This window comes from Streptomyces sp. NPDC001153 (assembly GCF_053598315.1).
The window spans coordinates 1-56,171 of the sequence record NZ_JBSFJZ010000010.1; the positions used below are offsets into that span (position 1 = coordinate 1).

General features: G+C 71.5%; 55 protein-coding genes, 1 pseudogene and 2 riboswitches (1 of these 58 running past the window's edge). Of the genes and pseudogenes, 37 read left to right on the forward strand and 19 right to left on the reverse strand.

Going from position 1 to position 56,171, the window contains the following annotated elements; translation table 11 throughout:
* From ACWDEN_RS13315 to ACWDEN_RS13325, 3 genes and pseudogenes are all read left to right on the forward strand, one after another.
* Positions 1-252, forward strand: a pseudogene (locus ACWDEN_RS13315) (cytochrome ubiquinol oxidase subunit I); the annotation flags it as partial.
* Positions 249-647 (forward strand): cytochrome c oxidase subunit 4, encoded by a 399-nt coding sequence (locus ACWDEN_RS13320; protein ID WP_351615273.1) that lies wholly within the window; start codon positions 249-251, stop codon positions 645-647. The pseudogene ACWDEN_RS13315 and the gene ACWDEN_RS13320, both read left to right, overlap by 4 nt.
* A 168-nt stretch (positions 648-815) precedes the next feature.
* Entirely contained in the window at positions 816-2,075 is a 1,260-nt protein-coding gene (locus ACWDEN_RS13325) for a L,D-transpeptidase (protein WP_351615276.1), read from the forward strand.
* 41 nt (positions 2,076-2,116) lie between these two features.
* Here ACWDEN_RS13325 and ACWDEN_RS13330 read toward each other — a convergent pair whose 3' ends face one another.
* Positions 2,117-2,518, reverse strand: coding sequence for a response regulator (locus ACWDEN_RS13330; protein ID WP_351615279.1), 402 nt, complete (start codon positions 2,516-2,518; stop codon positions 2,117-2,119).
* Between the two features lie 166 nt (positions 2,519-2,684).
* Between ACWDEN_RS13330 and ctaE the strand changes: the two genes are divergently transcribed.
* The 6 genes from ctaE to ACWDEN_RS13360 all read left to right on the forward strand — a co-directional run bounded on the left by ctaE (position 2,685) and on the right by ACWDEN_RS13360 (position 9,772).
* Positions 2,685-3,305, forward strand: coding sequence for an aa3-type cytochrome oxidase subunit III (ctaE, locus tag ACWDEN_RS13335; protein ID WP_351203789.1), 621 nt, complete (start codon positions 2,685-2,687; stop codon positions 3,303-3,305).
* A 63-nt stretch (positions 3,306-3,368) separates the two neighbouring features.
* Positions 3,369-4,181, forward strand: a complete 813-nt coding sequence (qcrC, locus tag ACWDEN_RS13340) for a cytochrome bc1 complex diheme cytochrome c subunit (RefSeq protein WP_351615282.1) — start codon at positions 3,369-3,371, stop codon at positions 4,179-4,181.
* Positions 4,178-5,236 carry a cytochrome bc1 complex Rieske iron-sulfur subunit gene (gene qcrA / locus ACWDEN_RS13345; protein ID WP_351615284.1) on the forward strand — a complete coding sequence of 353 codons (1,059 nt, stop codon included), beginning with the start codon at positions 4,178-4,180 and terminating at the stop codon, positions 5,234-5,236. The genes qcrC and qcrA overlap by 4 nt, the downstream gene beginning before the upstream one ends.
* Complete coding sequence (gene qcrB, locus ACWDEN_RS13350; RefSeq protein ID WP_351615287.1) at positions 5,233-6,870, forward strand: cytochrome bc1 complex cytochrome b subunit; 1,638 nt, start codon at positions 5,233-5,235, stop codon at positions 6,868-6,870. Before qcrA ends, qcrB begins: the two co-directional genes overlap by 4 nt.
* A 121-nt stretch (positions 6,871-6,991) precedes the next feature.
* Entirely contained in the window at positions 6,992-8,056 is a 1,065-nt protein-coding gene (trpD, locus tag ACWDEN_RS13355; RefSeq protein WP_351615289.1) for an anthranilate phosphoribosyltransferase, read from the forward strand.
* 75 nt (positions 8,057-8,131) lie between these two features.
* A riboswitch (SAM riboswitch) is annotated at positions 8,132-8,248 on the forward strand.
* 162 nt (positions 8,249-8,410) lie between these two features.
* Positions 8,411-9,772, forward strand: coding sequence for an aminotransferase class V-fold PLP-dependent enzyme (locus ACWDEN_RS13360; protein WP_351615290.1), 1,362 nt, complete (start codon positions 8,411-8,413; stop codon positions 9,770-9,772).
* A 128-nt stretch (positions 9,773-9,900) separates the two neighbouring features.
* On the opposite strand, the gene ACWDEN_RS13365 is transcribed toward ACWDEN_RS13360, so the two are convergent.
* Together ACWDEN_RS13365 and ACWDEN_RS13370 are read right to left on the reverse strand one after the other, a co-directional pair.
* Positions 9,901-10,182 carry an Lrp/AsnC family transcriptional regulator gene (locus ACWDEN_RS13365; protein WP_351615291.1) on the reverse strand — a complete coding sequence of 94 codons (282 nt, stop codon included), beginning with the start codon at positions 10,180-10,182 and terminating at the stop codon, positions 9,901-9,903.
* Positions 10,179-10,922, reverse strand: coding sequence for a rhomboid family intramembrane serine protease (locus ACWDEN_RS13370; RefSeq protein WP_351615292.1), 744 nt, complete (start codon positions 10,920-10,922; stop codon positions 10,179-10,181). Before ACWDEN_RS13370 ends, ACWDEN_RS13365 begins: the two co-directional genes overlap by 4 nt.
* A gap of 155 nt (positions 10,923-11,077) precedes the next feature.
* Here ACWDEN_RS13370 and ACWDEN_RS13375 point away from each other — a divergent pair, with 155 nt between their 5' ends.
* The 5 genes from ACWDEN_RS13375 (at position 11,078) to ACWDEN_RS13395 (ending at position 16,503) form a co-directional block, all read left to right on the forward strand.
* Entirely contained in the window at positions 11,078-11,317 is a 240-nt protein-coding gene (locus ACWDEN_RS13375; protein ID WP_014672226.1) for a hypothetical protein, read from the forward strand.
* 42 nt (positions 11,318-11,359) lie between these two features.
* Positions 11,360-12,703 (forward strand): NYN domain-containing protein, encoded by a 1,344-nt coding sequence (locus tag ACWDEN_RS13380; RefSeq protein WP_351615295.1) that lies wholly within the window; start codon positions 11,360-11,362, stop codon positions 12,701-12,703.
* A 219-nt stretch (positions 12,704-12,922) separates the two neighbouring features.
* On the forward strand, positions 12,923-13,957 hold the full coding sequence (locus tag ACWDEN_RS13385; RefSeq protein ID WP_351615298.1) for a C40 family peptidase: 1,035 nt from the start codon (positions 12,923-12,925) through the stop codon (positions 13,955-13,957).
* A 268-nt stretch (positions 13,958-14,225) separates the two neighbouring features.
* Positions 14,226-15,281 (forward strand): NlpC/P60 family protein, encoded by a 1,056-nt coding sequence (locus tag ACWDEN_RS13390; protein ID WP_450858941.1) that lies wholly within the window; start codon positions 14,226-14,228, stop codon positions 15,279-15,281.
* 28 nt (positions 15,282-15,309) lie between these two features.
* Positions 15,310-16,503, forward strand: coding sequence for a hypothetical protein (locus ACWDEN_RS13395; protein WP_351610010.1), 1,194 nt, complete (start codon positions 15,310-15,312; stop codon positions 16,501-16,503).
* 24 nt (positions 16,504-16,527) lie between these two features.
* Here the strand turns inward: ACWDEN_RS13395 and ACWDEN_RS13400 are convergent, their stop codons facing one another.
* Positions 16,528-17,058: a PadR family transcriptional regulator gene (locus ACWDEN_RS13400; protein WP_351610007.1), complete on the reverse strand. Its 531-nt coding sequence runs from the start codon at positions 17,056-17,058 to the stop codon at positions 16,528-16,530.
* Between the two features lie 108 nt (positions 17,059-17,166).
* On the opposite strand from ACWDEN_RS13400, the gene ACWDEN_RS13405 reads away from it, so the two are divergent.
* On the forward strand, positions 17,167-18,489 hold the full coding sequence (locus ACWDEN_RS13405; protein WP_351610004.1) for an MATE family efflux transporter: 1,323 nt from the start codon (positions 17,167-17,169) through the stop codon (positions 18,487-18,489).
* Positions 18,490-18,567: 78 nt separating this feature from the next.
* On the opposite strand, the gene ACWDEN_RS13410 is transcribed toward ACWDEN_RS13405, so the two are convergent.
* Positions 18,568-19,803 carry a glycosyltransferase 87 family protein gene (locus tag ACWDEN_RS13410; protein ID WP_351610001.1) on the reverse strand — a complete coding sequence of 412 codons (1,236 nt, stop codon included), beginning with the start codon at positions 19,801-19,803 and terminating at the stop codon, positions 18,568-18,570.
* Positions 19,804-19,920: 117 nt separating this feature from the next.
* On the opposite strand from ACWDEN_RS13410, the gene ACWDEN_RS13415 reads away from it, so the two are divergent.
* A complete protein-coding gene (locus ACWDEN_RS13415) occupies positions 19,921-21,063 on the forward strand; it encodes a glycosyltransferase family 4 protein (protein WP_351609999.1) in 1,143 nt (380 codons plus the stop codon).
* 81 nt (positions 21,064-21,144) lie between these two features.
* Positions 21,145-22,767, forward strand: a complete 1,623-nt coding sequence (locus ACWDEN_RS13420) for a GMC oxidoreductase (protein ID WP_450859123.1) — start codon at positions 21,145-21,147, stop codon at positions 22,765-22,767.
* A 19-nt stretch (positions 22,768-22,786) separates the two neighbouring features.
* Here the strand turns inward: ACWDEN_RS13420 and ACWDEN_RS13425 are convergent, their stop codons facing one another.
* Positions 22,787-24,583 carry an AMP-dependent synthetase/ligase gene (locus ACWDEN_RS13425; protein ID WP_351609994.1) on the reverse strand — a complete coding sequence of 599 codons (1,797 nt, stop codon included), beginning with the start codon at positions 24,581-24,583 and terminating at the stop codon, positions 22,787-22,789.
* A gap of 296 nt (positions 24,584-24,879) precedes the next feature.
* Between ACWDEN_RS13425 and ACWDEN_RS13430 the strand changes: the two genes are divergently transcribed.
* The 7 genes from ACWDEN_RS13430 to ACWDEN_RS13460 all read left to right on the forward strand — a co-directional run bounded on the left by ACWDEN_RS13430 (position 24,880) and on the right by ACWDEN_RS13460 (position 31,378).
* Complete coding sequence (locus ACWDEN_RS13430; protein WP_351609992.1) at positions 24,880-25,677, forward strand: metallophosphoesterase family protein; 798 nt, start codon at positions 24,880-24,882, stop codon at positions 25,675-25,677.
* A 132-nt stretch (positions 25,678-25,809) separates the two neighbouring features.
* Complete coding sequence (locus ACWDEN_RS13435) at positions 25,810-26,250, forward strand: SRPBCC family protein (protein WP_351609989.1); 441 nt, start codon at positions 25,810-25,812, stop codon at positions 26,248-26,250.
* Between the two features lie 78 nt (positions 26,251-26,328).
* The gene (locus ACWDEN_RS13440) at positions 26,329-27,504 is read left to right on the forward strand and encodes an ArsA family ATPase (RefSeq protein WP_351609987.1); all 1,176 of its coding nucleotides are present in this window, start codon (positions 26,329-26,331) and stop codon (positions 27,502-27,504) included.
* 60 nt (positions 27,505-27,564) lie between these two features.
* Positions 27,565-28,065: a DUF5304 domain-containing protein gene (locus tag ACWDEN_RS13445; RefSeq protein ID WP_351609984.1), complete on the forward strand. Its 501-nt coding sequence runs from the start codon at positions 27,565-27,567 to the stop codon at positions 28,063-28,065.
* A 67-nt stretch (positions 28,066-28,132) separates the two neighbouring features.
* Entirely contained in the window at positions 28,133-29,086 is a 954-nt protein-coding gene (locus ACWDEN_RS13450) for an ROK family glucokinase (protein WP_351609981.1), read from the forward strand.
* Between the two features lie 69 nt (positions 29,087-29,155).
* A complete protein-coding gene (locus ACWDEN_RS13455) occupies positions 29,156-29,911 on the forward strand; it encodes an endonuclease/exonuclease/phosphatase family protein (protein WP_351609978.1) in 756 nt (251 codons plus the stop codon).
* 102 nt (positions 29,912-30,013) lie between these two features.
* A complete protein-coding gene (locus ACWDEN_RS13460; protein ID WP_450858947.1) occupies positions 30,014-31,378 on the forward strand; it encodes a serine hydrolase domain-containing protein in 1,365 nt (454 codons plus the stop codon).
* 41 nt (positions 31,379-31,419) lie between these two features.
* On the opposite strand, the gene ACWDEN_RS13465 is transcribed toward ACWDEN_RS13460, so the two are convergent.
* Genes ACWDEN_RS13465 through ACWDEN_RS13475 form a run of 3 tightly spaced genes read right to left on the reverse strand, consistent with a single transcriptional unit; the run spans position 31,420 to position 33,477 of the window.
* Positions 31,420-32,112: a TetR/AcrR family transcriptional regulator gene (locus ACWDEN_RS13465; protein WP_351609973.1), complete on the reverse strand. Its 693-nt coding sequence runs from the start codon at positions 32,110-32,112 to the stop codon at positions 31,420-31,422.
* A 38-nt stretch (positions 32,113-32,150) separates the two neighbouring features.
* Positions 32,151-32,705: a hypothetical protein gene (locus ACWDEN_RS13470; protein ID WP_351609970.1), complete on the reverse strand. Its 555-nt coding sequence runs from the start codon at positions 32,703-32,705 to the stop codon at positions 32,151-32,153.
* The gene (locus ACWDEN_RS13475; protein WP_351609967.1) at positions 32,698-33,477 is read right to left on the reverse strand and encodes an alpha/beta hydrolase; all 780 of its coding nucleotides are present in this window, start codon (positions 33,475-33,477) and stop codon (positions 32,698-32,700) included. Before ACWDEN_RS13475 ends, ACWDEN_RS13470 begins: the two co-directional genes overlap by 8 nt.
* A 176-nt stretch (positions 33,478-33,653) precedes the next feature.
* On the opposite strand from ACWDEN_RS13475, the gene ACWDEN_RS13480 reads away from it, so the two are divergent.
* The 4 genes from ACWDEN_RS13480 (at position 33,654) to ACWDEN_RS13495 (ending at position 37,463) form a co-directional block, all read left to right on the forward strand.
* The gene (locus ACWDEN_RS13480; protein ID WP_351610016.1) at positions 33,654-34,391 is read left to right on the forward strand and encodes a lysophospholipid acyltransferase family protein; all 738 of its coding nucleotides are present in this window, start codon (positions 33,654-33,656) and stop codon (positions 34,389-34,391) included.
* 24 nt (positions 34,392-34,415) lie between these two features.
* Complete coding sequence (gene macS / locus ACWDEN_RS13485) at positions 34,416-35,621, forward strand: MacS family sensor histidine kinase (RefSeq protein WP_351609965.1); 1,206 nt, start codon at positions 34,416-34,418, stop codon at positions 35,619-35,621.
* Complete coding sequence (locus ACWDEN_RS13490; RefSeq protein WP_351609962.1) at positions 35,618-36,295, forward strand: response regulator transcription factor; 678 nt, start codon at positions 35,618-35,620, stop codon at positions 36,293-36,295. The genes macS and ACWDEN_RS13490 overlap by 4 nt, the downstream gene beginning before the upstream one ends.
* 139 nt (positions 36,296-36,434) lie before the next feature.
* The gene (locus ACWDEN_RS13495; protein WP_450858950.1) at positions 36,435-37,463 is read left to right on the forward strand and encodes a 6-phosphofructokinase; all 1,029 of its coding nucleotides are present in this window, start codon (positions 36,435-36,437) and stop codon (positions 37,461-37,463) included.
* A gap of 16 nt (positions 37,464-37,479) precedes the next feature.
* Here the strand turns inward: ACWDEN_RS13495 and ACWDEN_RS13500 are convergent, their stop codons facing one another.
* Entirely contained in the window at positions 37,480-39,336 is a 1,857-nt protein-coding gene (locus ACWDEN_RS13500) for an anthranilate synthase family protein (RefSeq protein WP_351609956.1), read from the reverse strand.
* A gap of 93 nt (positions 39,337-39,429) precedes the next feature.
* On the reverse strand, positions 39,430-39,486 hold the full coding sequence (locus ACWDEN_RS13505; RefSeq protein WP_115913573.1) for a trp operon leader peptide: 57 nt from the start codon (positions 39,484-39,486) through the stop codon (positions 39,430-39,432).
* A gap of 107 nt (positions 39,487-39,593) precedes the next feature.
* On the opposite strand from ACWDEN_RS13505, the gene ACWDEN_RS13510 reads away from it, so the two are divergent.
* Together ACWDEN_RS13510 and ACWDEN_RS13515 are read left to right on the forward strand one after the other, a co-directional pair.
* Positions 39,594-40,946 (forward strand): class II 3-deoxy-7-phosphoheptulonate synthase, encoded by a 1,353-nt coding sequence (locus ACWDEN_RS13510; protein ID WP_351609953.1) that lies wholly within the window; start codon positions 39,594-39,596, stop codon positions 40,944-40,946.
* Between the two features lie 164 nt (positions 40,947-41,110).
* Positions 41,111-41,380: a (2Fe-2S)-binding protein gene (locus ACWDEN_RS13515; protein ID WP_450858953.1), complete on the forward strand. Its 270-nt coding sequence runs from the start codon at positions 41,111-41,113 to the stop codon at positions 41,378-41,380.
* Here the strand turns inward: ACWDEN_RS13515 and bfr are convergent.
* Complete coding sequence (bfr, locus tag ACWDEN_RS13520) at positions 41,377-41,856, reverse strand: bacterioferritin (RefSeq protein WP_351609948.1); 480 nt, start codon at positions 41,854-41,856, stop codon at positions 41,377-41,379. The genes ACWDEN_RS13515 and bfr overlap by 4 nt on opposite strands.
* Positions 41,857-42,041: 185 nt before the next feature.
* On the opposite strand from bfr, the gene ACWDEN_RS13525 reads away from it, so the two are divergent.
* On the forward strand, positions 42,042-42,674 hold the full coding sequence (locus ACWDEN_RS13525) for a sulfite oxidase-like oxidoreductase (RefSeq protein ID WP_351609945.1): 633 nt from the start codon (positions 42,042-42,044) through the stop codon (positions 42,672-42,674).
* Positions 42,675-42,689: 15 nt separating this feature from the next.
* Here ACWDEN_RS13525 and ACWDEN_RS13530 read toward each other — a convergent pair whose 3' ends face one another.
* The 5 genes from ACWDEN_RS13530 to thiO form a co-directional block, all read right to left on the reverse strand.
* Entirely contained in the window at positions 42,690-43,589 is a 900-nt protein-coding gene (locus tag ACWDEN_RS13530; protein WP_351609942.1) for a deoxyribonuclease IV, read from the reverse strand.
* Positions 43,590-43,826: 237 nt separating this feature from the next.
* The gene (pknB, locus tag ACWDEN_RS13535; RefSeq protein WP_450858956.1) at positions 43,827-45,743 is read right to left on the reverse strand and encodes a Stk1 family PASTA domain-containing Ser/Thr kinase; all 1,917 of its coding nucleotides are present in this window, start codon (positions 45,741-45,743) and stop codon (positions 43,827-43,829) included.
* 793 nt (positions 45,744-46,536) lie between these two features.
* Positions 46,537-47,331, reverse strand: coding sequence for a thiazole synthase (locus ACWDEN_RS13540; protein ID WP_351609937.1), 795 nt, complete (start codon positions 47,329-47,331; stop codon positions 46,537-46,539).
* Positions 47,332-47,333: 2 nt separating this feature from the next.
* Positions 47,334-47,534, reverse strand: a complete 201-nt coding sequence (thiS, locus tag ACWDEN_RS13545; protein WP_351610013.1) for a sulfur carrier protein ThiS — start codon at positions 47,532-47,534, stop codon at positions 47,334-47,336.
* A 14-nt stretch (positions 47,535-47,548) separates the two neighbouring features.
* Positions 47,549-48,721 carry a glycine oxidase ThiO gene (gene thiO / locus ACWDEN_RS13550; protein WP_450858958.1) on the reverse strand — a complete coding sequence of 391 codons (1,173 nt, stop codon included), beginning with the start codon at positions 48,719-48,721 and terminating at the stop codon, positions 47,549-47,551.
* Positions 48,719-48,830: riboswitch (TPP riboswitch) on the reverse strand. Its footprint overlaps the gene before it by 3 nt.
* A 53-nt stretch (positions 48,831-48,883) precedes the next feature.
* Between thiO and ACWDEN_RS13555 the strand changes: the two genes are divergently transcribed.
* The 6 genes from ACWDEN_RS13555 (at position 48,884) to ACWDEN_RS13580 (ending at position 53,770) form a co-directional block, all read left to right on the forward strand.
* A complete protein-coding gene (locus tag ACWDEN_RS13555; protein ID WP_351609931.1) occupies positions 48,884-49,234 on the forward strand; it encodes a hypothetical protein in 351 nt (116 codons plus the stop codon).
* A gap of 32 nt (positions 49,235-49,266) precedes the next feature.
* Positions 49,267-50,499, forward strand: coding sequence for an NAD(P)/FAD-dependent oxidoreductase (locus tag ACWDEN_RS13560; protein WP_450858961.1), 1,233 nt, complete (start codon positions 49,267-49,269; stop codon positions 50,497-50,499).
* A gap of 65 nt (positions 50,500-50,564) precedes the next feature.
* The gene (locus ACWDEN_RS13565; protein WP_030742629.1) at positions 50,565-50,930 is read left to right on the forward strand and encodes an Rv2175c family DNA-binding protein; all 366 of its coding nucleotides are present in this window, start codon (positions 50,565-50,567) and stop codon (positions 50,928-50,930) included.
* Positions 50,931-51,025: 95 nt separating this feature from the next.
* Complete coding sequence (thiE, locus tag ACWDEN_RS13570; RefSeq protein WP_450858963.1) at positions 51,026-51,673, forward strand: thiamine phosphate synthase; 648 nt, start codon at positions 51,026-51,028, stop codon at positions 51,671-51,673.
* Positions 51,674-51,851: 178 nt separating this feature from the next.
* Entirely contained in the window at positions 51,852-52,775 is a 924-nt protein-coding gene (gene metF, locus ACWDEN_RS13575) for a methylenetetrahydrofolate reductase [NAD(P)H] (protein ID WP_351609922.1), read from the forward strand.
* A gap of 56 nt (positions 52,776-52,831) precedes the next feature.
* Complete coding sequence (locus ACWDEN_RS13580; protein ID WP_450858965.1) at positions 52,832-53,770, forward strand: SCO2102 family sporulation regulator; 939 nt, start codon at positions 52,832-52,834, stop codon at positions 53,768-53,770.
* Positions 53,771-53,818: 48 nt separating this feature from the next.
* Here ACWDEN_RS13580 and ACWDEN_RS13585 read toward each other — a convergent pair whose 3' ends face one another.
* Positions 53,819-55,330, reverse strand: a complete 1,512-nt coding sequence (locus ACWDEN_RS13585) for a phytoene desaturase family protein (protein ID WP_450858967.1) — start codon at positions 55,328-55,330, stop codon at positions 53,819-53,821.
* Positions 55,331-55,703: 373 nt separating this feature from the next.
* Positions 55,704-56,171 carry the 3' portion of a TetR/AcrR family transcriptional regulator gene (locus ACWDEN_RS13590; protein ID WP_351609914.1) on the reverse strand. The gene runs 162 nt beyond the window's last position, so the window shows 468 of its 630 coding nt (coding positions 163-630); the start codon falls outside the window, past its right edge; it ends in the stop codon at positions 55,704-55,706.

Consider the following 56,171-nt stretch of genomic DNA (forward strand, 5'->3'; position numbering starts at 1 on the left):
TTCCTGTACAACGTCTGGAAGACGGCCAAGTACGGCAAGCCGGTCGGCGTGGACGACCCGTGGGGCTACGGCCGTTCGCTGGAGTGGGCGACCTCGTGCCCGCCGCCGCGGCACAACTTCCTCACCCTGCCGCGGATCCGCAGCGAATCCCCGGCGTTCGACCTGCACCACCCTGAGATCGCCGCGCTCGAGCAGCTCGCGCACAGCGGTCACGGCACCGCCATCGCGGGCAGCAAGGAGGCCGGCAAGTGAAGATCCAGGGCCGGATGTTCATCTGGCTGAGCTTCTTCCTCCTGATCATGGCCATCGTGTATGGCGTGTGGTCGAAGGAGCCGGCCGGTACCACCGCACTCTTCCTGGCCTTCGGCCTGAGCATCATGATCGGCTTCTACCTGGGCTTCACCGCCCGGCGGGTCGACGCGGGTGCCCAGGACGACAAGGAGGCCGATGTCGCGGACGACGCGGGCGAGCTGGGCTTCTTCAGCCCGCACAGCTGGCAGCCGCTCCTGCTGGGCTTCGGCGGTGCGATCGCCTTCCTCAGCATCGCGGTCGGCTGGTGGCTGATCTACTTCTCCGCCCCGTTCATCGCGGTCGGTCTGTTCGGCTGGGTGTTCGAGTACTACCACGGTGAGAACCGCACCCAGTAGCACGCGAGAGCAGTACGTACCGGCAAGCCCGGACGCTTCCTCGGGAGCGTCCGGGCTTGCCGGTTTTCCACAGGTCGTCCGAGCGCGGTCGTTCCTTTGCCGCAGTGTCGGTCGCTCGTACGGGTTACTCGCCGCGCAAATGGGGTCAGCGCCTCATAGCGTGATCGTATGAACCACACTCCGCGGACCCGCACCGTCGTCGGCTGCACCCTGCTGGTGACCGCGCTCGGCGCGGGCGTCACCGCCTGCGGTTCGGACGGCAACCCGCTGTCGGCCAAGCCGTACGACGCGGCGGGCGAGATCTCCTTCAACGGCCCGGCCGAAGCGGGGGAGCGGGCCGACCCGGACAAACCCCTGGAGATCACCACCACGGGTGACGACCGCATCACCGACGTCACCGCCCAGGACTCCGCAGGGCGCTATGTGGCGGGCGAACTCGCCGCCGACGGCAGCAGATGGCACAGCACCGCCCCGCTGGCCGCCAACGCCCACTACACGGTCACGGTGAGCACCGAGGACGACGACGGCGCGCCCGGCCGCAAGGTGCTCACGTTCGACACCAGCAGGCCCACCGACAAGAAGCGCCTGACCGTCACCCTCGGGCCGAAATCGGGCCAGTACGGCGTCGGGCAGCCCATCACCGCCCAACTCGACCATGAGGTCAAGGACAAGGCGCAGCGCGCCGTCGTGGAACGCGCCCTCCGCGTGGACTCCACGCCGGCCGTACAGGGCTCCTGGTACTGGGTGAGCGGCAAGGAACTCCACTACCGGCCCCAGGAGTACTGGCCCGCCCACGCCACCATCACGGTGCACAGCAACCTGGACGGCATCAGGATCAGCGACCGGCTGTGGGGCGGCCCGTCGAAACCGCTGAAGATCACCACGGGTGACCGGATCGAGGCCGTCACGGACGCGGCGGCGCACCAGCTGACGTTCTACAAGAACGGCGCGGCGCTCAAGCGGATCCCCGTCACCACCGGCAGGCCCGGGTACGAAACCCGCAACGGCGTCAAGGTCGTCCTGGAGAAGGCGTACGTCGTCCGCATGCGCGGCACCACGATCGGCATCTCCGCGAGCAGCTCCGACTCCTACGACCTGTCGGTCTACTACGCCACCCGGGTGACCTGGTCCGGAGAGTACGTGCACGCCGCGCCCTGGTCCGTGGGCTCACAGGGCTACGCCAACGTCAGCCATGGCTGCACGGGCATGAGCAACGGCAACGCCGCGTGGTTCTTCGACAACATCCACCAGGGCGACCTCGTCAAGGTCGTCAACTCCAACGGCCACCAGATGGAGGACTTCGGCAATGGCTTCGGCGACTGGAACGTCGACTGGAAGAAGTGGCGCACGGGCAGCGCCCTCGTCAACGGCAAGCCCGACGCCCCGTCCGAGGCGGACACGGTAAGACTCCAGCCAGCGGCCCTTTGAGCGCCCCGAAAGGGGCGCGGGGCTCCAGTCGCCCCTGCCCGCTAGGCGCTCAGCAGCCGCTTCTGACGAAGCAGAGAAGCCAACGCGGAGGAGAGCTCCACAGGATCCACCGGAAGAGTCACGGCAGCGTCGGCCCGGCTCCACGTGGCCAGCCACGCGTCCTGCGGCCGCCCCATCAGCAGCAGCACCGGCGGACAGTTGAACACCTCGTCCTTGATCTGCCGGCACACCCCCATGCCCCCCATCGGCACGGCCTCACCGTCCAGCACGCACACATCGATCCCGCCCTTGTCCAGCTCACGCAGCACCGCCTCGGGTGTCGCGCACTCCACGAACTCGACCAGGGGGACGTCGGGAGCGGGCCTGCGGCCGGCGGCCAGCCGTACTTGCTCGCGGGTGTTGGAGTCGTCGCTGTAGACCAGCACCGTGGCGGTCGGCTGCATTGTTCCTCCGGGACGTCAGCGTCGTACGGACGGGACGGACAAGGCCGTTCGGGCGGAGCTTACTCCCGTGGAAGTCCCCATGAACACCACGTCAACACCGGTTCGGCGGGTGGCAACACTCCGAACGGCACCCCCCGGAGTGAGGGCGGGATAAGCGACCGACATAATGTCGGTCGTGGCGACAGCAACGACAGTAGAAACCGGGCACGCGCACCCGTCGGTCAACCGGCCGAACCTCACCAGCGTCGGAACCATCATCTGGCTGAGTTCCGAGCTGATGTTCTTCGCGGCCCTCTTCGCGATGTACTTCACCCTGCGATCGGTGACGGGTCCGGCGCACTGGAAGCACATGGCCGACGCGCTCAATGTGCCCTTCTCCGCGACGAACACCACGATCCTGGTGCTCTCCTCGCTCACCTGCCAGCTCGGCGTGTTCGCGGCCGAGCGCGGGGACGTGAAGAAGCTCCGCGGGTGGTTCATCCTCACCTTCATCATGGGTGCGATCTTCATCGGCGGTCAGATCTACGAGTACACGAGCCTGGTGAGGGACGAGGGCATCTCGCTCTCCTCCGACCCGTACGGCTCGGTGTTCTACCTGACCACCGGCTTCCACGGCCTGCACGTGACGGGCGGTCTGATCGCCTTCCTGCTGGTCCTCGGGCGCACCTACATGGCCAAGAGGTTCACCCACGAGCAGGCGACCGCCGCCATCGTCGTGTCCTACTACTGGCACTTCGTCGATGTGGTCTGGATCGGCCTTTTCGCCACGATCTACCTGATCAAGTAGCCGGGACCGGCTCCCGCACATCCAGAACCACCGACGCAGAAGATCCTGACACCGGGGTAATCCGTGAAAAAGCTCTCCGCACGACGACGCCATCCGCTGGCGGCGGTCGTCGTCCTACTCCTCGCGCTGGCGGCCACTGGGGGGCTGTACGCCGCGTTCGCACCCGCGGGCAAGGCGCAGGCCGATGATTCCGCCCAGTCCCTGACCATCCAGGAGGGCAAGAAGCTCTACGAGGTCGGCTGCGCCAGCTGCCACGGCACCGGTGGCCAGGGCTCCTCCGACGGGCCGAGCCTGGTCGGCGTGGGTGCCGCGGCCGTCGACTTCCAGGTCGGCACCGGCCGTATGCCGGCCGCCACCTCCCAGGGCGCCCAGGTCCCGCGCAAGAAGGTCGTCTACAACCAGACGCAGATCGACCAGCTCGCCGCGTACATCGCCACGCTGGGCGCCGGCCCGAGCGTGCCCACCAAGGACCAGTACGGCCCGGGCGGCGCGGACATCGCCAAGGGCGGCGAGCTGTTCCGCACCAACTGCGCGCAGTGCCACAACTTCACCGGCAAGGGCGGTGCCCTGACCAAGGGCAAGTTCGCGCCCACGCTGGAGGGTGTCGACCCGAAGCACATCTACGAGGCCATGCAGACCGGCCCGCAGAACATGCCGTCCTTCCCCGACACCACGCTGTCCTCGAAGAACAAGAAGGACATCATCGCGTACCTGCACGCGGTCGACAGCAGCGATACGACGAACCCCGGCGGTCTGGAGCTGGGCGGCCTCGGGCCGGTCAGTGAGGGTCTGTTCGCCTGGATCTTCGGTCTCGGCGCGCTGATCGCCGTCGCCGTCTGGGTCGCCGCTCGGACCGCAAAGGCCAAGAAGTCATGAGTAGCCAAGACATTCCAGAAGAGAACCTGCCCGCTGAGCAGGACCACGCGCGCGGCGCGGTAGGGGTCGCGGACGAGGTGAACCCGTTCGCCGACCCGGGGCTGCCGCCTCACGAGCACCGCATCCAGGACATCGACGAGCGGGCCGCCAGGCGGTCCGAGCGCGCGGTCGCCCTGCTGTTCACGGTGTCGATGCTGGCCACCGTCGGCTTCATCGTCTCGTACGTGACGATCCCGCACGACAAGAGCATCTTCGTCTTCCCGATCGGTCACATCAGCGCGCTGAACTTCGCGCTGGGTCTGACCCTCGGTGCGGCGCTGTTCTGCATCGGCGCGGGCGCGGTCCACTGGGCCCGCACCCTGATGTCCGACGTCGAGGTCGCCGACGAGCGTCACCCGATCGAGGCCGCCCCCGAGGTCCGCGCGAAGGTCCACGCGGACTTCCGCCAGGGTGCCGCCGAGTCGGCGCTCGGCCGCCGCAAGCTGATCCGCAACACGATGTTCGGCGCGCTGGCCCTGGTGCCGCTCTCCGGCGTCATGCTGCTGCGTGACCTCGGTCCGCTGCCCGGCACCTCGCTGCGGCACACGATGTGGGCCAAGGGCAAGCGTCTGGTGAACACCAACACCAACCTGCCGCTGCGCCCCGAGGACGTCGCCGTCGGCTCCCTCACCTTCGCCAAGCCCGACGGGCTGGAGGAGACGAGCGAGGACTTCCAGACGGAGATCGCCAAGGCCGCGCTGATGATCGTCCGGCTGCAGCCGGACAACATCAAGGACAAGCGCGAGCTCGACTGGTCGCACGAGGGCATCGTCGCCTTCTCGAAGATCTGCACCCACGTCGGCTGCCCGATCTCGCTGTACGAGCAGCAGACGCACCACGTGCTGTGCCCGTGCCACCAGTCCACCTTCGACCTCTCCGACGGCGCCCGAGTGATCTTCGGCCCCGCCGGCCACGCCCTGCCGCAGCTGCGCATCGGTGTGGACAGTGAGGGTTACCTCCAGGCGCTCGGCGACTTCGAGGAGCCCGTCGGTCCTGCATTCTGGGAGCGCGGATGAGTACTGCAGCCAACGAGACGCCCCGCTCTCGCGGGAAGGCACCGGCCGGCGAGCGTGTCGCCGACTGGGCCGACGGCCGGCTCGGGATCTACTCCCTGGCCAAGGCCAACATGCGCAAGATCTTCCCCGACCACTGGTCGTTCATGTTGGGCGAAGTGTGCATGTACAGCTTCATCATCATCATCCTGACGGGTGTCTATCTGACGCTGTTCTTCCACCCGTCGATGAACGAGGTGGAGTACCACGGCAGCTATGTCCCGCTCCAGGGACAGCTGATGTCCGAGGCGTTCAGCTCGACCCTGCACATCTCCTTCGACGTGCGCGGTGGTCTGCTCATGCGGCAGATCCACCACTGGGCCGCGCTGATCTTCCTCGCCGGCATGTTCGTGCACATGATGCGCGTGTTCTTCACCGGCGCGTTCCGTAAGCCGCGTGAGATCAACTGGCTGTTCGGCTTCCTGCTGTTCGTCCTCGGCATGTTCACCGGCTTCACCGGTTACTCGCTCCCGGACGACCTGCTCTCCGGCACCGGTGTCCGCTTCATGGAGGGCGCGATCCTGTCCGTGCCGATCGTCGGCACGTACCTGTCGTTCTTCCTCTTCGGCGGTCAGTTCCCCGGCCACGACTTCGTCGCCCGGTTCTACTCGATCCACATCCTGCTGCTGCCGGGCATCATGCTCGGGCTGATGGTGGGCCACCTGATCCTGGTCTTCTACCACAAGCACACGCAGTTCGCGGGTCCCGGCAAGAGCGAGAAGAACGTCGTCGGCATGCCGCTGCTGCCGGTCTACATGGCCAAGGCCGGAGGCTTCTTCTTCCTGGTCTTCGGTGTCATCGCGGCCATCGCGGCGGTCGCTCAGATCAACCCGATCTGGGCCATGGGCCCCTACCGTCCGGACCAGGTGTCCACCGGCGCCCAGCCCGACTGGTACATGGGCTTCTCCGAGGGTCTGATCCGCTTCATGCCGGGCTGGGAGATCAACCTCTGGGGTCACACGCTCGTCCTGGGCGTCTTCATCCCGCTGATGATCTTCCCGTTGGTCCTCGTGGCGATCGCGGTCTACCCGTTCATCGAGTCCTGGGTCACCGGGGACAAGAGCGAGCACCACATCCTGGACCGCCCGCGCAACGCCCCGACGCGCACCGGTCTCGGTGTCGCCTGGATGACGGTGTACCTGACGCTGCTGGTCGGCGGTGGCAACGACCTGTGGGCCACCCACTTCCACCTGTCGATCAACGCCGTGACCTGGTTCGTCCGGATCGCCTTCTTCGTCGGCCCGGTCATCGCGTTCCTCGTCACCAAGCGGATCTGCCTGGGGCTGCAGCGCCGCGACCGCGACAAGGTGCTGCACGGTCGCGAGACCGGCATCATCAAGCGCCTGCCGCACGGTGAGTTCATCGAGGTGCACGAGCCGCTCAGTCAGGAGCAGCTGCACACCCTCACGGCTCACCACCAGTACGAGCCGGCCGAGATCGGCCCGACGGTCGACGAGAACGGTGTCGAGCGCAAGGTGCCGGCCTCGGAGAAGCTCCGGGTGAAGCTGTCCAGCGCCTACTACGGCGAGGACAACCAGATCCCGAAGCCGACCGTCGACGAGTACAAGGAGATCACGAGCGGCCACGGCCACCACTGATCCAGGCGTCGCCACACCACGCCGAAGGGCCCCGTCCGGGTTACGGACGGGGCCCTTCGCCGTGTCCCGGGCTGGATAGGGTGGGATCACACGGTTTCTTCTACGACACACAGGAGCGGCTATGAGCGCTGTGACCCCCGCTGGAGGCGACACCGCGGCGGGCCGCTCCTGGCCCGCCCTGCTGAACGGCCTGCTGGACGGCCGGAACCTGTCCGCCGACGACACCGCGTGGGCGATGGACCGGATCATGCGCGGCGAGGCGACCGACGCGCAGATCGCCGGGTTCGCGGTGGCGCTGCGGGCCAAGGGACAGACGGTGCAGGAGATCACCGGTCTGGTCCGCACCATGTACGAGCACGCGAACGTGATCGAGGTGCCCGGCCGTACCGTCGACATCGTCGGTACGGGCGGCGACGGGGCCAGGACGGTGAACATCTCGACCATGTCGTCACTGGTCGTCGCCGGTACGGGCGCGAAGGTCGTCAAGCACGGCAACCGCGCCGCGTCCTCCGCCTCCGGGTCCTCCGACGTCCTGGAGAAGCTGGGCGTCAACCTCGACCTCACGCCCCGACGGGTGGCCGAGGTCGCGGAGGAGGCCGGCATCACCTTCTGCTTCGCGGTCAAGTTCCACCCCGCGCTGCGTCATGTGGGCGCCGCGCGTGGTCAGTTGGGCATCCGGACGGTGTTCAACCTGCTCGGTCCGCTGACCAACCCGGCGAAGGTGCGGGCCCAGGCGGTCGGCGTGGCCGTCGTCCGCGAGGCGCCGATCGTCGCGGGCGTGCTCGCGGAGCGCGGCAACTCCTCGCTGGTCTTCCGCGGCGACGACGGGCTGGACGAGCTGACCACGACGTCCACGTCCCACGTCTGGGTCGTGCGGGACGGCAAGGTCACCGAGGAGACCTTCGACCCGCGGGACGTCGGCATCGACCTCGTCCCCGTGGAGGCGCTGCGCGGCGGCGACCCGTCGCACAACGCCGAGGTCGCCCGTCGCCTGCTGGACGGCGAGCGGGGCCCGGTACGGGACGCGGTGCTGCTGAACTCCGCGGCGGCCCTCGTGGCCCTGGACCCGACGGACGCCCCGCTCGCCGACCAGCTCCGCGCCGGCATGGCCAGGGCCGCCGAGTCCATCGACTCGGGGGCGGCGAAGCGGACACTGGAGCGCTGGGTGGCCGCGAGCAACGCCTAGCGGTCACCGACGGTCGTCCCGCGATCCGGACACGGGTTGCGGGACGACGATCATTTCGCGTACGTTCCTGTACCAGGTCATGAGTGACAGTCATGAGGCCCCGGCCGACTGTCCGGCAACCCTCCGTCCGTGGCGGGGTGCCCCGGGTGAGGACCAGGCCGTAGGCAGCGAGGTCTACGGCAAGCGCGGACCCCTCGCGCGCTGCTGAGAGCGCGGGACCAGGGGTCCTGGTCATCGAGGGAGCCTTCCGTGAGCAAGCGAATGCGATAGGGCCGCAGAGCCCCGCCTCCGCATCCCCCTTTTTCTCTTCTTTCCGTACGTCGTCTTCGGCGTACGTTCTCACGGGAGTTCCCCATGTCCGTCTTCACCGCTGCCGCCGACCAGTCCGTTTGTGCCCCCCTGCCCGTTCTGGGCCGGGATGTCACCGTCCCGCTCGTCACCGGCGGCGAGGTCACCTACGCGGCCCTCGACTACGCGGCCAGCGCCCCCGCCCTGCAGCGCGTCTGGGACGACGTGGCCGCCTACGCGCCGTACTACGGCAGTGTCCACCGCGGCGCCGGCTACCTCTCCCAGCTCTCCACCGACCTGTTCGAGAACGCCCGCCAGACGGTCGCCGAGTTCCTGGACTGCCGCGCCGACGACCAGGTGGTCTTCACCCGCTCCACCACGGACTCGCTGAACCTCCTGGCCCGTGCCCTCCCGGCCGGCTGCCAGGTCTTCGTCTTCGAGACCGAGCACCACGCCTCCCTGCTGCCCTGGCAGGGCGCCCGTGTCACCTACCTGAACGCCCCGCGCACCCCGCAGCAGGCCGTCACGGCCCTGGAGCGGGCCCTCGCCGACCGCGACCCGTACGGCCCGGCCCTCGTCTGCGTGACCGGTGCCTCCAACGTCACCGGCGAGCTGTGGCCCGTACGGGAGCTGGCGGCAGCCGCCCACGCGCACGGCGCCCGGATCGTCCTGGACGCCGCCCAGCTGGCTCCCCACCACCCGGTGTCCGTCCGTGACCTGGACGTCGACTGGGTCGCCTTCTCGGGCCACAAGCTGTACGCCCCCTTCGGCTCCGGTGTCCTGGCCGGCCGCGCCGACTGGCTGCGCGCGGCCGAGCCGTACCTCGCGGGCGGCGGCGCCAGCCGCAAGGTGACCCGGCGTCAGGACGGCGGTGTGGACGTGGAGTGGCACGAGAGCGCCGCGCGGCACGAGGCGGGGTCGCCCAATGTGATCGGCGCCTACTCCATCGCGTCCGCATGCAAGGCCCTCACCGAGGCCGGCTGGGACACCCTGGTGGCCCGTGAGCAGCACCTGATCGCCAGGGTCCGCGAGGGCCTGGCGGAGGTCCCCGAGGTGAAGATCCTCTCCCTCTTCGGCGACGAGGCCCCGCGCGTCGGAGTCATCTCCTTCGTCGTCGAGGGCTGGAACAGCTCCCACTTCGCCGCCGCGCTCTCCGCCGAGTACGGCATCGGCGTCCGCGACGGCCTCTTCTGCGCCCACCCCCTGGTCCGCACCCTCCTCGGCACCGACCCCCAGGCCCAGGGGGAATGCGGAGCCCCCGAGGCCGCCCCGGGCGAGAGGTCCCTCAACGCCATCCGCGTGAGCTTCGGCGCGGGCACCCCCGACGAGCATGTCGACCGCTTCGTCACGGCGGTGAAGGAACTGGTCACCGAGGGTGCCGAGTGGACGTACCGCACAGAGGACGGCCGCTGCGTACCTGCGGTGTGAAGCCGACGCCAGGGGTAGCGCCCCAAAGGGGCGCGGGGAACTGCGCGACAAGCCACAACGAACCCGCGCCCGCCGGCGTACCGCACCCGGCAGACGAGAAGGCGATACACGCCTGAGCGGCGCAGCCCCTAGTTGTCCAGGCCGATCGAGAACGCCGCTTCCAGGTCGTGCTGGGAGTAGGTGCGGAACGCGACGTGCGTGTCGGTGGCCTCCACGCCGGGGATCTTGCTGATCCGGCCGGGGATGACATCGGCCAGGTCCTCGTGCTGCCGGACCCGGACCATGGCGATCAGGTCGTAGGTTCCGGTGACCGAGAAGACCTCGCTCACGCTCTCCAGCGCGGCGATCTGCCCCGCGATCTCGGGGATCCGGTCCACGCTGGTCTTGATGAGGACGATCGCGGTGATCACGGCTGGTTCTCTCCCTCGGGTGCCGGAGCTGGGGCGCACTTCACTCTAGTCGTACGGCCGTACCGGGCCCACGCGTAGCCGAAGCCCAGGCCGAAGCCGACGAGGTGGGCCAGATACGCCACCCCGGGGCCGCCCGAGCTCTGCTCCGCCGCCGCCCACTGCAGTGCCGCCCAGAACGGCAGCACGACCCACGCGGGGAACCGCAGTGGCAGGAAGAACAGAAACGGCAGAAGACTGGTCACACGGGCCCGGGGGAACAGGTAGAGGAATGCTCCGAGGACCGCCGAGATCGCCCCGGACGCGCCCACCAGCGACTGCTCGGAGGCGGCGTTGGCGGCCGCGTAGCCCAGCAGGGCGAGACAGCCGCAGCCGAGGTAGAAGAGGGTGAACTCGACCCGGCCCATCCGTTCCTCGGTCATCGCCCCGAAGACGAAGAGGAAGAGCATGTTGCCGAGCAGATGCACCCAGCTGCCGTGCACGAACAGGGCCGTGGCGGGGGTCAGCGCCTCGCGCACCGGCCTGGCGAACAGCTCGGCCGGCACCACCCCCCAGCGCCGGAAGTACGCCCGCTGCGCGGCGAGCAGGCCCTCCCCGGAGCCGTACCCCGGTGTGAGCCCCGAGGCCGGGCCCAGGACGAAGAGCAGGCAGCACAGGGCGATGAGGCCGTACGTCATGGGTGCCGATGCGCTCCGGACCGCCCTGAAGGCCCTGCCGACCGCCGTGCTCCACTCGCTGATCATGAATACAGAGCATGACGTAACGGGACGCAAGCTGACAGACCGCCTCGCCGCCTCGGAGGGGCCAGCGGCGAGTCGCCGCCAGGCCGTAGGGTTACGGCCACACCCGTCCGCCGACGGCGCGGTGAGCGACTACGAGAAGGAAGCGGACAGCCACGATGACGGTTCCCCTGCCGACCGCCACCACCCGATGGCGCTGCACCCTGTGCGGCAACCTCACCCGGTTCGACGTGACGCGTTCCTCGAAGGTCGTCGAGTACGTCCACCTCGATCTGGCCGGCGAGCCGACCGTGGAGGAGCGCGAGGTGGTCAGTGAGACCATCGAGTCGGTGCGGTGCCGCTGGTGCAACGCGGTGGATCAGGTGGAACTCGTGGACAGGCCGGGTGCCGGCTCCTGAGCGGAGCGGCCCCGAAGAAGTTGAAGTAGTGGGGTGTGACGGATGGCGGAGACCGCAGGCGGGGGGCCGGGCGACGGCACCGCTGAGGTGCTTGACCGTCCGCTGCCCGACGGGGTGCGCCGCCGGGTCGTCCAGATCGCATCGGACGGCTTCGGCAGCCTGACCGTGGCGGAACTGCCCGCCCAGCTCAGGCAGTACGCCCGGTTCGCCCCCAATCGCCGGGCGAAGTTCGCCGGGAACGCGATGGCGGCGGCGCTGGAGACCGACGCGCTGTTCCGGCAGCGGATCGGGGAGAAGTTCAGAGAGGCGCAGCCGGAACTCGCCGGCGCCCTCGACTCCGGCTCGCCGCTCCCGGCCGCGGACCCGCTCGACGTGGCGGCCGCGGCCTACGTACTGCGCCCGGCAGGCTGGGTGAAGCTGGTCACGGCGGCCGGCGAGGAGGTCCAGCGCGCGGACGCCGAGCGCGCAGACGAGGAGAGCCGGGCCGAGCTGGAGCGGCTGCGTGCCGAGCTGGCCCAGGCCCGCGAGCTCACCCGGGCCGAGACCGAACGGCTGCGTACGGAGCTGGAGTCGGCGAAGAAGGAAACCGAATCCCTGCACCGCAAGCTCCGTGCCGCCCTCAGCGACGTCAAGCGGGGCGAGGCGGCCCTGCGCAAGGCCCAGGCCGAGATGGACGCCGTACGCGCCGAGGCGCACCGGCAGGTGTCGGCCGGCGAGAGCGAGGCCCGCCGGCTCAAGGCCCGCCTCGGCGAGGCCGAGGCCGCGCTGGAGGCCACCCGCCGCGCCGCCCGTGAGGGCCGCAGCGTGGAGGACATGCGGGTACGGCTGCTGCTCGACACCCTGCTGGAGTCGACCCAGGGCCTCAGGCGCGAACTCGCACTGCCGCCCGTGTCCGTTCGGCCAGCCGAGACCGTGGACGCGGTCGAACCGGGACGAATGACACCGAAGGACATCGCGGCGCGCGCCCTGTCGGAGAACGACCCGGCCATCCTCGACCAGTTGCTGGCGCTGCCGCAGGCCCATCTGGTCGTCGACGGCTACAACGTCACCAAGACCGGCTATCCGCAGATGCCGCTGGAGAAGCAGCGGCTCAGGCTCCTCGGCCAGCTCTCCGCGCTCGCCGCGCAGACCGGCGCCGAGGTGACCTGTGTCTTCGACGGCGCCGAACTGGCCGCCCCGGTGCTGCTCGCCCCGCCGCGCGGGGTCAGGGTGCTGTTCTCGAAGCCGGGCGTCACGGCCGACGAGCTGATCCGGCAGCTCGTGCGCGCGGAGCCGCCGGGCCGTCCGGTCATCGTCGCCTCCACCGACCGTGAGGTGGCCGACGGCGTCGCCAAGGCGGGTGCCCGTCCCGTCGCCTCTGCGGTGCTTCTCAAGCGACTGTCCTGAAGGTCCAACGGGCACGCGCAATGCCCGAATTGGCCGTATCGTCACGCAACGTAGCGTCAATCGCACGTTACAGCATGTGGGTTGTGAGCAAAGAATGCATTGTGTGATGGGATTTTTTAGTGTGAGGATTTGAATGATCACAGCTGGGTCACTAGGGTCTGGGCTCGAACCTCCGAACGGGTGATTCCTCACTCACTCACAAGAAGGAGTTCGTCCTCCGTGGCGTCCCACCGTCGACCCAAGCAGCAGAGTCGCGCCCGCGTGACCGTGCTGACCACCGCAGCTGCCGCAGCCGTCGTGCTGAGCGCGAACGCCGCCAACGCCGCGCCGAGCCAGAAGCTCAGCAAGGACCAGGTCAAGGCCAAGGTCGACGAGCTCTATCAGCAGGCGGAGCAGGCCACCGAGAAGTACGACGGGGCCCAGGCGAAGCAGCAGAAGCTGCAGAAGGAAATCTCCACCATCCAGGACAACGTCGCGCGGGGTCAGCAGGACCTCAACAAGCTGCGCGACAGCCTTGGTTCGCTGGCCACCTCGCAGTACCGCTCCGGTGGCATCGACCCTTCGGTCCAGCTGTTCCTGTCCTCCAACCCGAACGACTTCCTCGACAAGGCCTCCACGCTCGACCAGCTGAGCGCCCAGCAGGTCGACGCGCTGAAGAAGATTCAGGACAAACAGCGCGAACTGTCTCAGGAGCGCGCCGAGGCCACCCAGAAGCTCAAGGACCTCTCCGACACGCGCGCCCAGCTCGCGCAGAACAAGAAGGACGTCCAGGGCAAGCTCGCCGACGCGCAGAAGCTGCTCAACTCCCTGACCGCCAAGGAGAAGCAGCAGCTGGCCGCCGAGCAGCAGCGCGCCGACCGCTCCTCCAGCCAGCGAGTCGACCTCGGCAACACGCCGCCCGCCTCCGGCCGTGCCGCGGCTGCCTTCGCCGCCGCCCAGTCGCAGATCGGCAAGCCGTATGTCTACGGCGCCACCGGCACCGCCTCCTACGACTGCTCGGGCCTGACCTCCTGGGCCTATGCCCAGGCCGGCGTCTCCATCCCGCGCACCTCCCAGGAGCAGGCGACCATAGGGACCCGGATCAGCTCGGTCAACGACCTGCAGGTCGGCGACCTGGTGTTCTTCTACGGCGACATCCACCACGTCGGCCTGTACGCCGGCAACGGCCAGGTGCTGCACGCCCCGCACACCGGCGCCGTGGTCCGCTACGAGTCGATGTCCGACATGCCGTTCCAGTTCGGCGTCCGGGTCTGACACCTTCGCGAAACGGTCTGATACCCCGGGATCCCGCCGGAAACGCTCGCCCGGGGGCGCCCGAACGGGCGAATCCCGTGGACCGGAAATGACTCCACGCCCCGCCGGTGACCTGCGTCAGCGGCGGGGCGTCACCGTATGTTGCCGCCACGGCCGTTGGTCCGGCCCCTTCCGCACGGCTACTGTCTGCCGCGTTTCCCCGGCGCCGGGGCCTCCCCGTCCCCAGGCGCCGGGGAAGCAGTCTCTGTCCGCCAGCAGAAGGACTGCCGTGGGGTCTCATCGTCGCTTTGCCTCCTCCGGATTCGACCGGGGCGCCGTCGCCCTGTGCGTGCTGTCGGCCGCGACCGCCGCGCTCGGCGCCGTACCCGCACAGGCCGCACCGCACGCCGACGGCCGGGCCGAGGTGGACCGGCTCTACCAGGAGGCCGAGCAGGCGACCCAGGCCTACGACAAGGCCCAGGAGCGGGAGAGCACGCTGCGCCGCGAGGTGCGCGAGGCCCAGGACCTCATCGCCCGGCAGCAGCAGCACATCAACACCCTGCGCGAGCGGCTGGGTTCGCTGGCCGGCGCCCAGTACCGCGCGGGCGCCCTCGACCCGGCCGTCGCGCTGCTCTTCTCCGACGACCCCGACGACTATCTCGACAAGGCCTCCACTCTCGACCGCATCACCGCCCAACAGGCCGGGCAGCTACGGGAGTTGCAGTCGGCGATGCGGGACCTGGCCCAGGAGCGCACGGAGGCGGCCGGGAAGCTCGCCGAGCTGGAGACCAGCCGCAAGGCCGTGACCGTGCACAAGCAGACCGTGGTGCAGAAGCTCGCCAGGGCCCGGCAGCTGCTCGACACACTCCCGCCCGCCGAACGCGTCGCCTTCGGCCGGGCCTCGCGCGACGACGGCTCCGGCCGCCTCGTCCTGCCCGACCTGTCCGGCCTGACGGGCGTCCTCGCCCCCCAGGCCGCCGACGCCCCCGACGCCCCCGACGCCCGCGCCGCCGCCGCGGTGGCCGCCGCCCGTTCCGCCCTCGGCCGGCCGTATGTGTGGGGCGCCAGCGGCCCCTCCGGCTTCGACTGTTCGGGCCTGATGCAGTGGTCGTACGCGCACGCCGGCGTCCAGCTGCCGCGCACCTCGCAGGAGCAGCGCTTCGCCGGCCGGCAGATCCCGCTCTCCCAGGCCCGCCCCGGCGACCTGGTCATCTACCGCTCCGACGCCAGCCATGTGGGGATGTACGCCGGCAACGGCCAGGTCATCCACGCGCCCTATCCGGGTGCGGCGGTGCGCTACGACCCGGTCGGGATGATGCCTGTCACCTCGGTCACCCGGCCCTGAACGCGGCGCTCGCCGTTACGATCGGGAAGTGGCTGGTCGCAGGCGGGCGTGGAGCATCGGGGTCGTGGGGCTCGGGCTGCTGCTGCCCCTGTCCGGCTGCGGCGGCACGCCGGGCGACTCCGCCCGCACCGAGGTGCAGCACCTGCTCGACCGGCGCTCGGCCGCGCTCCTCGGCCACGACGAGACGGCGTACGGGACGACGGGCACCCGCACGGAGTACACCCGGCTGCGCGCCCTGCCGCTGGCCTCCTGGGCCTACCGGGTCACCGCCGTGCACCGCACCTCCGCCGGCGCCACCGCCGACGCCGACCTCAGCTACCGCGTCGCCGGGTACGACAGCGCCCCGGTCGACGCCCTCCGCACCCTCACCCTCGGGCGCACCGCTGACGGCAAGTGGTACGTCACCGCCGACAGACCCGCCAAGGACACCGGGCAGCAGCTGTGGGACCAGGGCCCGGTGACCGCCGTCAAGGGTGCGCACAGCCTGGTGCTGGGCACCGGCCGGACCGCCGCCCAGCTGCGCGGATACGCCACGCTGGCCGACCGTGCCGTGCCGGCCGTCTCCCGGGTCTGGGGCGCCGACTGGGCCCGCCATGTCGTCGTCCTCGTCCCGCGGTCCCTCCAGGGCATGGGGGGACTGCTCGGCTCGCCCGCCGCGAACTACCGGGGGATCGCCGCCGTGACCACCGGCGAGGCGGGCGGTTCGGGCCAGGCGCCCGCGGACCGGGTGGTCGTCAACCCGGAGGCGTACGCCATTCTCGGCGACCTCGGCAAGCAGGTGGTGCTCACCCACGAGACCACCCATGTGGCCACCCGTGCGCACACCACCGCCGCGACCCCGCTGTGGCTCTCCGAGGGGTACGCGGACTGGATCGGCTACCTCGGCACCGGCCGCACCCCCACCGAGGCCGCTCCGGAACTCACCCGCGCCGTCCAGGACGGCCACCCGCCCACCGAGCTGCCCACCGACGGGGACTTCGGCTTCACCAGCGACCCGGCCGAGCTCGCCCGGGCCTACGAGGGCGGCTGGCTGGCCTGCCGGATGATCGCCGACCGCTGGGGCGAGGCCCGGCTCGGCGCCTTCTACCGCGCCGTCGGCGCCCATCAGAAGCGGGCGGGCGCGGTCGAGGACGCGCTGAAGACGGTGCTGGGGACCACACCGGGGGAGTTCACCGGGCAGTGGCGGTCCTATGTGCGGGAGCAGCTGATCCGGACCGAGTGACGGCCGGTTTCCCTGCCCGGCGGGTCAGCCGGCCCCTTCGAGCGTCTCGATGGCCTCGCGCAGCCAGGCCCGCTCCGCCTTCCCGGTGGCCCGGGCGACCCGCAGCATGCCCTCGCGGAACAGGTCACCGGCCTCCTCCGCGCGCACGGCCTCGCCCTGCCGGTAGAAGAAGCTCGCCGGGGTCTCGAGGAAGTCCAGCCGGCGGCGCAGCACCGCGGCCTGCTCGCCGGGGGCGTCGAGGTGCCGCAGGAAGGCCAGGAGCGTGTTGAAGCGGACCTGGTCGGTGATCTCCGCCTGCTTGGGGGCGCGCAGCCGCGCGAGCAGTTCCTCGCGGCCCCGGTCCGTCAGGGACAGCACCCGGCGCGGGGCGGCGCTCGCGCCGTCCTCGGTGCGCTGGTCGAGCAGTCCGGCGGCGACGAGCCGGTTGATGGCCGGATACAGCGCGCCGTCGCTGACCGGGCGGACATGACCGCTCAGCGCCTTGATGCGCTCCTTCAGCTCGTAACCGTGCAGCGGTTCCTCGGCGAGGAACCCCAGGATCGACAATTCCAGCACGCGGTCTCCTCCTTCTCCTCCTTGCAGCGGCCTCGCACGCCATGCTACCTCTTATCGAGCTACCTCTAAACGAGGTAGCTCGATTCGAGGAGATGAGGGAATCCGACTGTGAACGCCCACCGCAAGCAGCTCATAGCCCTCGCCCACCCCGTCTACCTCTCCCTGCTCGCCTCGGTCGCCTCCGGGATCATCAACACCGTCTGGGTCTCCCGGCTCGGCGGAGCCGCGGTCGCCGCGGTGGCCGTCGCCACCAACGCCGAGAACGTGCTGCTCGGCGTCGCGCTGGTCTTCGCCTCCGGTACGACCGTGCTGGTGGCGCACGCCCGAGGAGCCCGCGACCCGGCCGCCGTACGAGCCGCCGTGCGGGGCGGTGGGGCCCTGTGCGCGCTGGTGACACCGGTGGTCGCGGCTGGCGGCCTGCTGCTGCGCGGGCCGCTGGCCGCGCTGGTCCTCGGCGGCGACGACAGCACGGCCCTGCGCCTGGCCACCGCCTACTTCGCGATCTCCCTGCCGGGCATGACCGTCTTCTTCGCCCAACAACTCGTCGACGGCATCCTCAAGGGCACCGGCGACACCCGCACACCGATGCGCCTCGCCCTCCTCGCCAACGCCCTGATCCTGCTGTGCGACCCCGTCCTGATCCACCTCTACGGCGTCCGGGGCGCCGCCGCCTCCACCGTGCTGTGCCGCGGCGCGGCCCTCGCGGCGGGCCTGCGCGCCCTGCGCCGCAACGCCCTGCTGCGGACGGCCGCCACGGCCCCGCCCGCCGAGCCGGTCGCCGCCGCCCTGCGCCGCACGCTCACCACCGGCCTGCCGATGTCCGCCGACTTCACCGTGCGCCAGAGCGGATCCCTGGTCCTGGTGGCGATCGTGGCCCGGCTCGGTGTGACGGCGGTGGCCGCCTACGCCATCGCCTACAAGGTCATGTACGTGGCCACCATGGCCTTCTACGCGGTACGGCAGGCCGCCGCGATCCACACCGCGCACACCCGGGGCGCGGGCGCGGACGCGCGGCGGGACATCGGCCGGCAGGCGGTCCTGGTCTCCGGCGCCCTGGGCCTGACCGCAGCCATGGTGTTCGCCGCTACGGCCTCCTGGATCATGGCCGCCTTCGGCGCCGGACCCGAAGTCGCCCGCCAGGGCGCGCTGTTCCTGCGCTGCATCGGCCCGTACCTGCTGCTGATGGCCTGCTTCATCGCCCTCGGCGGGGTCTTCGAGGGCAGCGGCGGAGCACCCGCCCTGCTCCGGATCACCCTGCTCGGCACGGCCGTCCAGCTGCCCCTGGCTCACGCCCTCGGCGGCCTTGGCCTGCCCGGCGTCAGCCTGGCCCTGGCGCTCTCGATGGCCGTGCAGTGCGCGGCCGTGACAGCCCTGCGCCGACGTGCCGACCACCACGGGAAAGCGGGGCAGCCCCTGGCCCGCACGGGGTGAGCCGGGAGCAGGGCGGGGCTGTGTGGCCTCTCGGGTGTTCTGGGCCGGTCGTCCTGTCCTCGGCGTGGGGCCGTCAGGTCAGGGGGAGACCGGCGTCTGCCGTGGCCGGGACGGCTGTGGCGGCAGGGGTGCGGCGGGGGCCGGTGGCACGGTCGAGCGCCACAGCCGGCGGGCCGCCGTGACCGAGGCCGCGACCAGCAGGCCGTTGCGCACCGCCAGCAGCAGAACGCCGTACCGGTCGCTGACCACGACGTGCGAGAAGCCGAGCGGGAACTCCAGGACCGTCGCGAAGGACGCGGCCACCACCATCAGCGCGGGCGCCCCCATCCGGCTCGCCCGGTACGACACACAGACCGCGGCCAGGCCGATCAGCCACACCAGGTACTGCGGGCTGATCACCCGGCTGGTCACCGTGAACAGCAGGACCGCGGTGAAGGCCGCCTCCGCGAGCGTGTGCGGCGCCCTGCGCGCCGCACGCAGCCGCCACAGCAGCAGCCAGCCGAACACGGCCCCGGTCAGCGCCAGCGCCGCCGCGCTGACCTGGTCCACGTACGGGCCGAGGAACTCGATCGACCCGTAGTTCAGCAGCACCTGCCCCTGCCAGCCGAAGTGCCGGGCCACATGGAAGACCAGGGCGCCCAGCGACTCCACCTCGGTGCCCCGCTCCCGCTGGAAGGTCAGGAAGGTGAAGGCGCCCGGCATGGACACCGAGAACAGCGCCGCGAGCCCCGCCGCGGTCACCGCCGCCGACCACCACGCCCGCGCCCGCACGGCACCGGCCAGCAGCAGCGCCGGCCACACCTTCAGCAGCGCCCCGAACGCGGTGAGCGCGCCCATCACCCGCGGATGCCGGGCCCCGGCGACCAGCGCCGCCACGGCCACCGCGGTCACCATCACGTCGTAGCGGGCGTACGCCGTCGGCCCGAGCAGCGGCACGCCCGCGACCCACACCCAGGCCCCGCGCGGAGACCGGCCGGGGCGCCGGCACCGATACAGCAGCAGCGCGAGGACGAGCACGTCGGCGAGGAACGCCAGCACGAAGAAGGCGTGCGCGTACGACAGGAAGGGCAGGGCGGCGGGGGCGAGCACCGGGAGGGCGGCGGCCGGCGGGTACTGCCAGGTCACGTCGTCCAGCGGAAACGTTCCCTGGTGCAGGACCTCGTACCAGCCCCGGTAGATCACCGAGACGTCGGAGGTGACGTCCGGGCCCGGGAAGAGATACACCTGGAAGACGAACAGCAGCAGCACCACACGGGTGACGCCCCAGGTCGCGAGCAGCCATGCCAGGGACCGCCCGGCACCTTTGGTCTCCACGTGATCCCCTGCCGTTCGGTTTCGCGTCGGTCACCATGATGTCGTGCGCGTCCGTGTGCATGCCACAGACTCGGCCGTACGCGGCTCCGGACGGCGGATTGGGTAGGGTCGGCGGCGATGCACAAGACCCTGATCGTCACCAACGACTTCCCGCCCCGGCCGGGCGGCATCCAGGCCTTCCTGCACAACATGGCCCTCCGCCTGGACCCCGGCCGGCTGGTCGTGCACGCCTCCACCTGGAAGCGGAGCCGGGAGGGTATCGAGGCCACGGCCGCCTTCGACGCCGAGCAGCCCTTCACCGTCGTACGCGACCGTACGACCATGCTGCTGCCGACCCCGCGGGCGACCCGGCGGGCGGTCGGGCTGCTGCGCGAGCACGGGTGCACCTCGGTGTGGTTCGGGGCGGCGGCGCCGCTGGGCCTCATGGCCCCGGCACTCCGCAGGGCGGGCGCCGAGCGACTGGTGGCCACCACCCACGGCCACGAGGCCGGCTGGGCGCAGCTGCCCGCAGCCCGCCAACTGCTGCGCCGGATCGGGGAGTCGACGGACACGATGACCTATCTGGGCGAGTACACGCGGTCCAGGATCGCCACCGCGCTGACGCCCGGGGCGGCGCGCCGCATGGTCCAGCTGCCGCCCGGCGTCGACGAGAAGACCTTCCACCCCGGCTCCGGCGGCGACGAGATCCGCGCCCGCCTCGGCCTCACCGACCGCCCGGTCGTGGTCTGTGTCTCCCGGCTGGTCCCGCGCAAGGGCCAGGACACCCTCATCCAGGCCATGCCCCGCATCCTCGCCGCCGAGCCGGACACCGTCCTGCTGATCGTGGGCGGCGGGCCGTACGAGCGGGATCTGCGGCGGATGGCCGCCGAGACCGGCGTCGGCGACTCCGTCCGCTTCACCGGCTCCGTCCCCTGGTCCGAACTCCCCGCCCACTACGGCGCCGGCGACGTCTTCGCCATGCCCTGCCGCACCCGCCGCGCCGGCCTGGACGTGGAGGGCCTGGGCATCGTCTACCTGGAGGCCTCGGCGACGGGCCTGCCGGTGGTGGCGGGCGACTCGGGCGGCGCCCCGGACGCCGTACTCGACGGCGAGACCGGCTGGGTCGTCAGGGGAGGCTCCCCCGAGGAGGCGGCCGACCGCATCGTGCCCCTGCTGGGCGACCCCGGCCTGCGCCGCCGCATGGGCGAGAGGGGCCGCCAGTGGGTGGAGGAGCGCTGGCGCTGGGACCTGCTCGCCGAGAAACTCAAAGACCTGCTCTAGACCGGGCCTCAAAGGTCTCCCGGCAGGGCCCTTGGCGGAACCGGAAAATCCGCCCATGCTGCGCCCATGACAGCAAACCTGATGAGACGTCAACTGACAAGACGTCACATACTCGGTATGGCCGCACTGCAGACCGCGGCCGCCCTCGGCTTCACCCGCATAGGACTCCAGTCGGCCCGAGCGGCACAGCCCGACGCGGTCGAGAACGCCCCGGCGATCGTCATCGGCTCCGGCTACGGCGGTGCGGTCGCCGCCCTCCGCCTGGGCCAGGCCGGCATCCGTACCCTCGTCCTGGAGATGGGCCGCCTGTGGAACACCGCGGGCAGCGACGGCAAGGTGTTCTGTTCCACCTCCGCCCCCGACCAGCGCTCCATGTGGTTCCGTACCCGCACCGAGGCCCCGCTCGCCACGTTCCTCTGGCTGGACGTGGTCAACAAGGACATCGGCGCCTACCCCGGAGTGCTCGACCGCGTGCACTACGACGCCATGTCCGTCTACGTCGGCCGGGGCGTCGGCGGCGGCTCCCTCGTCAACGGCGGGATGGCGGTCACGCCCCTGAAGTCGTACTTCGCCGAGCAGTTCCCGACCGTGGACGCCGACGAGATGTACGGCACCTACTACCCCCGCGCCCGCGCCATGCTCGGCGTCAACACGATCGACCCGGCCTGGTTCGAGTCCACCGACTGGTACCGGTTCGCCCGCACCTCCCGGAAGGCCGCCGGCAACGCGGGCCTGAAGACCACCTTCGTGCCGAACGTCTACGACTTCGGCTACATGCAGCAGGAGGCCGCCGGCACGGCCACGAAGTCCGCGCTCGCCGGTGAGGTCATCTACGGCAACAACCACGGCAAGCGCAGCCTCGACAAGAGCTATCTGGCCGCCGCCCTCGGCACCGGCAACGTCACCATCCACACCCTGGAGAAGGTGAGGTCCATCAGCCGGGCGGCCGACGGGACGTACGTCCTGACCGCCGACCGGATCGACACCACCGGCACGGTCGTCGGGACCAAGAGCTACGGCTGCACGTATCTCTTCCTCGGCGGCGGCAGTCTCGGCACGACCGAACTCCTCGTCCGCGCCCGGGACACCGGCACCCTGCCGGACCTGAACCCCGCCGTGGGGGCGGGCTGGGGCACCAACGGCAACACCATGCTCGGCCGCGCCAACCACGTCTGGGACACCGTCGGCGCCGACCAGGCGACCATGCCCGTCATGGGCATCGACGACTGGGCCAACGCCGACAACCCCGTCTTCGCCGAGATCGCCCCGCTGCCCATGGGGTTCGAGCACTGGATCAGCCTCTACCTGGCGATCACCAAGAACCCCGAACGGGCCTCCTTCACCTACGACTCCGCCTCCGGCGCGGTGAAACTCGGCTGGACGGCCGCCCAGAGCGCGGTCTCCGTGAGCATGGCCAGGAAGCTGTTCGACCGGATCAACCTGGCCAACGCGACCATCTACCGCTACGACCTGTTCGGCTCCACCAGCAAGGTCTTCGCCGACGACTTCACCTACCACCCGCTGGGCGGCTGTGTGCTCGGCAGGGCGACCGACGACTACGGCCGGGTGAAGGGGTACGACCGGCTCTACGTCACCGACGGCTCGCTCGTGCCCGGCAACATCGGCGTGAACCCCTTCGTCACCATCACCGCGCTCGCCGAACGCACGATGGCGCGGGTCCTCGCCGAGGACACCGCGCCATGACACTCCGTCAGGAGGCGTGCTACTTCGCGTAGATCGCCTCGATCTCGTTCGCGTAGTCCTTCGCCACCACGTTCCGCTTGAGCTTCAGCGACGGGGTGAGGTGGCCCGACTCCTCCGAGAACTGGGAGGACAGAATGCGGAACTTCCGCACCGATTCCGCCTTCGACACCGCGGCGTTGCCGTCGTCGACCGCCTCCTGGATCGCCGCGATCAGATCCGGGTCGTCCTTCAGCGACGCCGCGGTGGCACCCGCCGGCTTGCCGTGCTCGGCCGCCCAACGGCCCAGGAACTCCTCGTCGATGGTGACCAGCGCGCCCACGAACGGCCGCCCGTCGCCCACCACCATGCACTCCGCGACCAGCGCGTGCGCCCGGATCCGGTCCTCGATCACCGCCGGGGCCACGTTCTTGCCGCCCGCCGTGACGATGATCTCCTTCTTGCGGCCGGTGATCCTGAGGTAGCCGTCCTCGTCCAGGGTGCCGATGTCACCGGTGTGGAACCAGCCGTCGGCCAGCGCCTCCGCCGTCGCGCCCGGGTTGTTCCAGTACTCCTTGAACAGGTGCTCACCGTGCAGCAGCACCTCGCCGTCGTCCGCTATCCGCACCACCGAGCCGGGCAGCGGCTGCCCGACCGTGCCGATCTTCTGCCGGTCCCAGGGGTTGAACGCGGTCGCCGCGCAGGACTCGGTCAGGCCGTAGCCCTCCAGCACCGTGAAGCCGATGCCCCGGAAGAAGTGGCCGAGCCGCTCGCCCAGCGGGGCGCCGCCCGAGATGGCGTACTCGCCCCGGCCGCCCAGGACCGCGCGCAGCTTGCTGTAGACCAGCCTGTCGAAGACCTTGTGCTTGACCTTCAGGCCGAACGCCGGGCCGGAGGCGCTGTCCAGCGCCTTGCTGTAGGCGATCGCGGTGTCCGCCGCCTTGTCGAAGATCGCGCCCTTGCCGTCCGCCTGCGCCTTGGCGCGCGCCGAGTTGTAGACCTTCTCGAAGACGCGCGGGACGCCGAGGACCAGCGTCGGCCGGAACGCGGCCAGCTCGTCGGTGAGGTTCTTGATGTCCGGGACGCAGCCCAGCTTGATCGGCGCCATCATCGGGGCGATCTGCACCAGGCGGCCGAAGACGTGCGCCAGCGGCAGGAAGAGCAGGACCGAGCACTCGCCGGTACGGAACAGGGGGCGCAGGCGCTCCACGATGTTGCCGCACTCGGCGAAGAAGCTGCGGTGGGTGAGCACACAGCCCTTGGGGCGGCCGGTGGTACCGCTCGTGTACACGATGGTCGCCGGGTCGTCGGCCTTGGCGAGCGAGCCGCGCTCCTCGACCGTCTGGTCCGACACGTCCTGCCCGAGCCGCCCGAGCTCCTCCACACCGCCGGCCTCGATCTGCCAGACGTGCTTGAGGGCGGGCAGCGACTCGCGCACCGACTCCACGGCAGCCGCGTGGCCCGCCAGCTCCACGATGCAGGCGGTGGCGCCCGAGTCGGACAGGATCCACTGCACCTGCTCCGGCGAGCTGGTCTCGTACACCGGCACGGTGACCGCGCCCGCGCTCCAGATCGCGAAGTCGAGCAGGGTCCACTCGTACCGGGTGCGGGACATCAGGCCCACCCGGTCACCGGGCTGGACGCCGGAGGCGATGAGGCCCTTGGCGGCGGTGTGCACCTCGGCGAGGAAGGCGGCGGCCGTCACGTCCTGCCAGACACCGCCCACCTTGCGGGCGATGACGGCGACGTCGGGATGCTGCGCGGCGTTTCTGCGGACGATGTCGGTCAGGTTGCCGTCCGCAGGGACCTCGTACAAAGCCGGAAGGCTGAACTCGCGCAAGACTGCTGCTCCTCATAGGGCGCCGGCGCCACGACACTGTGTGATGCGACGGTGCGGTCCAAGGCTCGGGCAGGTGCTCGGGAATTCAGCTGTTGAAATCCAGAGCACGACTGGACTGCCCGGACGTTACCCGCCGGTATGGCGTTCACGACAGGGGTTCCCGGTGAGATGTTCGCTGCGTCACACATGTTGGCGTTCCTTCGCGCACAGTAGTCCACGGGCGAACCGACCGGCGAGTAACCGCAGGCGGGACCGACACTGTTCACGCAGACCGCACACGCCTACCCTTGATCACCATGGCACCCACACCCTCCGGCGACCGAAGGACCCGCGTCCACGTGGTCAGCGACGTGCACGGCAACGCCCGGGACCTGGCCCGGGCCGGGGAGGGCGCCGACGCCCTGATCTGCCTGGGCGACCTCGTGCTCTTCCTCGACTACGCCGACCACTCGCGCGGCATCTTCCCGGACCTGTTCGGCAAGGAGAACGCCGACCGCATCGTCGAGCTGCGCACCGCCCGGCGCTTCGAGGAGGCCCGGGAGTTCGGCGCCCGGCTGTGGGGCGGCATCGGCACCGACCGGGCCGCGGCCATCGAGAAGGCGGTGCGCAAGCAGTACGCCGAGCTGTTCGCCGCGTTCCCGACCCCGACGTACGCCACCTACGGCAATGTCGACATGCCGCCGCTGTGGAAGGAGTACGCCCATCCCGGCACCACCGTGCTGGACGGCCAGCGGGTGGAGATCGGCGGCTGGACCTTCGGGTTCGTCGGCGGTGGGTTGCGCACCCCCATGCGGACGCCGTACGAGATCGGTGACGAGGAGTACGCGGCGAAGATCGAGGCGGTCGGCGAGGTCGACGTGCTGTGCACGCACATCCCGCCGGAGGTGCCCGAACTGGTCTACGACACCGTCGCGCGCCGCTTCGAACGGGGCAGCCGCGCCCTGCTGGCCGCCATCCGCCGCACGAAGCCTCGTTATGCGCTCTTCGGCCATGTCCACCAGCCGCTCGCGCGCCGTATGCGGATCGGCGCGACCGAGTGCGTGAACGTGGGCCACTTCGCCGGTACGGGAAGGCCCTGGGCGCTGGAATGGTGATCCGCCGGCGATCGGCCGGCGATGTGCGGGACAGGGGTGAAGGCGGCCGGTCGGTGGCGCGGTAGCCTTCACGCTGCACACACGTGCGCACGACGACCTCTGTACCGGCCCGCATCTGGAGGAGCCACGGCGATGGCGGAACACACCAGCTCGAGCATCACGATCGAGGCGGCACCGGCCGACGTCATGGGGGTGATCGCCGACTTCGCCCGCTACCCGGACTGGACGGGCGAGGTGAAGGAGGCGGAGGTCCTCAAGACCGACGACCAGGGCCGCGCCGAGCAGGTCCGGCTCGTCATGGACGCCGGCGCCATCAAGGACGACCAGACCCTCGCCTACACCTGGACCGGCGAGAACGAGGTCTCCTGGACCCTGGTCAAGTCCCAGATGCTCCGCTCCCTCGACGGCTCCTACATCCTCAAGCCGACGGGCCCCGCCGCGACGGAGGTCACCTACCTCCTCACGGTGGACGTCAAGATCCCCATGCTCGGCATGATCAAGCGCAAGGCGGAGAAGGTCATCATCGACCGCGCCCTGGCAGGCCTGAAGAAGAGGGTCGAGTCCGACCAGTAACCTACGCCCGTCCGGTGCCGTCGCTTCCGGGCACCGGCCAACACCCCGTGCCCCCGGCCTCCGTTACCGTTCAGCCTCATGCGCACCATCCTGATCACGGGCCCGGGCGGCAGCGGTCGTACCACTGTCGCTGCCGCCACCGCACAGCGCGCCGCAGGCGAAGGCGTCCGCACGCTTCTCCTGAGTGCCGACCGCACCGACACCCTCGGCGCCGCGCTGGGCTCCGCGACGGGACCGGTGCCGGAGGAAGCCGCGGCGAACCTCACCGCCTGGCGGCCCGATGCCGTCGACCGCTTCCGGCAGGACCTCACCGCCTTCCAGAACCGCGCGGCCACCGTCCTCGACCTGCTCGGCGCCGCCCGGCTGGACGCCGAGGAGGTCACCCCGCTGCCCGGTGCCGAGGAGCTGTCCTTCCTGCGGGCCGTCCGGGACGCGGCGCTGTCCGAGCGCTATGACCTGCTCGTCGTGGACCTGCCGCCCCTCCAGCAGGCCCTCGCCCTGCTCGGCCTCCCCGAGGAGCTGCGCCGTTATCTGCGCCGCCTCCTCCCGCCCGAGCGGCAGGCGGCCCGTGCCCTGCGCCCGGTCCTCGGCCGGCTGGCCGGCGTGCCGATGCCGTCCGACTGGCTGTACGAGACGGCCGCCCGCTGGGACCTCGAACTCGCCGCCGTCGAGGCCGTCCTCACCGACCGGAACACCGCCGTACGCCTGGTCGCCGAACCCGGCCCGGCCGGCGCCGACGCCGTACGCACCGCCGGCCTCGCCCTCGCCCTGCGCGGCCTGCGCACCGAGGCCCTGATCGCCAACCGCACCCTGCCCGAGACCGACCCGGACAGCCTGCTCGCCGGACTCCTCGCCCAGCAGCGCAAGGCACTCGCCGACTGGCAGGAGCAGCCGTACGACGTCCACCCCGTCCCGCACCTCGGCCACGACCCGCGCGGCGCCGACGACCTCGCCGCCCTCGCCGTACCCCCCGTCAACCCGGCATCCGCCCCGGTCGAGTGGCCCGTCACCGACCGCAGGAGCGACGACGGCGTCCTGGTCTGGCACATCCCGCTGCCCGGCGCGATACGGGACGAGCTGGACCTGATCCGGCGCGGCGACGAGCTCGTGATCACCGTGGGCCCGTTCCGGCGGATCGTCCCGCTGCCCTCCGCCCTGCGCCGCTGCACCGTCGCCGGGGCCGGCCTGCGCGAGGGCGAGCTGCGCGTCCGTTTCGCCCCGGATCCCGACCTGTGGCCCGCCACCGGACGGTGATGATCCGGGTACGCCCGTTCGGGTAACGTCGTAAAGGCGAACCGTAGTCAGGAGTCCGCCATGAGCGAAGAGCGTCCCGCATCCGACTCGCATGAGGGATATGAGGAACAGCGGCGGGCGACCGACGCCGACGCCTGGGCCACGGCCTGCGCCGAGGACCTCGCCGCCGAGAAGGCCCGCCGCAGTGCCGAGTACGGCCCGCAGCCGGGCTCGGCCGCGGAGGAGCTGAAGAAGCTCGTGGAAACGGTGGCCGACAAGCTCTCCGGCCTCCCGTCACCGCTCCTCGGCGGCCTCGCCGGACCCGCCGCCCAGCAGATGGTGCGCCAGGTCGTCCAGCAGGCCAAGGCCGCCGTCGAGCCCGTCATAGACCGCAACCCCGACGTCTTCGACCACCTGGCCGCGGCCGGCAGCGAACTGCTCGCCGCCTACCGTTCCGCCGTCCAGGCCCAGGAGCGCCGCTGGACCGCCCGCACGGCCGACGACCTCACCCGCGAGGCGCCCGACGACCGGCGCGACGGGGGCGAGGGCACCGGTCCGGGGGAGCGGATCGACCTGGACTGAAGCGCTTTCCCGGCAGGGCCTCGGGTACGGTTGGCCGTAGCGGGGCTCGACCGAAACTGAGGGATTCATGGGACTCACCATCGGCGTCGACATCGGCGGCACCAAGATCGCGGCCGGCGTGGTCGACGAGGAAGGCAACATCCTCTCGACCTTCAAGGTGCCGACCCCCACCACGCCCGAGGCCATCGTGGACGCCATCGCCTCGGCGGTGGAGGGTGCGCGCGCCGGGCACGAGATCGTCGGCGTGGGCATCGGTGCGGCCGGTTACGTCAACCGGCAGCGCTCGACGGTGTACTTCGCGCCGAACATCGACTGGCGCCAGGAGCCGCTGAAGGAGAAGGTCGAGGCCCGCGTGGGCCTCCCGGTCGTGGTCGAGAACGACGCCAACGCCGCCGCCTGGGGCGAGTACAAATTCGGCGCCGGCAAGGGCCACCGCAACGTCATCTGCATCACGCTCGGCACCGGTCTCGGCGGCGGCATCATCATCGGCAACAAGCTGCGCCGCGGCCACTTCGGCGTGGCCGCGGAGTTCGGCCACATCCGGATGGTCCCGGACGGCCTGCTGTGCGGCTGCGGTTCGCAGGGCTGCTGGGAGCAGTACGCCTCCGGCCGCGCGCTCGTCAGATACGCCAAGCAGCGCGCCAACGCCACCCCGGAGAACGCCGAGATCCTGCTCGGCCTCGGCGACGGCACCCCCGAGGGCATCGAGGGCAAGCACATCTCCATGGCCGCCCGCCAGGGCGACCCGGTGGCCGTCGACTCCTACCGCGAGCTGGCCCGCTGGGCCGGTGCGGGCCTGGCCGACCTGGCCTCCCTCTTCGACCCGTCCGCGTTCATCGTCGGCGGCGGCCTCTCCGAGGAGGGCGAACTGGTCCTCGACCCGATCCGCAAGTCCTACAAGCGCTGGCTGGTCGGCGGCAACTGGCGCCCGGTGGCCGACGTGATCGCCGCCCAGCTCGGCAACAAGGCGGGCCTCGTCGGCGCGGCGGACCTGGCCCGGGAGCCCGACCCGATCATGTAGTGGGGTCCTACGACAGTGCCCGCCGCGTCCGGTCCCGGGACGGGCGGGCATCGTCGTATGTTGATCGGCATGGCGACCAGCACGCTGCTTCCCAACTCCCGTACCGAATCCGACGGTTCCGCCGTCCTCCGCGTCCTGAGCTACAACATCCGCTCGATGCGCGACGACACCGACGCCCTCGCCAGGATCATCACCGCATGCGCCCCCGACCTGGTCCTGATCCAGGAAGCCCCGCGCTTCTTCCGCTGGCGCAAGAAGCTCGCCCGCCTCGCCGCGGCCTCCGGCCAGGTCATCCTCACCGGCGGAGCCACCGCGGCCGGCCCGGCGATCCTCTGCTCGCTGCGCGCCACCGTGGAGCGCACCGAGGACGTGCTGCTGCCGCTCACCCCCGGGCTCCACCGGCGCGGCTTCGCCACGGCCGTGGTCCGTATCGGCGGGGCCAGGCTGGGCGTGCTGAGCTGCCATCTGAGCCTGCAGAAGGACGAACGCCGCGAGCAGGCCGCGCTGCTCCTGGACCGCCTCTCCGGTCTGGGCGCGGACCACGCCATCGCAGGCGGCGACCTCAACGAAGGCCCCGACGGCCCCGCCTTCCGCCTGCTCTCCGCGAGCCTGAAGGACTGCCGGGCCGTGGCCCCCTGGGGCGGCGCGGACACCTGGCCGCACAGCGAGCCCCCGCAGCGCATCGACGCCGTCTTCGCGACCAAGGGCATCGAGGTGCTCGGCTGCGGCGTGCCCCTCGGCCAGCCGGGCGTCACCCGGGCCGACCTGATCGCCGCCACGGACCATCTCCCGGTCCTCGCCGCCCTGCGCGTACCGGTGGCGTGAGCTCCGCTTGAACGAAGTACAGGAAAGGCTTGCGGGCCCTGCGCGGGACGCCTACAGTCGCACCTGTACTTAGTTCAAGTACCCGCCAGGAGGGGGAACCTGATGTCCGGTGAGCGTGAGTCGCTGGCCGCGTTCGTGGAGACCGCGGCGAAGGAGTTCGGGGTGCCGGGGGCCGCCGTGGCCGTACTGACCGGTGGCGAGGAGATCCATGTCGGCCACGGCGTGACGAACGTGGAGCACCCCCTGCCGATCGACGAACACACGCTCTTCCACCTGGCCTCGGTCAGCAAGACCTTCACGGCGACCGCGCTGATGCGCCTGGTCGGGCAGGGCAGGGTGGACCTCGGCGCGCCGGTCCGCCGGTACGTTCCCGAGCTGCGCCTCGCCGACGAGGAGACCGCCGCCCGGATCACCCTGCTGAACCTGCTCAACCACACGGCGGGCCTGGACTGGAACCTGGTCGGCACTGACGAGGGCGACGGCTCGCTCGCCGCGTTCGTCGGACAACTGGACCGGCTGCCGCTGATCGGCCCGCCCGGCGCCCGGGCCTCCTACAGCCAGGCCGGATACAACCTGCTCGGCCGGGTCGTGGAGAACGTGACCGGTCTGCCGTTCGAGCAGGCGCTGGCCGAACTGGTCCTTCAGCCGCTGGGCCTGTCCGACACCGTCTTCGACCTGGACGACGTCGTGGTCCGCCGCTTCGCCGTCGGCCACAACCGCGCCGAGGACGGCTCCCTCACCCTCGCCCGCCCCTGGAAGTCGCGGCGGGCCGGACTGCGCGGCAACAACCCCGGCGGCGGTGTCGTCTCCTCGGCGAGCGATCTGCTGCGCTGGGCGCGGTTCCAACTGGGCGACGGAGAAGGGCTGTTGACCGCCGAGATGCTGGGCCGCATGAAGGAACCCACCGTCGAACTGCGGGGCAGCACGCTCGGCGACGCCTTCGGCATCGGCTGGTTCCTGCGCGACGTGGAGGGCGTGCGCACGGTCGGCCACGGGGGTTCGGGCAACGGGCAGTTCGCCGAGCTGCTGCTGGTGCCGGAGCGCGACTTCGCCGTCGTCTCCCTCGCCAACTCCGGCCCGGACGGCCACCAGTTCAACCAGGCGGTGCTGAAGCGGGCGCTGGAGCTGTTCCTCAGTGTGGTCGAACGGGAACCCGAGCCGCTGCCGTACGACGAGGAGCGGGCGCGGGAGGTCGCCGGGCGGTACGAGATCGACGCCATGAATCTCGACATCGCGGCGGAGGACGGCCGGCTCACCCTGGCCGTCGGCATCAAGCCGGAGATCCGGGCGGCGTCGGACGCGGAGATGCCGCCGGACCATCCGGCGGCGGCGATCGGCTTCCTGCCGGGGGACGAGTACATCGTTGTGGAGGGTGGCCTGAAGGGGCAGCGGGGCCGTTTCTCCCGCGCGGAGGACGGCAGGGTGACGGGCGTCGACCTGGCCGGGCGCCTTTTCAGCCGGGCCTGACACCCCGTGGGCACCTTTCAGCGAGCAGCGCCCCTGGTCGTTCAGGCAGTACCGGGCACAGTGTCCGCCCCGCCCGGCCGCAGCCCGTCGAGCAGTGCCCGCAACCCCGCCGCGTAGCTGCCGTCGGGCGCGGCCCCGTACTCCGCGGCCGCCGCCGTCCCCAGCCGCTCCCGCAACCGCGGAAACGGCTCCGCCGCCTCCGCCGCCTTGGCCAGGGTCTCCGAGACCATCCCCTCGGCATCCGCCCCGGCCCGCCGCAGCCTCCGCGTGAGGGAGGCGGCGGCGGAGGCGCCGAGCGCGTTGCCCAGGACGTACGTCACCACCGCACCGGCGGCCCGGTCCGCCTCCTCCGGCGTGAACCCCGCGGTCTCGAAGACGCCGAGGAGACGGTCGTCGTAACGGGCCTTGCCGGTGCCGTAGAGGACATGGGAGCCGATCGCCTGCACCAGCCACGGATGCCGTACGAGCATCGCGTGCAGCCGGTCGGCCATCGTCGTGGCCGTGCCCCGCCAGTCGTCCGCGTCGAGCGCCGGCAGTTCGACCTCGTGCCACACCCGGTCCGCGGCGAGCAGCAGGAGGTCGTCCTTGTTCTTCACATGCCAGTAGACCGCGGTCGCCGCGGCCCCCAGCCGCTTGCCCAGGCCGCGCATGTTGAGGCCTTCGAGGCCCTCGTCGTCCAGCAGCCGCACGGCGGTCCGGACGATCTGTTCCTGGGTGAGCGTGTCGCGCGGCATGGGCTCACCCTAGGAGCCCCGCAGCACTTGTACAAAGTTCAGACCACCGCGCCCCGCCCCGGTCCGTCGTCCTCCTCGTCGTCCGTGCGCATCCGCATCACCAGCGTGGCGAAACCGCCGAGGAAGCCGCCGATGCCGAGGGTCGTCAGCCACCAGGTCATGTCCCAGCCGAGCAGCACGGCCAGCAGCAGCAGGATCGGCCCGCCGACGACGCCCAGCCAGGCGAACTTCGCGGTGGCGTCGGCCTCCGGCAGCGGCGGCGGCTCCGGGGGGACGAAATGGCCCTCGTCGTCCTCGTCGAAGTCGTCCTCGGAGGGCTCGGGCGGGTTGTGGTCGCGCGGGCCGACCCCGGGCGCGAAGGAGACCGAGCTGCCCAGCGGCCGGACCGGCGCCTTGTCGGTGTCGCTCTCGGCGCCCTTCTCCGGCTCGGGCAGCGCGAGGTCCTCCACCGGCTTGAAGGGCCTGGCGCCCGGCGGGTCGGCCGGCTCCTCGCCGTACCCCTCGACGATGGCCCGCCAGGCGGCGTCCTCGTCGAAGGGCACCTTCTGCTCGTCCGGCTCGCGGCCCTCGCGGTCGGACTCGTGCTCAGCCACCTGTGGCCGTCCCTTCCTTGCCGAGACTGGGTGCGAGCCGGCCCATGAAGGCGAGGCTCTCCTCGAAGATCCGGTCCGCATCCTGGTCCAACGTCGCCACGTGGTAGCTGTGTTCCAGCACGATCTCCGTCACGTCCGTGGACGACACCCGGCTCAGCACCCGGGCCGAGTCGGCCGCCGGAACGACATGGTCCTGGGCGCTGCGCAGCAGCAGCAAGGGCTGGGTGACCTGGGGCAGCTCGCCGTCCAGCCGGCGCAGGAACACCCGCAGCGAGTGCGCCGCGTGCAGCGGCACCCGGTCGTAGCCCAGCTCGGCCGCGCCCTCCTTGGCGATGTCGCTGGCGATGCCCTTCGTCGTCCGCACGAGATGCCGGGCCACCGGAAGGGCGTACGCCGACAGGCCGTGCACCTTGTTCGCCGGGTTGACGACCACCGCGCCCGCGACCCGCTCGCCGTGCCGGGCCGCCAGTGCGAGCGCCAGCGCGCCGCCCATCGACAGGCCCGCGACGAACACCTGCGAGCAGCGCTCGGCGAGGAGGCGCAGCTCGCGGTCCACCTCCGCGTACCAGTCCTGCCAGCCGGTGACCTGCATGTCCTCCCAGCGGGTGCCATGGCCGGGCAGCAGGGGGAGCGACACGGTCAGGCCGTGCGCCGCGTGGTGCTCCGCCCAGGGGCGCAGCGACTGGGGCGAGCCGGTGAAACCGTGGCAGAGGAGGACCCCCACCTCCCCGCCCTCGTGGCGGTACGGCTCGGCTCCGGGGAGGACCGGCACCTTCGACGCTCCTGTTCCTGAAGAGGGCCCCCACCGGTGACCGGTGGCGGCGTGAGGGAAACGTGCGGATGTGCTTCACCGTACGCGACCGCACTGACACCGACCAGGGTCGTCGGGGCCTTTGGCGGTCCTGAAGGGTTAAGGTCTGTTCGACGGAAACGGGAGGCAAGCGGGTGTTGTACGGCACGATGAAGGTCGCCATCGGGGGGCCGCTGAAGGTCGCCTTCAGACCTTGGGTGGAGGGCCTGGAGAACATACCGACTTCAGGTCCCGCCATCCTGGCGAGTAATCACCTGTCCTTCTCGGACTCGTTCTTCCTGCCCGCGGTCCTGGACCGCAAGGTCACCTTCATCGCGAAGGCCGAGTACTTCACCACCCCCGGGGTCAAGGGCCGGCTGACCGCGGCCTTCTTCAAGGGCGTCGGACAGCTCCCGGTGGACCGCTCCGGGGCGCGCGGCGCCGGCGAGGCCGCGATCAAGAGCGGCATAGAGGTGCTGGAGCGCGGCGAGCTGTTCGGCATCTACCCCGAGGGCACCCGCTCGCCGGACGGTCGGCTCTACCGGGGCAAGCCCGGCGGCCTCGCGCGCGTGGCGCTCGCCACCGGCGCTCCGGTCATCCCGGTGGCGATGATCGACACCGAGAAGATCCAGCCGCCCGGCAAGGTGGTGCCGAAGCTGATGCGGCCCGGCATCCGCATCGGCAAGCCGCTGGACTTCAGCCGCTACCACGGCATGGAGCACGACCGTTTCGTGCTGCGCGCCCTGACCGACGAGGTCATGTACGAGATCATGAAGCTGTCCGGCCAGGAGTACGTCGACATGTACGCGACGGCGGCCAAGCGGCAGATCGCGGAGGCGGCGAAGGCGGCCAAGGAGGCCGAGAAGAAGGAAGCCGACAAGAAGGCGGAGGCCTGAGGGAGGGGCCGGGGACGGGGGGACATGGCCAGGCGCGAGCGCGTGATGAGGATGTCGGTCGAGCTGCCGCTGTGGCGCGCGCTCGCCGGCTACCGCGTCCTGACCATGCTGTACGCGATCGGTCTGGGAGCCACCAGGCACGGCCTCTACACGCGCCCCTGGGTCGCCGTCGGCTACTTCGCCGTCCTGTTCGTCTGGACCCTCGCCACCCTGCCGAGGGTGCGCAACGCGGCGAGCTGCACCAAGCGCTTCCTGGCCGTCGACCTGACCGTCGCCCTCACCGGCGTCCTGGTCACCCCGCTCGCCGACAGCCATCAGCGGATCGCGGGCGGCCCCACGCTGCCGTCGATATGGACCGGCGGTGCGGTGCTGGCCTTCGCGATCAAGGGCGGCTGGCGCTGGGCCGCCGCGGCCTCCACGCCGGTCGCGCTGGCCAACCTGGTCGAACGCGGCCATCCCGCCCGGGACACCGTGCACAGCCTGATCCTCGTCTGGGTGGCCTCGATCGCCGTCGGCTACGTCGTGGAGGTCGCCCGCGCCTCCGAGCGCACCCTCGCCCGCGCCCTGGAGATCGAGGCCGCGACCCGGGAACGGGAGCGGCTGGCCCGGGACATCCATGACAGCGTGCTCCAGGTGCTGGCGATGGTGCAGCGGCGCGGCGCGGTCATCGGCGGCGAGGCGGCGGAGCTGGGGCGGCTCGCCGGGGAGCAGGAGGTGGCGCTGCGCACGCTGGTCTCCGGGGGTCTGCTGCCGGTCTCCCGGGTGTCGGAGGACGCCTCCGCGGGAGCCGTCGTACGCGTGGTGGAGGAGCCCGACGACGACGGACCGGTCGACCTGCGCATCCTGCTGGCGCCCTACGCGGGGGCCCGGGTCAGCCTGGCCGAGCCCGGCGCGCCGGTCGAGCTGCCCCGGCCGGCCGCGCGGGAGCTGGCCGCCGCGGTGGGCGCCGCCCTGGACAACGTGCGCGAGCACGCGGGCGAGCGGGCCCGGGCCTGGATCCTGGTCGAGGACGAGCCGGACGAGGTCCTCGTGACCGTCCGGGACGACGGCCCCGGCATCCCCGAGGGCCGGCTCGCCCAGGCCCAGGGGGAGGGGCGGCTCGGTGTGGCCCAGTCGATCCGGGGACGGCTGCGCGACCTGGGCGGCAGCGCCGAACTGGTCTCCGTCCCCGGGCAGGGCACGGAAGTGGAACTGAAGGTACCGAAGAACGCGAAGGCGGGGCGTCGATGAGCGAGCAGCAGGACCCGATCAAGGTCATGGTGGTGGACGACCACCCCATGTGGCGCGACGCGGTCGCCCGGGACCTGACCGAGTCCGGCTTCCACGTGGTCGCCACCGCCGGCGACGGCGAGCAGGCGGTCCGCCGCGCCAAGGCCGCCGTCCCCCACGTCCTCGTGCTGGACCTCAACCTGCCCGCCAAGCCCGGCGTCCAGGTGTGCAAGGAACTCGTCGCCCACAACCCGGCGTTGCGCGTCCTCGTCCTCTCGGCGAGCGGTGAGCACGCGGACGTGCTGGAGGCGGTGAAGTCCGGCGCGACCGGCTATCTGCTGAAGTCGGCCTCCACCGAGGAGTTGCTGGACGCGGTGCGCCGTACCGCCGTCGGCGACCCGGTGTTCACGCCCGGCCTCGCCGGACTGGTCCTCGGCGAGTACCGGCGCCTGGCCGCCGAGCCCGCCCCGGCCCCGGAGGCCGACGAGCCCGGCGCGCCCCGGCTGACGGACCGGGAGACGGAGGTGCTGCGGCTGGTCGCCAAGGGCCTGAGCTACAAGCAGATCGCCGAACGCCTCGTCATCTCCCACCGCACGGTCCAGAACCATGTGCAGAACACCCTCGGCAAGCTGCAGTTGCACAACAGGGTCGAGCTGGTGCGGTACGCCATAGAGCGCGGACTGGACGACGAGTAGGGCCCGTCGACGAGCCGGGCCCGCTGCGGAGCCGTACACGCCGTACACGCCGGAATCACCCGTCCCGCCTCTCCCGATGTGACGCGAATCACCATTAGCGTGACTCTCTGTCAGGGAACCGCGGTGAAGGGACTTTTCCATGCGGGTGGGAGTACTGACCGGAGGCGGCGACTGCCCCGGGCTCAACGCCGTCATCCGGGGCATCGTCCGCAAGGGCGTGCAGGAGTACGGCTATGACTTCGTCGGCTTCCGGGACGGCTGGCGAGGTCCCCTCGAGGGCGACACCGTCCGTCTCGACATCCCCGCGGTGCGCGGCATCCTGCCCCGCGGCGGCACCATTCTCGGCTCCTCGCGCACCAACCCCCTCAAGGCGGAGAACGGCGTCCGCCGGATCAAGGACAACCTCGCCAAACTGGACGTACAGGCCCTCATCGCGATCGGCGGCGAGGACACCCTGGGCGTCGCCGCACGGCTGTCCGACGAGTACGGGGTGCCGTGCGTCGGGGTGCCCAAGACGATCGACAACGATCTGTCGGCCACCGACTACACCTTCGGCTTCGACACCGCCGTCAACATCGCCACCGAGGCCATCGACCGGCTGCACACCACCGCCGAGTCCCATATGCGGGTCCTGGTCGTGGAGGTGATGGGCCGGCACGCGGGCTGGATCGCCCTGCACTCCGGCCTGGCCGGCGGCGCCAACGTCATCCTCATCCCCGAGCAGCGATTCGACGTCGAGCAGGTCTGCGCCTGGGTGACCTCCCGCTTCCGGGCGTCGTACGCGCCCATCGTGGTCGTCGCCGAGGGCGCCATGCCGAAGGACGGCGACATGGTGCTCAAGGACGGCTCGCTGGACTCCTTCGGGCATGTCCGGCTCTCCGGGGTCGGCGAGTGGCTGGCCAAGGAGATCGAGAGCCGCACCGGCAAGGAGGCCCGGACCACGGTCCTCGGCCATGTCCAGCGCGGCGGCACGCCCAGTGCCTTCGACCGCTGGCTCGCCACCCGCTTCGGCCTGCACGCCATCGACTGCGTCCACGACGGCGACTTCGGCACGATGGTCGCCCTGCGCGCCACCGACATCGTCCGGGTCCCGATCTCGGAGGCCACCGCCAAGCTGAAGACGGTGAACCCGAAGCTGTACGAAGAGGTCGGGGTGTTCTTCGGCTGACGGTGGCCCCGGACGGCTACACGGTCGTGCGGCGCAGCTGACCCATCAGCTCCCGTACGACCGTGGCCCCGTTCAGGCTCAGCACCGATTCCGGGTGGAACTGCACCCCGGCGAAGCCCGGACCTCGTACGGCATGCACCTCCCCGTTCTCCGCCCGGCTCACCTCCACCCCGTGTGCGGCCAGCTCCCGTGCCGCCTCCTCGTCGCAGTGGGCCACGAAGCTGTTGTAGAAGCCGACGGTCTCCGCCCGCCCGAACAGGTCGATCGTGGTCTGCGCGCCCTGGTACGGCACCTTCTTCCGCACGATCGCAAGGCCCAGTTCCGCCGCGATCAGCTCGTGCCCCAGGCATACTCCGAGCACGCCGTGCCGGTGCTCCCGGATCACCCGGGCGGCCAGCTTTCGCAGGAACCGCATCTTCGGGTCGGCGAGGTCGGAGGGGTCACCGGGCCCGGGCCCGAGGACGACCGGCCCCTCATGGGCGAGCACCGCCTCCCGCAGCTCCGGCTCGTCGTACCGCCGGACGGTGACGTCCAGCCCGTTCGACCGCAGCACGTGCGCGAGCATCGCCGTGAAGGTGTCCTCGGCGTCCACCACCAGGGCGTGCCCCTCCACAGCCGCGGAACGCTCCTGCATCCGCAGCCAGAACGGCGCGAGCGCGGCCCGCCGCCCGTCCAGCGCCGCCCGCACCCGCGGGTCGTCGGCCAGCCGGGGCCGGTCCTGCTCCTCACGCGGCCGGGACGGCCGTACCCCGAGGGCCGCCAGCACGCCCGCCGCCTTCGCGTGCGTCTCCGCGACCTCGCCCGCCGGGTCCGAGCCGCGCACCAGCGTCGCCCCGACCGGGACCCGTAGCCGCCCCTGGGCGGAGATGTCGGCGGTGCGGATCAGGATGGGGGAGTCCAGGGTCTGCGCGCCCCCGGAATCCCGGCCGAGCAGCGCCAGCGCGCCCGCGTAGTAGCCGCGCCCACCGGCCTCGTGCCGCTCGATCACCCGGCACGCGTTCTGCACCGGCGACCCGGTCACCGTCGCCGCGAACATGGTCTCCCGCAGCACGTCCCGCACATCCAGGGAGGACTTCCCGCGCAGCTCGTACTCGGTGTGCGCGAGGTGCGCCATCTCCTTCAGCCGCGGCCCGACGACCACCCCGCCCATGTCGCCGACGGTGCACATCATCTTCAGTTCCTCGTCGACCACCATCGACAGCTCCTCGATCTCCTTGCCGTCGGCGAGGAAGGACAGGAGATGCTCCGGGGTCGGGCCCTCGGCGGGATAGCGGTAGGTCCCGCTGATCGGGTTCATGACGACCGTGCCGCCGGACATCCGGACGTGCACCTCGGGGCTGGCGCCGACCAGCGTGCGGTCCCCGGTGTGCACGACGAACGTCCAGTACGCGCCCCGCTCGCCCTCCAGCAGCCGCCGGAACAGGGCGAGCGCGTCGGCGCGGCCGAACCCCGGGATCTCGCCCTCGTACGTGCGCCGGATCACGAAGTTCGCGCCCTCGCCCCGGCCGATCTCCTCCGCGAGCACCCGCCCGACGATCTCGCCGTACTCCGCGTCGCCGACGTCGAAGCCGCCGCCCTCGACGCGCACCTCGCGCGCCGGGAGCTGCGCCAGCGCCACGTCGAGCGGGAGCTCGTACGACTCCTCGGGGGTGAGGACCAGCAGCGGGGTGCCGTCGTCGCGGACGTCGAAGCCGCGCTCGCGGATCTGCCGGAACGGGACCAGTGCCAGCCCCTCGTCGGGCAGGTCGGCGAGCCGGTCGCGGCGGATCACCGGGCCGAGCAGGATCTCCACCGTGTGCTCGTCGCGGCCCGGGGTGCGGCGGCGGAGCAGGGCGAAGGGGCGGTCGTCGTGCAGGAGCTGTGCCAGGTCCATGGGTCCTCTTCCGTCGATGTCGGTGAGGAACGACCCCGGACACGCCGAAGGCCGCCCCTCGGGCGGCCTTCGCGAAGTCTTGCGTACGCGCAGTCAGTGGGCCGCCGGATGAGCGGTCCACCACCAGTTCTGGATCGAAAGCGCGAACATGGCGCAAACCCTACCGCAGCCGTCCCCCGGTCCACAGGACAACCCTCGCGTCTCACTCTTCGAGCCAGAAGATGGGGCATGCGATGCAACCCCGTAATGTTTACGAGGTGACCGTGAACGCTAAGACCAGCCCGAGCGCTGGCAACACCTGGCGAAACCTGCCCGCGGCGCAGCAGCCCGAGTACCCCGACCCCGAGGCTCTGCGCGCAGTGATCGCGGACCTCGAGTCGTATCCGCCGCTCGTCTTCGCGGGCGAGTGCGACCAGCTGCGCGCCCGGATGGCGGCCGTCGCCAAGGGAGAGGCGTTCCTCCTCCAGGGCGGCGACTGCGCCGAGGCCTTCGACGCGGTGTCCGCCGACCACATCCGCAACAAGCTGAAGACGCTGCTCCAGATGGGTGCCGTCCTCACCTACGCGGCCGCCGTGCCCGTGGTGAAGGTCGGCCGCATCGCCGGGCAGTACTCCAAGCCCCGCTCCAAGCCGACCGAGACCCGCGACGGCGTGACGCTCCCGGTGTACCGGGGCGACTCCGTCAACGGCTTCGAGTTCACCGAGGCGTCCCGCATCCCGGACCCCGAGCGGCTGAAGCGCATGTACCACGCCTCGGCGTCCACGCTGAACCTGGTGCGCGCCTTCACCACCGGTGGTTACGCGGACCTGCGCCAGGTGCACGCCTGGAACCAGGACTTCGTGAAGACCTCGCCGTCGGGCCAGCGCTACGAGCAGCTCGCGCGCGAGATCGACAACGCGCTGAACTTCATGCGGGCCTGCGGCACGGACCCGGAGGAGTTCAAGACCGTCGAGCTGTACTCCTCGCACGAGGCGCTGCTGCTGGACTACGAGTCCGCCCTGACCCGGGTCGACTCGCGCACCGGCAAGCTGTACGACGTCTCCGCGCACATGGTGTGGATCGGTGAGCGCACCCGGCAGCTGGACCACGCGCACATCGAGTTCGCCTCGCAGATCCGCAACCCGATCGGCATCAAGCTCGGCCCGACGACGACGGCCGAGGAGGCGCTGCAGTACATCGACCGCCTCGACCCCGAGCGGGAGCCGGGCCGGCTGACCTTCGTCGTCCGGATGGGCGCCGACAAGATCCGCGACAAGCTTCCCGAGCTGGTGGAGAAGGTCACGGCGTCCGGCGCGACGGTGGCCTGGGTGACCGACCCGATGCACGGCAACACCTTCGAGGCGGCCTCCGGGCACAAGACCCGCCGCTTCGACGACGTGCTCGACGAGGTCAAGGGCTTCTTCGAGGTCCACAAGGCGCTCGGCACCCACCCGGGCGGCATCCACGTGGAGCTGACCGGCGACGACGTCACCGAGTGCGTGGGCGGCGGCGACGAGATCTTCGTCGACGACCTGCACCAGCGCTACGAGACGGCCTGCGACCCGCGGCTGAACCGCAGCCAGTCGCTGGACCTGGCGTTCCTGGTCGCGGAGATGTACCGGGACCAGTAGGACCGTGGAGCCGTAGGGCCTGTGGGCGATCTGGGGCGCGGATCACAACCGATCCGCGCCCTTCCCTACTTTTGCGGGCCCGGTGCGGCGGGTAAGGTTAGGTTTGCCTCACCGATCAAGGGGATGGCAGTCAAGAGAGCGATCCCGTCGGGAGGTGAATCCGCGTGTACGTCTGCAGCTGCTTCGGCATCACCGAGGCCCAGGTCAAGCAGCACGCGGAGGACGGTGCCTGCACCCCCCGCCAGATAGCCTCCGCCTGCAAGGCGGGCACGGACTGCGGCTCCTGTGTCCGTCGGATCCAGGCCCTCCTCGGCCGGGGCGCCTGCCCGCGGCGTGAGCTGGCCGACCAGGGCAGGCCGGTCCTCTCCGCGCTCCCGGAAGCCGATCTTCCGGAAGCCGATCTCCCGGAGACCGGGCTCCCGGAAGCCGCCTAGCTCTCCGGCTGCTCGATGACCTGTGCGATGTAGAGCGCCTCGCCCAGCTTCTCCACCAGCTCCAGCTGGGTGTCGAGGTAGTCGATGTGGTGCTCCTCGTCGGCGAGGATGTCCTCGAAGATGTTGGCGGACGTGATGTCGCCCTTCTCGCGCATCACCTTGATCCCCCGGCGCAGCCGGTCGATCGCCTCGACCTCGATCTGCCGGTCGGCCTCGAACATCTCCTTCACGGTCTGCCCGACGCGCACATGGAACAGCCGCTGGTAGTTCGGCAGCCCCTCCAGGAACAGGATCCGGTCGGTGAGCACCTCCGCGTGCTTCATCTCGTCGAACGACTCGTGCCGTGTGTACTTGGCGAGCTTGTACCACCCGAAGTTCTCCTGCATCTTCGCGTGCAGGAAGTACTGGTTGATCGCCGTCAGCTCGCCGGTGAGCTGCTCGTTGAGGAACTCGATGACCTCGGGGTCGCCCTGCATCGCAGAGGCTCCTTCCGCACGGGAAACACGGGGGTGTGCGGCCGCATGATTGCACCGGTGACGAAGATCGTCCAGTAAGTGCGCACTTAGTAAGTAAGTGCTTGCTTGATGTGAATTGTCCGGTCCGTGGATGCGTGGTCGACTCATGGTCAAGGGCACTGCCCGAGGTCTGTCAGGATGGATACATGGGTCATCCGGTGGAGCGAGAGTCTGGAGCAACGGCAGGGTCCGAGCTTCCGCCGGGTCAGCGTCTCCAGCGCGGCTGGCCGGTCACGCACTACGGCCCCGTCCCGAAGTTCCGCCCCGAGCGCTGGGAGTTCCGGGTCTTCGGCGCCACCGCCGACGGTGACAAGCACCTCTGGAACCACGAGGAGTTCACGGCCCTGCCGTACACCACCGTGGTGGCCGATCTGCACTGTGTGACCAAGTTCAGCATGGTCGGCGCGGAGTGGGGCGGCATCCCCGCCCGCACCATCCTCGACCTGGCCCCGCCGGCGCCGGACGTCACCCATGTGATGGTCTGGGCCGAGTACGGCTTCAGCTCCAACCTCCGTCTGTCGGACTTCGCCTCCGACCGCACGATCTTCGCGACCCACAAGGACGGCGAACTCCTCACCGCCGAGCACGGCTTCCCGGTCCGCCTGATCGTGCCCCACCTGTACGCCTGGAAGGGCCCGAAGTGGGTCCGCGGCGTCGAGTACATGACCGCCGACCGCCGCGGCTTCTGGGAGGAACGCGGCTACCACAACATCGGCGATCCGTGGAAGGAACAGCGGTACTCCTACCAGGAGGAGCCGGGGCAGGGGCCGGAGCTGTGAACCGGCCGGGTGCCGTCAGCCGTCCCTGAGCTTCTTCAGCCGCTCGACGTCCGCCGCGTGCCCCGCCTTGCCCCCGGGCGTCTCGATGATCAACGGTACGCCCTCGGTCGCGGGGTGGGTCATCAGGGCCCGGAACGGGTCCTCGCCGATGTGGCCGGCGCCGATGTTCTCGTGCCGGTCCTTGTGGGCGCCGACCACGTCCTTGGAGTCGTTGGCGTGGATCAGCTTCAGGCGGCCCTCGCCGACGGTGTCCACGAGCAGGTCCAGGGTCTGGTGCATGCCGCTCGGGCCGGTCAGGTCGTGGCCGGCCGCGAAGATGTGGCAGGTGTCGAGGCAGACCCCGAGCTTCGGGTGCGCGTCCAGCGCCTCGAAGTACGGACCGAAGTCCCAGGTGCGGGAACACAGGGAGGCACCCTGCCCGGCCGTCGACTCCAGCAGCAGAAACGGGTCGTCGTCGTGCGTCAGCTCGTCCAGCAGCGGCAGCAGGTGCGCACGCACCTGCTTCAGCGCCACCTCACGGGCCCGCCCGCCGGTCGCGCTCCCGGTGTGCACGACCACACCCAGCGCACCGATCTCCCGCCCCCGCCGCAGGGAGTGCCGCAGCGACTCCACCGACCGCTCCACGGTCGCCTCGGTGTGCGAGCCGAAGTTGATCAGGTAAGGGGCATGGACGTACGCCGGGATCGACTCCTCCGCGCAGGCGGCGCGAAAGGCCTCGTCCTGCCGGGGATTCCCGGCCGGCGTGGCCCAGCCCCGCGGATTGGCCACGAAGACCTGCACGGTCTCCGCCCGCAGCTCACGGGCGTACGACAGCCCCACGGAGTGCAGGCCGCCGGCCACGGGGACATGGCCGCCGACGGGGTTGCGCGCGGGGGCGGCCGGGAGCGAGAGCGAAGACGAAGATGGTGAGGTCATGGCTCACCCAGCATGCCAGGACGTGCGGGGACGCCCCCGGTCAGGGTACGACCGCGGGACGCGGGGGTGACATGAGTGATCCCCATGGCCCGGCAGGCCCGGTCCCGGCCCCCGCCGCCCTTGCCGGCCCAGCGGCCCGTGCCCCGGGCGCGCCGTTCGGCCGGAGCGGCGCCGAGCGAAGCCCTCCGGGCCCGGCCATGAGGCGGTCCGTCCACGCCGTGTGTGCCCTGGTCACCGTCACCGGATGGTGATCGTGATGGTCGACCCCTTGGGCGCCTTGTCGCCGCCCTGCACCGACTGCTTCTTCACGGTGTCGCCGAACAGCCCGAGCAGGCCGCGGTCCTCCTCCACCTTGAACCCGGCGCCCTCCAGCGCCTTGTGGGCGTCGTCGACGCTGTCGCCGACCACGTCCGGCACGTCGACCATCTCCGGGCCCTTGGACAGCGTCAGCGTCACCGTGTCGCCCGCGGCGGCCTGGCTGCCGTTGCCCGGGGTCTGCTGGGCCACCTTGCCCTTGTCGTACTCGGAGTTGACCTGCTGGGCCGCGATCTTCACCTTCAGGCCGGCGTCCGTGAGCTGCTGCCTGGCGTCGGACAGATCGTCACCGGTGACGTCCGGCACGTCGACGGGGCGGCCCTTGCTGACGGTCAGCGCGATCGCCGACCCGGCGTGCCGCTTGGTGCCGGCCTGCGGCGTGGTGGCGATCACCGAACCCTGGGCGACGTCCTCGCTGAACTGCTGGGTGACCATGCCCGGTTCCAGTCCGTCCGCCTTCAGCCGGGCCCGCGCCTCGGCCAGGGGGCGGCCCGTGACATCCGGCACGTTCACCGTCTCCGGGCCCAGCGACACGGTCAGCGTCACCGAGTCGTGGTCGCGGATCCGGGCGCCGGGCGCGGGGTCGGTGCCGATGACCGTGCCCCGCTGGACGGTGTCGTTGTACTCGCGCTTGACCTGCCCGACCTCGAGACCGGCCGACTCCAGCCGGTCCCGGGCCTGTGCCTCGGTCTTCGACAGCAGCGGCGGAACCTTCGTGAACTGGCCCGAGTTGATGTACCAGACCCCGGCGCCCACGCCGAACACCACCAGCACGGCGGCGACGATCGTCAGCACCAGCCGCCTCGACCGCCGGGGCGGCACAGGCGGCGCCTGCAGCCGGGTGGTGTGCCGGGCGGCACCCCCGGCCGGCTCCTCCTCGTTGACGGGCAGCGGCCGCGGCACCGTCAGCGAGCGCGGTATCACGCTCGTACGGTCGCCGGCGTTGTCGTGCTCCGCGGCGACCGCCTGCGGCGGCACCGCGTCCAGCTGCTCGTCGCTCAGCCCCTGGCGTGCCTCGCGCGCCCGGGCGAGCAGTGCCACGGCGTCGTACGGCCGGAGGTCCGGGGTGCGCGCGGTCGCCGAGGCGACCAGCTCGTCCAGCTCGTACGGCAGCCCCGGCACCAGCGCCGAGGGCGGCGGCACGTCCTCGTGGATGTGCTTGTAGAGGACCTGGGCGGGGGAGTCCCCGGAGTGCGGCTTGCCGCCGGTCAGCATCTCGTAGAGGACGACACCGCACGCGTAGACGTCGACACGCGGATCGGCGGTGCCCTGCTCTATCTGCTCGGGCGCGAGATACGACACGGTCCCGAGCACGGTGCCGGTCGTGCTGGTCTGGGTGTCCATGGACCGCACGAGCCCGAAGTCGGCGACCTTGACCCGCCCGTCGTCGCCTATCAGCACGTTCTCGGGCTTCATGTCCCGGTGCACGAACCCGGCCCGGTGCGCGGCGCCGAGCGCGGCGAGGACGGGTTCGAGGATGTCGAGGGCCGCGCGGGGCTGCAGCGCCCCACGCTCGCGCAGCACGTCCCGCAGGGTGCATCCGGCGACGTACTCCATCGCCAGGTACACGTACGACCCGTCGGTCCCCTGGTCGAAGACCTGCACCACGTTCGGGTGCGCCAGCCGGGCGACGGACTTCGCCTCCCGGATGAACCGCTCCACGAAGGATCCGTCGGCCGCGAGTGTCGGGTGCATCACCTTCAGCGCGAGCACACGGTCCAGACGGGTGTCCAGGGCCCGGTAGACCGTGGCCATCCCGCCGACCGCGATCCGCGCGTCGACGCGATAACGGCCGTCGAGCACCTGCCCGACGAGGGGGTCCTGAAGGGTCGTATCCACGCAGGGGAGTCTACGAGGACGCACCGACACTTCCCCCGCCGAGACCGCTTTCCCCCAGCCACTGAAGCCGACCTGTGACGCGACACACGAACCCGGCCCAACCTCTACGAGCCACCCACCCCGCGCCGACCGCCGCCGGCGCCGCCCACCGTCCGGGAGGTCGGCCGGTGCCGCCCGCCGTCCGGGAGGTCGGCTGGTGGCGCCCATCGTCCGGGAGGTCGGCTGGTGGCGCCCATCGTCCGGGAGGTCGGCCGGTGCCGCCCGCCGTCCGGGAGTTCGGCCGGCGCCGCCCGCCGTCCGGGAGTTCGGCCGGCGCCGCCCGCCGTCCGGGAGGTCGGCTGGTGGCGCCCATCGTCCGGGAGTTCGGCCGGCGCCGCCCGCCGTCCGGGAGTTCGGCCGGCGCCGCTCGCCGCCGTGCCCCGGCTCGGCTGGTGCCGCCTGGCGTTCGGGCTGCGGGCTGGTGCCGCCCACTGCCCAGGCTGCTCGCTGCCGCCCCCCAATCACCTGTGCAGTTCGCGGCCCCTAGGGCCCGTGCCGCCTGCCCGCGCCCCTGCGACTCGCGGCCGCCGACGGCTCAGGCGATCCGCGGCCGCCGCTGCAGCGCCTGCGGCCCGTGCCGTCCGCCCGCGCCCACACGGCCCGCGGCCGCCGACGGGCAGGCGTTCCACTGCCGCCCGCCCCCGCGACCCGCGGCCGCCGGCGGTGACGGTGCCCCACGGGAAGGTCCAGCCCTCCGGTGGGCGGTCACGGGTGGTGCGCGGGTGGGCGGGCGGTGGGTGGCTGCGGTACCGGGTCAGAACGCAGGACGCTCGGGATCCAGCACGGCCAGGCCCTCCGCAGGAGACGACGCCTCGGCGAAGTGCCTGCGCGGAATCCGCCCGGCCAACCGAGCCAGCCGGCCCCCCTCCACGGCATGCCGCATCGCCGCCGCCATGAGTTCCGGCTCCTGTGCCCGGGTCACCGCAGAGGCGAGCATCACCCCCGCACACCCGAGCTCCATGGCCAGCGCGACGTCGGACGCCGTACCGGCCCCCGCGTCCAGAATCACCGGCACACGCGCGTGCTCGACGATCAGCTGGAAGTTGTGGGGGTTGCGGATCCCGAGCCCGGACCCGATCGGCGACCCCAGCGGCATGACGGCCGCACAGCCCACGTCCTCCAGCTTCCGCGCCAGCACGGGATCGTCATTGGTGTACGGCAGCACCGTGAACCCGTCGTCGACCAGCGTCTCCGCCGCCTCCAGCAGCTCCACCGGGTCCGGCAGCAGCGTCCGCTCGTCGGCGATGACCTCCAGCTTGATCAGATCCGTGCCCAGCGCCTCCCGCGCCAGCCGCGCGGTCAGTACGGCCTCGCCCGCCGTGAAACAGCCCGCCGTGTTCGGCAGCACCCGGATGCCCAGCCTCTCCAGCACCGACAGCACCGAACCGTGCACGGAGGGGTCCACCCGCCGCATCGCGACCGTCGTCAGCTCCGTACCGGAGGCGACCAGCGCCCGCTCCAGCACCTCCAGGCTGGGCGCACCGCCCGTACCCATGATCAGCCGTGACGAGAAGGCCGTACCCCCGAGGACCAAGGGATCGTCGGCCATGGTCAGCCTCCCTGAACCGCGGTGAGGACTTCGACCCGGTCGCCCGCGGCCAGCGCCGTGGTCGCCCACTGCGCGCGCGGGACGACGGTCTCGTTGACGGCGGCGGCCACCCCGGAGGGCGACGGGGCCAGCGACCGTACGACGGCGTCGAGAGCGGTACCCGGAACGATCTCCCGGCGCTCTCCGTTGACGGAGATGGACACAGTGACGGAGATGCTCATGCGGGCTGCTCCATGAGGACGGCGGCGCCGAAGCGCCGCGGCGTGAACGGACGGGCTTCTTCCGGGAGCCGGCCACTGGCCAGCACCTCGGCCATCACATCCCCGGTGACCGGCGTGAGCAGCACCCCGTTGCGGTGGTGCCCGGTGGCCAGCAGCAGCCCGTCGAGCCCGGACGGGCCGAGCAGCGGCGCGTTGTCGGGGGAGCCGGGGCGCAGACCGGCCCGGGTCTCGGTGAGCGGCAGTTCGGTGATGCCCGGCACCAGCTCATGGGCGTCGCGCAGCAGCTCGTACACCCCGCCCGCGGTGACCGTCGTGTCCCAGCCCAGCTCCTCGCTGGTCGCGCCGACGACCAGTTCGCCGTCCTCCCGGGGCACCAGATACACATGGCCGCCGCGCACGATGGCCCGCACGGTGCGGCTCAGGAAGGGCGCGTACCGGCGCGGCACCGTCAGCCGCAGCACCTGCCCCTTCACCGGCCGCACCGGCGGCAGCAGCGCCTCCGGCACGCCCGCGAGCCGTCCGCTCATGCTCCCGGCCGCGAGCACCACCTGCCCGGCGCTCAGAGCGGTGCCGTCCGCGAGCGTGACCCCGGCGGCCCGGTCCCGTACGACGTCCAGCCGCTCGGCCCACGCGCGGTGGAACACCACGCCCGCCCGCTCGCACGCGGCCACCAGGGCCGCCGCCAGCCGCCGCGGGTCGATCTGGTGGTCGCCGTCGACCCGCAGCCCGCCGCGCACCCCGGGCGCCAGCATCGGCTCCAGGCGCCGGCACTCCCGCCCGGACAGCCACTCCGACTCCAGGCCGCAGCGCCGCTGCAGGGCATGCAGTTCGCGCAGATGGGCGCGGTCGTCGGCGTCGAGCGCGACCTGGAGGGTGCCGCAGCGGCGGTAGCCGAGGTCGTGGCCGGTCAGCTCGGTCAGCTCGGCCGCGAAGTCCGGGTAACGGCGGGCCGATTCCAGGTTCAGGGCGAGCAACTCCTCCTCGCCGTAGTGCAGTTCGGTGACCGCGGCCAGCATTCCGGCCGCGACCCGCGCGGCTCCGCCGCCGGGCTCGGGGTCCACCACGGCCGTGGCGAGCCCGCGCCGCGCCGCGCGCCAGGCCGTGACCAGGCCGATGATGCCGCCCCCGATGACGAGGACGTCGGACGTATCGGACGTACGTGACGACATGGGCGTCCAGCCCCTCCCTTCGCCGGCATGACCCGGATCAGGTTCGTACGGTCGGAGGCCGCCAGCCTCCCTCTCAGCCCGGTGCGTCCGGGCTCCCGCGAGTGCTTGTACGGTGGCCACCCTAGCCCGCACCCCTCGTCACCCGTAAGGGAGCCCCCGCCCGTGGCCCGATCGCTCGACGGACTGATCCTCGCCCCCGTGGCGGACCAAGCCCCAGGTCAGGTGGGCACCCGCACCCGGTTCGCCTACCACGAGAAGGACGGCGAGATCTGGGCGGAGTACACGGGCGGCGACGTCGTGCGCGGCCATCTGGTCGGCACCCGGGAGGGTGACCGGCTGGACTTCCGCTACGTCCAGCTGAGGACCGACGGGACGACCTCCTCCGGGCACTGTGTGTCCACGGTGGTGGAGCTGCCGGACGGGCGGGTGCGGCTGGAGGAGACCTGGGAGTGGGAGTCCCGGGCGGGCACCGGGACGAGCGTTGTGGAACAGGTCACCGGGCACGCCCGCTGACTGACGCGTTGTCACGTGTCTATGGTGATCGGGTGAGCGAGCAGACAGCGCAAGGGGGCACGTCGGCACGGCGGCGCGTGGTCGTGGTCGGCGCGGGCATGGCCGGGGTGCAGACGGCGGTCGCCTTGCGGGAACAGGGGTACAAGGGCTCCGTCACCGTGATCGGGGCGGAGCCGCACCAGCCGTACGACCGGCCGCCGCTGTCGAAGGCCGTGCTGCTCGGCAAGGCCGAGGGCTCCGCCTTCGACGTGGACTTCGAGTCCCTGGGCGTCGAGCTGCGGCTCGGCTGCGAGGTGCTGGGCCTGCGCCCCGCAGAGCGCGAACTGGACACCGAGGCGGGCCCGGTGTCGTACGACGTCCTGGTGCTCGCCACCGGCGCCGAGCCGATCACCCTGCCGGGCACCGAGGGCGTGCCCGGCGTGCATCTGCTGCGCACCCTGGACGACGCCGAACGGCTGCAGCCGGTCCTCGCCCGGCAGCACGAGATCGTGGTCGTCGGGGCCGGCTGGATCGGCGCCGAGTTCGCCACCGCCGCCCGTGGAGCCGGCTGTGCGGTGACCGTCGTGGAGGCCGCCGGCCGTCCGCTCGCCGGCGCCCTGCCCGCCGAGGTCGCCGCACCCATGGTCGCCTGGTACGCCGACGCGGGCGCCGAACTGCGCACGCACGCGCGCGTGCAGCGCGTCGAGCCCGGCGCGGTGATCCTCGACGACGGCACCCGGCTGCCCGCGGGCGCCGTGGTCGTCGGCATCGGCGCCCGCCCCGCCACGGCCTGGCTTGCCGGCTCCGGCGTCGAGCTGGGCCCGCACGGGGACGTCCTCGCCGACGACCGTCTGCGCACCTCGGTCGAGGACGTGTACGCCGTCGGCGACTGCGCCTCCTTCCCCTCCGCCCGATACGGCGAACGGCTGCTCGTCCACCACTGGGACAACGCCCTGCAGGGCCCGCGCACGGTCGCCGCGAACATCCTCGGCGAGACCCCGGCGGTCTACGACCCGGTGCCGTACTTCTGGTCCGAGCAGTTCGGCCGCTTCGTGCAGTACGCCGGCCACCACGCCGCCGCCGACCGCCTGGTGTGGCGCGGCGACCCGACGGGTCCGGCCTGGACGGTGTGCTGGCTGCGCGAGGACCACCTGATGGCCCTCCTGGCGGTCGGCCGCCCGCGTGATCTGGCGCAGGGGCGCCGGCTGATCGAGGCGGGCCGCCGCATGGACACGCAGGCCCTGGCCGACCCCTCGAAGCCCCTGAAGGACGCCACGGCCGACTAGCCTGGTCATCCCGGCCGGACCTGCCTGACTTCCGACTGTCAGTGGGGGATGGCAGGCTTGTTCTCGTGACCGAGATTGACGCAAAAATCGATGCTCTCGTCCCCGCCTGGCTCACCCTCCCCGACATCGCCGAACAGCTCGGCGTCGAGGTGACGCGCGTGCGGCAGCTGGTCAAGGAGGGCCAGCTCATCGCCGTACGCCGAGGTGAGAACCGCGCACTGCACGTCCCCGCAGCCTTCATCGACGGGGACAAGGTCGTCAAGGGCCTGTCCGGCACCCTGACGCTCCTGCGGGACGACGGCTTCACGGACGAAGAGATGATCGAGTGGCTCTTCACCCCCGACCCGACCCTGCCCGGCACCCCCGCGCAGGCCCTGAGCGAGAATCGCGGCACGGAGGTGAAGCGCCGCGCCCAGGCGCTCGCCGTCTGAGCCGAATCGCACCTGAAGGGGTGGTGTGCGGGCCGTCGTAGCCCGTACGCCACCCGCCGAAGCCGTCAGGGACACCGACCAGGGGGGACCCACGTATGTCCGACACCGCACGCGCCGCGCTCGCCGACGCCCGCCTGTACCTGTGCACGGACGCGCGCACGCGCCAGGGCGACCTTCCCGAGTTCCTGGACGCGGTCCTGGCCGGTGGTGTCGACATCGTGCAGCTGCGCGACAAGGGCATGGAGGCCGCAGAGGAGCTGGCGCACCTGGAGGTCTTCGCGGAGGCCTGCGCCCGGCACGGCAAGCTCCTCGCGGTGAACGACCGCGCGGACGTCGCCCACGCCGCCCGCGCCGATGTGCTGCATCTCGGCCAGGGCGACCTGCCGGTCCCCGCGGCCCGCGCCGTCCTCGGCGACGCGGTGCTGATCGGCCGCTCCACGCATGCCGAGTCCGAGGCCGCCGCGGCCGCCGTGCAGGAGGGCGTGGACTACTTCTGCACCGGCCCCTGCTGGCCCACACCCACCAAGCCGGGCCGGACCGCGCCCGGCCTCGGCCTGGTGCGGTACACGGCCGGCCTGGGCACCGACCGTCCCTGGTTCGCGATCGGCGGGATCGACCTCGCCAACCTCGACCAGGTGCTGGACGCGGGGGCCCGCCGGGTGGTCGTGGTGCGCGCGATCACCGAGGCCGGCGACCCGGGAGCGGCCGCGGCCGAGTTCGCGAAGCGGCTGCGGCAGGGCTAGCGGCACCGGTGGGGGAGCCCTGCCCGTGTCTTCGTCCGTGTCTCAGTCCGTGTCTGGCCGTCGCTCTGTCCGTGGTTGTGTCCGTGTTTTTGTCCAAGGAGTGGACAGGATAGCGACAATTCGGGCAAATCTTCGCCGTCCGGTTGGGGGACCGCCCACCCCTGGCTAACCTGCCCGTATGGCCCTCGGAACCCCCTCCACCAGGACTGATCGCGCACGCACCGTGCGCGACATGCTCGCCACCGGCAAGACGACGTACTCGTTCGAGTTCTACGCGCCGAAGACCCCCCAGGGCGAGCGGAACCTGTGGAACGCCCTCCGGAGGGTCGAGGCCGTCGCCCCCGACTTCGTCTCCGTCACGTACGGCGCCGGCGGTTCCACGCGCACGACCACGGTCCGGGAGACTGAGCAGATCGTCGTGGACACGACGCTCACTCCCGTCGCCCACCTCACCGCGGTCGACCACTCGATCGCCGAACTGCGGAACATCATCGGCCAGTATGCGGACGCCGGGATCCGCAACATGCTCGCCGTGCGCGGCGACCCGCCCGGCGACCCGATGGGCGAGTGGGTGCCGCACCCCCGGGGACTCACGTACGCGGCCGAGCTCGTCCGGCTCATCAAGGAGTCGGGCGACTTCTGCGTGGGCGTCGCCGCCTTCCCGGAGATGCACCCCCGCTCCGCGGACTGGGACACCGACGTCGCCCACTTCGTGGACAAGTGCCGTGCGGGCGCGGACTACGCCATCACACAGATGTTCTTCCACCCGGAGTCGTATCTGCGGCTGCGCGACCGCGTGGTGGCCGCGGGCTGCGAGACGCCCGTCATCCCCGAGGTGCTGCCGGTCACCAGCGTGAAGATGCTGCAACGGGTGCCCAAGCTCAGCACCGCCCTGTTCCCGGACGCTCTGAAAGAGCGGATCCTCACAGCGAAGGACGATCCGGCGGCGGTACGCTCCATCGGTATCGACTTCGCCACGGAGTTCTGCGCCCGGCTGCTCGCCGAGGGAGTGCCCGGACTGCACTTCATCACGCTCAACAACTCCACGGCGACCCTGGAAATCTACGAGAACCTGGGCCTGCACCACCCCCCGCAGGCCTAGACCGGCCGCACCGCGATACGACACACTGCGTAGCGGTCACTGGGAGAGGGGCGTACATGGGCTGGACGGTCCTCTACATCGCGTTCGGCATCGTCGCACTGTGGTTGCTGGGCGAGGTGCTGCTGCAGTACAAGGCGCGCCTGCGCTGGCGGCTGCTGGCGTTCGCCGGCTTCCTCGGGGTCGTGGTCGGTGTGCTGATGCCGTCCGTGATCGTGATCGGCGTCGGCGCCATCGCCTTCGCGGTCGGCCAGACCTATGTCACGCTGTCGTTCCGCCGCGGCTTCGCCGCCGGCTGGGCGGTCAAGCGTCCCGAGGCGGAGGCCGAGGCCGCGGGCGGCAGCAAGCGCCGCCGCGGCAAGGCCGACCGGCACGACCCGGCGCTCGACGACACCGACCCCGAGCTCGTCGGCCCGGAGGACGACCGGGGCGCCGACCGGGCCGGCTACGGCCAGGGGCGCGGCGACTACGACGACTACGACCGCGACGACGTCTTCACCCCGTCCGGCCGTCCGGCCACGGAGCCCGCCGCGGCCGAGACCACCGCCGTCTACGAGCCACAGCCCATCCCCGAGGACACCGGCTCCTACGGCGTCTACGGGGACACCGCCTACGCGGCCGCGGCCCAGCCCCAGGGCGCCGAGCAGCAGAACTACGCCTACGACTACTCGGGCTACGCCCAGCAGGGCTACGGCTACGACGCCGGCGGCCAGCAGGGCTACGCCAACTACTCCGACCCGTACATCGGCACCCAGTCCTACGGCGACGCCTCGTACGGCACCGGCTACTCCGGCCAGTACGCCCAGCAGGGCTACGCCCAGGCCCCGTACGGCGGCGGCTACGGCGAGACCCCGGCGGACGGGGTGTGGGTGCCGCAGCAGCGCACCGACGAGACCTACGGCGGCGAACTCCCGCAGGAGCAGCCGTACCCGCACCAGAACCAGGGGCACGCCCAGCAGCAGCCCGGTGCCGGGTACGACGAGCAGTACCGTTTCTGAGGCCGTATCGCTTCTGAGGTCCTATCGCTTCTGAGGGCCCGGCTCGGCTCACTGGGAGCCGCGGAACTCCGGGCCCTCCACGATCAGCCCCGCCACCAGCGCGCCCGACATGCCCGCGTGCGGCAGCCCGCCGCCTGGGTGGGACCAGCCGCCGACCCGGTACAGACCGGGCAGCCGCGTCGTGTTCGACGGATGCAGGAAACGGCCCCCTCCGGCGGCCAGCGCGGGGGCCGGCACCGCGCCGAGGAAGGCCCCCGTCTCGTCGTCGGAGTTGTCGGGTGTGCGCACCTCCTGCCACAGGACGCGGTCCCGCAGGCCCGGTATCACGGCCTCGGCGGCTTCGAGGAGATGCTCCGTGTACTGCCGGACCATGCCCTCCTCGTCCCAGTCGACGGCGCTCGGCACCACCGCGGACAGCACCACGGACTCGTGCCCGTCGTCCGGTCTGAGCGCGGGGTCGTCCGGGCGCAGCACGGTCACCGTGGGCGGTGGCGGCTGGTCGCCGTCCGCCGAGGCCAGGAAGTCCAGCTCGGACTCCGGGTCCGGCGCATGGACGACCGTGCGATGTGCGGCACCGGCCTCGCACCCGCCGCGCAGGGCCAGCAGCAGGGCGAACCGCCCGGGACGGGTCATGAAGGGATCGGCCCGCACATCCCCGTTCCCGTCCAGCGGACGGTCCGTCAGCGCCTTCAACCACGCCGGGTCCACGTCCGCCACGACATGGTCCGCCTCGGCCACCGTGCCGTCTCCCAGCTTCACGCCCGCGGCCCGGCCGTCCTTGTCCAGGATGCGCAGGACCTCCGCGTCGAAGACGAACTCGACCCGCCGCTCCAGACACCGCTCGTACACCGCGCGCGCCAACTCCCGGACGCCGCCGCGCACATACCAGGTGCCGAAGGCGTGCTCCATGTAGGGCAGGACGGCCGCGCTCGCCGGAGCGGTCCGCGGATCGAGGCCGTGGGCGAGCGCGGAACTCTGCAGCAGGGCGTCAAGGCGCTCGTCGCGGAGCTCCCAGGCGCCGATCTCGGCCAGTGTGCTCGCGCGTCTGGTGCGCAGCAGCCGCTTGTGCGGGACGGCCGGATACGGCTCCTTCTCGGCCAGCACCCGCCAGTCGGGCCACAGCGGCTCCTCCAGCAGCGGCCTGCGGGTACGGTCCCAGGCCTCCCGGGCCCGCACCAGGAACTCGCCCCAGCGCTCGCCCGCGCCCCCGCCCAGCGCCTCCTCCAGGGCCGCGACCACACCCGCGCGCGAGGCGTTCGGCAGCGACACCTCGGTGCCGTCCGCGAAGACGTGCCGCGAGGACGGATCGACCTGGACCAGCTCGACGCGGTCCTCCAGCGGCTCCTTGCCGGTCTTGACGAACAGATCGCGGTACACGGCGGGCAGCGTCAGCAGTCCCGGGCCGGTGTCGAAGCCGAACCCGTCCCGCTCGAAGCGGCGCACCGCACCGCCGTACGTGTCCGTGCGCTCGTACACCACCACCCGGTGGCCCGCGACGGCCAGCCGGGCGGCGGCCGCCATCGCGCCCATCCCGGCGCCGATCACCGCAATCCGTGCCATGCCTGCGACTTTATCGACCGCCACTGACAACCCGCCCCGCGGGAGCCCAGGACACCCGCGAGGCCGCCCGGAAACGTGGGCACGCGTGCGTACGGCTGAGTACCCGTACTCAGGCGGTGAGATGAGTACGCGCGCGGATGGGCCGCGGCCTCGGCGAACGGGACAGTGGAGGCACGGCAAGGGGGCGCGGCCCGGCACCGCCGACACGGGGCGGCGGAACGGCGCCCGCCACCCGGCCGCTCCTTCCGCCGATCCGTCGGCGGAAGCGAGTCGGGGGACCCGGGGACGACCACCCACGGGGGACCACAGGGGGAGTACGGGGGAGTGGGAGGGCGCCGGTCCGGCAGCGGACCGGCGCCCTCCTCGTACCCGCTCAGCCCTTGCCGCTCACGCGCCCCTGCAGCAGCCGCGACAGGGCCGCGTGGACGTCGTCCAGGGAGCGCTCCGGCTGGAAGGACTTCCAGTCCAGCGCGGCCACCAGGACCATGCCGACCAGCGCGGCCGCCGTCAGCTGGACGTCGATCTCGTCGCTGAACTCCCCGGCCGCCACGCCCTCGCGCAGCACCTGCTCGACCACCGCGACGGCCTCCTGCCGGACCACCATCAGCGTGGACTGCCAGGCCCGGTTGGTGCGCCACAGCTCGGCCACGTACAGCTGGGTGAAGGCCGGATAGCGGTCGATGAAGACCAGGCCCGCGCGGACCATCGCGTCCAGCGCGTCCACCTTGCTGCCGCCGGCCCGTGCGGTCCGCTCCGCCGCCTCCTGCAGAGAGGCGGTGAGCAGGCCCACGCCGTGCCGCAGCAACTCCTCGAAGAGGACCGACTTGCTCGCGAAGTTGTA

What these genes read in the sequence shown, in the direction of transcription:
- ACWDEN_RS13420 (WP_450859123.1), top strand. Translation starts at nt 21,145, where the DNA reads ATGAGACGTCAACTGACAAGACGTCACATACTCGGTATGGCCGCACTG.
- ACWDEN_RS13580 (WP_450858965.1), top strand. Translation starts at nt 52,832, where the DNA reads ATGGGCTGGACGGTCCTCTACATCGCGTTCGGCATCGTCGCACTGTGG.
- ACWDEN_RS13330 (WP_351615279.1), bottom strand. Translation starts at nt 2,518, where the DNA reads ATGCAGCCGACCGCCACGGTGCTGGTCTACAGCGACGACTCCAACACC.
- ctaE (WP_351203789.1), top strand. Translation starts at nt 2,685, where the DNA reads ATGTCGGTCGTGGCGACAGCAACGACAGTAGAAACCGGGCACGCGCAC.
- ACWDEN_RS13455 (WP_351609978.1), top strand. Translation starts at nt 29,156, where the DNA reads ATGGCGACCAGCACGCTGCTTCCCAACTCCCGTACCGAATCCGACGGT.
- ACWDEN_RS13585 (WP_450858967.1), bottom strand. Translation starts at nt 55,330, where the DNA reads ATGGCACGGATTGCGGTGATCGGCGCCGGGATGGGCGCGATGGCGGCC.
- ACWDEN_RS13415 (WP_351609999.1), top strand. Translation starts at nt 19,921, where the DNA reads ATGCACAAGACCCTGATCGTCACCAACGACTTCCCGCCCCGGCCGGGC.
- trpD (WP_351615289.1), top strand. Translation starts at nt 6,992, where the DNA reads ATGAGCGCTGTGACCCCCGCTGGAGGCGACACCGCGGCGGGCCGCTCC.
- ACWDEN_RS13500 (WP_351609956.1), bottom strand. Translation starts at nt 39,336, where the DNA reads ATGGACCTGGCACAGCTCCTGCACGACGACCGCCCCTTCGCCCTGCTC.
- ACWDEN_RS13360 (WP_351615290.1), top strand. Translation starts at nt 8,411, where the DNA reads ATGTCCGTCTTCACCGCTGCCGCCGACCAGTCCGTTTGTGCCCCCCTG.
- ACWDEN_RS13525 (WP_351609945.1), top strand. Translation starts at nt 42,042, where the DNA reads ATGGGTCATCCGGTGGAGCGAGAGTCTGGAGCAACGGCAGGGTCCGAG.
- ACWDEN_RS13440 (WP_351609987.1), top strand. Translation starts at nt 26,329, where the DNA reads ATGCGCACCATCCTGATCACGGGCCCGGGCGGCAGCGGTCGTACCACT.
- ACWDEN_RS13375 (WP_014672226.1), top strand. Translation starts at nt 11,078, where the DNA reads ATGACGGTTCCCCTGCCGACCGCCACCACCCGATGGCGCTGCACCCTG.
- bfr (WP_351609948.1), bottom strand. Translation starts at nt 41,856, where the DNA reads ATGCAGGGCGACCCCGAGGTCATCGAGTTCCTCAACGAGCAGCTCACC.
- ACWDEN_RS13430 (WP_351609992.1), top strand. Translation starts at nt 24,880, where the DNA reads ATGGCACCCACACCCTCCGGCGACCGAAGGACCCGCGTCCACGTGGTC.
- ACWDEN_RS13380 (WP_351615295.1), top strand. Translation starts at nt 11,360, where the DNA reads ATGGCGGAGACCGCAGGCGGGGGGCCGGGCGACGGCACCGCTGAGGTG.
- ACWDEN_RS13540 (WP_351609937.1), bottom strand. Translation starts at nt 47,331, where the DNA reads ATGGCCGACGATCCCTTGGTCCTCGGGGGTACGGCCTTCTCGTCACGG.
- thiO (WP_450858958.1), bottom strand. Translation starts at nt 48,721, where the DNA reads ATGTCGTCACGTACGTCCGATACGTCCGACGTCCTCGTCATCGGGGGC.
- ACWDEN_RS13450 (WP_351609981.1), top strand. Translation starts at nt 28,133, where the DNA reads ATGGGACTCACCATCGGCGTCGACATCGGCGGCACCAAGATCGCGGCC.
- ACWDEN_RS13370 (WP_351615292.1), bottom strand. Translation starts at nt 10,922, where the DNA reads ATGATCAGCGAGTGGAGCACGGCGGTCGGCAGGGCCTTCAGGGCGGTC.
- qcrA (WP_351615284.1), top strand. Translation starts at nt 4,178, where the DNA reads ATGAGTAGCCAAGACATTCCAGAAGAGAACCTGCCCGCTGAGCAGGAC.
- ACWDEN_RS13465 (WP_351609973.1), bottom strand. Translation starts at nt 32,112, where the DNA reads ATGCCGCGCGACACGCTCACCCAGGAACAGATCGTCCGGACCGCCGTG.
- ACWDEN_RS13495 (WP_450858950.1), top strand. Translation starts at nt 36,435, where the DNA reads ATGCGGGTGGGAGTACTGACCGGAGGCGGCGACTGCCCCGGGCTCAAC.
- ACWDEN_RS13490 (WP_351609962.1), top strand. Translation starts at nt 35,618, where the DNA reads ATGAGCGAGCAGCAGGACCCGATCAAGGTCATGGTGGTGGACGACCAC.
- macS (WP_351609965.1), top strand. Translation starts at nt 34,416, where the DNA reads ATGGCCAGGCGCGAGCGCGTGATGAGGATGTCGGTCGAGCTGCCGCTG.
- ACWDEN_RS13460 (WP_450858947.1), top strand. Translation starts at nt 30,014, where the DNA reads ATGTCCGGTGAGCGTGAGTCGCTGGCCGCGTTCGTGGAGACCGCGGCG.
- qcrB (WP_351615287.1), top strand. Translation starts at nt 5,233, where the DNA reads ATGAGTACTGCAGCCAACGAGACGCCCCGCTCTCGCGGGAAGGCACCG.
- ACWDEN_RS13325 (WP_351615276.1), top strand. Translation starts at nt 816, where the DNA reads ATGAACCACACTCCGCGGACCCGCACCGTCGTCGGCTGCACCCTGCTG.
- metF (WP_351609922.1), top strand. Translation starts at nt 51,852, where the DNA reads ATGGCCCTCGGAACCCCCTCCACCAGGACTGATCGCGCACGCACCGTG.
- ACWDEN_RS13435 (WP_351609989.1), top strand. Translation starts at nt 25,810, where the DNA reads ATGGCGGAACACACCAGCTCGAGCATCACGATCGAGGCGGCACCGGCC.
- ACWDEN_RS13530 (WP_351609942.1), bottom strand. Translation starts at nt 43,589, where the DNA reads ATGACCTCACCATCTTCGTCTTCGCTCTCGCTCCCGGCCGCCCCCGCG.
- thiE (WP_450858963.1), top strand. Translation starts at nt 51,026, where the DNA reads ATGTCCGACACCGCACGCGCCGCGCTCGCCGACGCCCGCCTGTACCTG.
- ACWDEN_RS13445 (WP_351609984.1), top strand. Translation starts at nt 27,565, where the DNA reads ATGAGCGAAGAGCGTCCCGCATCCGACTCGCATGAGGGATATGAGGAA.